51 protein-coding genes (1 of these 51 cut by a window edge) are annotated in these 57671 nt (G+C 71.7%); 18 read left to right on the top strand and 33 right to left on the bottom strand.

Translation table 11 applies throughout. The features are described 5' to 3' along the window. On the bottom strand, positions 1-916 hold the 5' portion of the coding sequence (locus ACZ42X_RS16370) for an ABC transporter permease/substrate binding protein (RefSeq protein ID WP_468290158.1). It extends 890 nt beyond the left edge of the window; only the first 916 of its 1806 coding nucleotides appear in the window; the start codon lies at positions 914-916; its stop codon lies beyond the left edge, outside the window. Between the two features lies 1 nt (position 917). Further along, positions 918-2009, bottom strand: a complete 1092-nt coding sequence (locus tag ACZ42X_RS16365; RefSeq protein ID WP_468289733.1) for a quaternary amine ABC transporter ATP-binding protein — start codon at positions 2007-2009, stop codon at positions 918-920. Between the two features lie 142 nt (positions 2010-2151). On the opposite strand from ACZ42X_RS16365, the gene ACZ42X_RS16360 reads away from it, so the two are divergent. Continuing rightward, positions 2152-3063, top strand: coding sequence for a 5'-3' exonuclease (locus ACZ42X_RS16360; protein ID WP_468290155.1), 912 nt, complete (start codon positions 2152-2154; stop codon positions 3061-3063). 57 nt (positions 3064-3120) lie between these two features. Next, on the top strand, positions 3121-3978 hold the full coding sequence (locus tag ACZ42X_RS16355) for a siderophore-interacting protein (protein WP_468289730.1): 858 nt from the start codon (positions 3121-3123) through the stop codon (positions 3976-3978). A 254-nt stretch (positions 3979-4232) separates the two neighbouring features. Here the strand turns inward: ACZ42X_RS16355 and ACZ42X_RS16350 are convergent, their stop codons facing one another. After that, positions 4233-4892, bottom strand: a complete 660-nt coding sequence (locus ACZ42X_RS16350) for a MerR family transcriptional regulator (protein ID WP_468289727.1) — start codon at positions 4890-4892, stop codon at positions 4233-4235. 93 nt (positions 4893-4985) lie between these two features. On the opposite strand from ACZ42X_RS16350, the gene ACZ42X_RS16345 reads away from it, so the two are divergent. From ACZ42X_RS16345 to ACZ42X_RS16335, 3 genes are read left to right on the top strand one after another with little or no spacing between them, the layout of a single operon-like run. Then, a complete protein-coding gene (locus ACZ42X_RS16345) occupies positions 4986-5945 on the top strand; it encodes a hypothetical protein (RefSeq protein WP_468289724.1) in 960 nt (319 codons plus the stop codon). Beyond that, positions 5942-6388 (top strand): ABA4-like family protein, encoded by a 447-nt coding sequence (locus ACZ42X_RS16340; RefSeq protein ID WP_468289721.1) that lies wholly within the window; start codon positions 5942-5944, stop codon positions 6386-6388. Before ACZ42X_RS16345 ends, ACZ42X_RS16340 begins: the two co-directional genes overlap by 4 nt. Before the next feature lie 4 nt (positions 6389-6392). After that, positions 6393-7325 carry an ADP-ribosylglycohydrolase family protein gene (locus ACZ42X_RS16335; protein ID WP_468289718.1) on the top strand — a complete coding sequence of 311 codons (933 nt, stop codon included), beginning with the start codon at positions 6393-6395 and terminating at the stop codon, positions 7323-7325. Positions 7326-7381: 56 nt separating this feature from the next. On the opposite strand, the gene ACZ42X_RS16330 is transcribed toward ACZ42X_RS16335, so the two are convergent. From ACZ42X_RS16330 to ACZ42X_RS16280, 11 genes are all read right to left on the bottom strand, one after another. Then, on the bottom strand, positions 7382-10210 hold the full coding sequence (locus ACZ42X_RS16330) for a DEAD/DEAH box helicase (RefSeq protein ID WP_468289715.1): 2829 nt from the start codon (positions 10208-10210) through the stop codon (positions 7382-7384). 106 nt (positions 10211-10316) lie between these two features. Beyond that, on the bottom strand, positions 10317-11270 hold the full coding sequence (tatC, locus tag ACZ42X_RS16325; RefSeq protein ID WP_468289712.1) for a twin-arginine translocase subunit TatC: 954 nt from the start codon (positions 11268-11270) through the stop codon (positions 10317-10319). Between the two features lie 52 nt (positions 11271-11322). Then, on the bottom strand, positions 11323-11601 hold the full coding sequence (gene tatA, locus ACZ42X_RS16320) for a Sec-independent protein translocase subunit TatA (protein ID WP_468289708.1): 279 nt from the start codon (positions 11599-11601) through the stop codon (positions 11323-11325). Positions 11602-11821: 220 nt separating this feature from the next. Beyond that, positions 11822-12019: a hypothetical protein gene (locus ACZ42X_RS16315; protein WP_084897529.1), complete on the bottom strand. Its 198-nt coding sequence runs from the start codon at positions 12017-12019 to the stop codon at positions 11822-11824. A 19-nt stretch (positions 12020-12038) separates the two neighbouring features. Beyond that, positions 12039-12392, bottom strand: a complete 354-nt coding sequence (locus ACZ42X_RS16310) for a hypothetical protein (RefSeq protein ID WP_468289705.1) — start codon at positions 12390-12392, stop codon at positions 12039-12041. 133 nt (positions 12393-12525) lie between these two features. Beyond that, complete coding sequence (locus tag ACZ42X_RS16305) at positions 12526-13491, bottom strand: helix-turn-helix transcriptional regulator (RefSeq protein WP_361422202.1); 966 nt, start codon at positions 13489-13491, stop codon at positions 12526-12528. A 16-nt stretch (positions 13492-13507) separates the two neighbouring features. Beyond that, the gene (locus ACZ42X_RS16300) at positions 13508-14464 is read right to left on the bottom strand and encodes a helix-turn-helix transcriptional regulator (RefSeq protein WP_468289701.1); all 957 of its coding nucleotides are present in this window, start codon (positions 14462-14464) and stop codon (positions 13508-13510) included. 161 nt (positions 14465-14625) lie between these two features. Next, complete coding sequence (locus tag ACZ42X_RS16295; protein ID WP_468289698.1) at positions 14626-15000, bottom strand: FKBP-type peptidyl-prolyl cis-trans isomerase; 375 nt, start codon at positions 14998-15000, stop codon at positions 14626-14628. A gap of 55 nt (positions 15001-15055) precedes the next feature. Continuing rightward, positions 15056-16006 carry an FKBP-type peptidyl-prolyl cis-trans isomerase gene (locus ACZ42X_RS16290; protein WP_468289695.1) on the bottom strand — a complete coding sequence of 317 codons (951 nt, stop codon included), beginning with the start codon at positions 16004-16006 and terminating at the stop codon, positions 15056-15058. 283 nt (positions 16007-16289) lie between these two features. Then, entirely contained in the window at positions 16290-17651 is a 1362-nt protein-coding gene (gene pafA / locus ACZ42X_RS16285; protein WP_355362339.1) for a Pup--protein ligase, read from the bottom strand. A gap of 9 nt (positions 17652-17660) precedes the next feature. Continuing rightward, positions 17661-18941, bottom strand: a complete 1281-nt coding sequence (locus tag ACZ42X_RS16280) for an MFS transporter (protein ID WP_468290152.1) — start codon at positions 18939-18941, stop codon at positions 17661-17663. A gap of 125 nt (positions 18942-19066) precedes the next feature. On the opposite strand from ACZ42X_RS16280, the gene ACZ42X_RS16275 reads away from it, so the two are divergent. Further along, positions 19067-20104, top strand: coding sequence for a LacI family DNA-binding transcriptional regulator (locus tag ACZ42X_RS16275; protein WP_468289691.1), 1038 nt, complete (start codon positions 19067-19069; stop codon positions 20102-20104). A 148-nt stretch (positions 20105-20252) separates the two neighbouring features. On the opposite strand, the gene prcA is transcribed toward ACZ42X_RS16275, so the two are convergent. From prcA to arc, 5 genes are all read right to left on the bottom strand, one after another. Continuing rightward, a complete protein-coding gene (gene prcA, locus ACZ42X_RS16270; RefSeq protein WP_468289688.1) occupies positions 20253-21005 on the bottom strand; it encodes a proteasome subunit alpha in 753 nt (250 codons plus the stop codon). A 34-nt stretch (positions 21006-21039) separates the two neighbouring features. Beyond that, on the bottom strand, positions 21040-21885 hold the full coding sequence (gene prcB / locus ACZ42X_RS16265) for a proteasome subunit beta (RefSeq protein ID WP_403552386.1): 846 nt from the start codon (positions 21883-21885) through the stop codon (positions 21040-21042). A gap of 171 nt (positions 21886-22056) precedes the next feature. Continuing rightward, entirely contained in the window at positions 22057-22275 is a 219-nt protein-coding gene (locus tag ACZ42X_RS16260) for a ubiquitin-like protein Pup (protein ID WP_062646942.1), read from the bottom strand. A 167-nt stretch (positions 22276-22442) separates the two neighbouring features. Further along, positions 22443-23954, bottom strand: coding sequence for a depupylase/deamidase Dop (dop, locus tag ACZ42X_RS16255; RefSeq protein WP_468289684.1), 1512 nt, complete (start codon positions 23952-23954; stop codon positions 22443-22445). Positions 23955-24225: 271 nt separating this feature from the next. After that, positions 24226-25992 carry a proteasome ATPase gene (gene arc / locus ACZ42X_RS16250; protein ID WP_468289681.1) on the bottom strand — a complete coding sequence of 589 codons (1767 nt, stop codon included), beginning with the start codon at positions 25990-25992 and terminating at the stop codon, positions 24226-24228. 238 nt (positions 25993-26230) lie between these two features. Here arc and ACZ42X_RS16245 point away from each other — a divergent pair, with 238 nt between their 5' ends. Next, the gene (locus ACZ42X_RS16245; protein ID WP_468289678.1) at positions 26231-26536 is read left to right on the top strand and encodes a ferredoxin; all 306 of its coding nucleotides are present in this window, start codon (positions 26231-26233) and stop codon (positions 26534-26536) included. Between the two features lie 22 nt (positions 26537-26558). Here the strand turns inward: ACZ42X_RS16245 and ACZ42X_RS16240 are convergent, their stop codons facing one another. From ACZ42X_RS16240 to ACZ42X_RS16230, 3 genes are all read right to left on the bottom strand, one after another. Beyond that, on the bottom strand, positions 26559-27149 hold the full coding sequence (locus ACZ42X_RS16240; protein ID WP_468289675.1) for a hypothetical protein: 591 nt from the start codon (positions 27147-27149) through the stop codon (positions 26559-26561). A gap of 182 nt (positions 27150-27331) precedes the next feature. Beyond that, complete coding sequence (locus ACZ42X_RS16235) at positions 27332-28219, bottom strand: tRNA (adenine-N1)-methyltransferase (RefSeq protein ID WP_361422164.1); 888 nt, start codon at positions 28217-28219, stop codon at positions 27332-27334. An 18-nt stretch (positions 28220-28237) separates the two neighbouring features. Next, positions 28238-29476: a site-2 protease family protein gene (locus ACZ42X_RS16230; RefSeq protein ID WP_468289672.1), complete on the bottom strand. Its 1239-nt coding sequence runs from the start codon at positions 29474-29476 to the stop codon at positions 28238-28240. 113 nt (positions 29477-29589) lie between these two features. On the opposite strand from ACZ42X_RS16230, the gene ACZ42X_RS16225 reads away from it, so the two are divergent. Both ACZ42X_RS16225 and ACZ42X_RS16220 read left to right on the top strand, forming a co-directional pair. Next, positions 29590-30516 carry a RecB family exonuclease gene (locus tag ACZ42X_RS16225; protein ID WP_468289669.1) on the top strand — a complete coding sequence of 309 codons (927 nt, stop codon included), beginning with the start codon at positions 29590-29592 and terminating at the stop codon, positions 30514-30516. A gap of 9 nt (positions 30517-30525) precedes the next feature. Then, the gene (locus ACZ42X_RS16220; protein WP_361422155.1) at positions 30526-31200 is read left to right on the top strand and encodes a response regulator transcription factor; all 675 of its coding nucleotides are present in this window, start codon (positions 30526-30528) and stop codon (positions 31198-31200) included. A gap of 104 nt (positions 31201-31304) precedes the next feature. Here ACZ42X_RS16220 and ACZ42X_RS16215 read toward each other — a convergent pair whose 3' ends face one another. The 4 genes from ACZ42X_RS16215 to metH all read right to left on the bottom strand — a co-directional run bounded on the left by ACZ42X_RS16215 (position 31305) and on the right by metH (position 39380). Beyond that, positions 31305-32888 (bottom strand): ABC transporter substrate-binding protein, encoded by a 1584-nt coding sequence (locus tag ACZ42X_RS16215; RefSeq protein WP_468289664.1) that lies wholly within the window; start codon positions 32886-32888, stop codon positions 31305-31307. Between the two features lie 66 nt (positions 32889-32954). Next, entirely contained in the window at positions 32955-34556 is a 1602-nt protein-coding gene (locus ACZ42X_RS16210; RefSeq protein ID WP_468289661.1) for an ABC transporter substrate-binding protein, read from the bottom strand. A 458-nt stretch (positions 34557-35014) separates the two neighbouring features. Next, the gene (locus ACZ42X_RS16205; RefSeq protein ID WP_468289659.1) at positions 35015-35716 is read right to left on the bottom strand and encodes an HAD family hydrolase; all 702 of its coding nucleotides are present in this window, start codon (positions 35714-35716) and stop codon (positions 35015-35017) included. 130 nt (positions 35717-35846) lie between these two features. Further along, positions 35847-39380, bottom strand: a complete 3534-nt coding sequence (gene metH, locus ACZ42X_RS16200; RefSeq protein ID WP_468289656.1) for a methionine synthase — start codon at positions 39378-39380, stop codon at positions 35847-35849. Positions 39381-39625: 245 nt separating this feature from the next. On the opposite strand from metH, the gene ACZ42X_RS16195 reads away from it, so the two are divergent. The 5 genes from ACZ42X_RS16195 (at position 39626) to ACZ42X_RS16175 (ending at position 46392) form a co-directional block, all read left to right on the top strand. Continuing rightward, positions 39626-40390: an IclR family transcriptional regulator gene (locus tag ACZ42X_RS16195; protein ID WP_468289653.1), complete on the top strand. Its 765-nt coding sequence runs from the start codon at positions 39626-39628 to the stop codon at positions 40388-40390. Positions 40391-41154: 764 nt separating this feature from the next. Further along, the gene (locus ACZ42X_RS16190) at positions 41155-41946 is read left to right on the top strand and encodes an MIP/aquaporin family protein (protein WP_468289650.1); all 792 of its coding nucleotides are present in this window, start codon (positions 41155-41157) and stop codon (positions 41944-41946) included. A gap of 38 nt (positions 41947-41984) precedes the next feature. Beyond that, complete coding sequence (gene glpK, locus ACZ42X_RS16185; RefSeq protein WP_468289647.1) at positions 41985-43511, top strand: glycerol kinase GlpK; 1527 nt, start codon at positions 41985-41987, stop codon at positions 43509-43511. A 6-nt stretch (positions 43512-43517) separates the two neighbouring features. After that, entirely contained in the window at positions 43518-45128 is a 1611-nt protein-coding gene (locus tag ACZ42X_RS16180; protein ID WP_468289644.1) for a glycerol-3-phosphate dehydrogenase/oxidase, read from the top strand. Between the two features lie 178 nt (positions 45129-45306). Then, positions 45307-46392, top strand: coding sequence for a PAC2 family protein (locus ACZ42X_RS16175; protein WP_468289641.1), 1086 nt, complete (start codon positions 45307-45309; stop codon positions 46390-46392). 115 nt (positions 46393-46507) lie between these two features. Here ACZ42X_RS16175 and mshC read toward each other — a convergent pair whose 3' ends face one another. From mshC to ACZ42X_RS16155, 4 genes are all read right to left on the bottom strand, one after another. Next, the gene (gene mshC / locus ACZ42X_RS16170) at positions 46508-47737 is read right to left on the bottom strand and encodes a cysteine--1-D-myo-inosityl 2-amino-2-deoxy-alpha-D-glucopyranoside ligase (RefSeq protein ID WP_468289638.1); all 1230 of its coding nucleotides are present in this window, start codon (positions 47735-47737) and stop codon (positions 46508-46510) included. A 111-nt stretch (positions 47738-47848) separates the two neighbouring features. Beyond that, positions 47849-48688 carry an SCO1664 family protein gene (locus tag ACZ42X_RS16165; RefSeq protein ID WP_468289635.1) on the bottom strand — a complete coding sequence of 280 codons (840 nt, stop codon included), beginning with the start codon at positions 48686-48688 and terminating at the stop codon, positions 47849-47851. Then, positions 48652-49242, bottom strand: coding sequence for a DUF3090 domain-containing protein (locus ACZ42X_RS16160; protein WP_355366865.1), 591 nt, complete (start codon positions 49240-49242; stop codon positions 48652-48654). Before ACZ42X_RS16160 ends, ACZ42X_RS16165 begins: the two co-directional genes overlap by 37 nt. Positions 49243-49332: 90 nt before the next feature. Beyond that, positions 49333-50019 carry a histidine phosphatase family protein gene (locus ACZ42X_RS16155; protein ID WP_468289632.1) on the bottom strand — a complete coding sequence of 229 codons (687 nt, stop codon included), beginning with the start codon at positions 50017-50019 and terminating at the stop codon, positions 49333-49335. Positions 50020-50081: 62 nt separating this feature from the next. Here ACZ42X_RS16155 and corA point away from each other — a divergent pair, with 62 nt between their 5' ends. Beyond that, entirely contained in the window at positions 50082-51077 is a 996-nt protein-coding gene (gene corA / locus ACZ42X_RS16150) for a magnesium/cobalt transporter CorA (RefSeq protein WP_468290150.1), read from the top strand. Between the two features lie 62 nt (positions 51078-51139). On the opposite strand, the gene ACZ42X_RS16145 is transcribed toward corA, so the two are convergent. Then, entirely contained in the window at positions 51140-51925 is a 786-nt protein-coding gene (locus ACZ42X_RS16145) for a ferritin-like domain-containing protein (protein WP_468289629.1), read from the bottom strand. A gap of 265 nt (positions 51926-52190) precedes the next feature. After that, positions 52191-53243, bottom strand: a complete 1053-nt coding sequence (locus ACZ42X_RS16140; protein WP_468289627.1) for an LLM class F420-dependent oxidoreductase — start codon at positions 53241-53243, stop codon at positions 52191-52193. Positions 53244-53388: 145 nt separating this feature from the next. Between ACZ42X_RS16140 and ACZ42X_RS16135 the strand changes: the two genes are divergently transcribed. Both ACZ42X_RS16135 and ACZ42X_RS16130 read left to right on the top strand, forming a co-directional pair. Then, positions 53389-54372, top strand: a complete 984-nt coding sequence (locus ACZ42X_RS16135; RefSeq protein WP_468289625.1) for an aldo/keto reductase — start codon at positions 53389-53391, stop codon at positions 54370-54372. Then, entirely contained in the window at positions 54369-56579 is a 2211-nt protein-coding gene (locus ACZ42X_RS16130) for a helix-hairpin-helix domain-containing protein (protein WP_468289622.1), read from the top strand. The genes ACZ42X_RS16135 and ACZ42X_RS16130 overlap by 4 nt, the downstream gene beginning before the upstream one ends. 38 nt (positions 56580-56617) lie before the next feature. On the opposite strand, the gene ACZ42X_RS16125 is transcribed toward ACZ42X_RS16130, so the two are convergent. Beyond that, complete coding sequence (locus ACZ42X_RS16125) at positions 56618-57286, bottom strand: hypothetical protein (RefSeq protein ID WP_361422104.1); 669 nt, start codon at positions 57284-57286, stop codon at positions 56618-56620. A gap of 47 nt (positions 57287-57333) precedes the next feature. On the opposite strand from ACZ42X_RS16125, the gene ACZ42X_RS16120 reads away from it, so the two are divergent. After that, positions 57334-57522, top strand: coding sequence for a DUF5703 family protein (locus tag ACZ42X_RS16120; protein WP_005319466.1), 189 nt, complete (start codon positions 57334-57336; stop codon positions 57520-57522). The last annotated feature ends 149 nt before the right edge of the window (positions 57523-57671 follow it).

The raw sequence follows: 57671 nt of genomic DNA, 5'->3' as shown, positions 1-57671 counted from the left end.
CGACGGCGACGGCCGGCCGGGGACGGTGGTTCCAGAGCCTCGCGCGGCCCCCTGCCGGGGCCCCGGCCCTGGCGAGGGCGCGGCGGCCGAGCGGGGACACCTGGCGGCCGAGGGCGCCGGTGATCCGGTCCAGGTACATGGCGAGGACGACGATCGAGATGCCCGCCTCGAAGCCGAGGCCGATGTCGACGTTGCCGATGGCGCGGTAGACGGCGCCGCCGAGGCCGCCGCCGCCGACCATGCCGGCGATGACGACCATGGACAGGCCCAGCATGATCACCTGGTTGACGCCGGCCATGATCGTGGGCAGGGCGAGCGGGAGCTGGACGCGGAGCAGGGTGTCGCGCGGGCTGGTGCCGAAGGCCTCGGCGGCCTCCACGAGCTCCTTGTCGACCTGCCGGATGCCGAGCTCGGTCATCCGTACGCCGGGCGGCAGGGCGAAGACGATGGTGGCGATGATGCCGGGGACCACGCCGACGCCGAAGAAGATGATGCCGGGGATCAGGTAGACCATGGCGGGCATGGTCTGCATGAAGTCCAGCACCGGCCGGACGACGGCGCTGACGGTCCGCGAGCGCGAGGCCCAGATGCCGAGCGGGACCGCGATCGCCAGGGTGACGACGGTGGCCACGAGGACCAGGCTGAGGGTGGACATCGCGTCCTCCCACAGCTCGACGGAGTCGATGAGCGCGAACCCGGCGAAGGCGAGGACGCCCGCCGCCAGGCCGCGCAGCCACCAGGCGAGGACGGCGAGGACGCCGGCGAAGAGCAGCGGCTCGGGGGCGGACAGGGCCGCGTCGATCCCGTCGTACATGCCGGTGACGAGGGAGCTGACGGCGTCGAACAGCCAGGACAGGTGGGACTGGAGCCAGTCGACGCCGCGGTCGGTCCAGTCGCCGAGGGGCAGGCGGGGCAGGCTAGGCACGGGCCGCCTCCCGCTCGCACGGGTGGGGATCGCGCTTGCACGGGTGGGGATCCCGCTGCTCGTCGCCGACGAAACCGATCAGCCGAGCCTGCGGTACGACGCCGATGACCTCGCCCTCCGTGTCCGTCACGGCCACCGGGTGCGGGACGCGGGCGCTGACCGCGCACAGCTCGGCGACGGGGGTGTCGGCCGTGACGGTCGGGCAGGCGCAGTCCGCGGCGTCGGGGCGGTGGGGGGTGGTCATGACGGCGGCGGCTGTCAGGACGCGTGAGCGGTCGACGTCCTGGATGAAGGAGGCGACGTAGTCGTCGGCGGGGCGCAGCAGGATGTCCTCGGCGGAGCCGAGCTGGACGATCCGGCCGTCGCGCATGACGGCGACGCGGTCGCCGATGCGCATGGCCTCGTTGAGGTCGTGGGTGATGAACACGATGGTCTTCTTCAGCCGCCGCTGGAGCTCCAGGAGCTGGTCCTGCATGTCGCGGCGGATGAGCGGGTCGAGGGCGCTGAAGGACTCGTCCATGAGGAGGAGGTCGGCGTCGGTGGCGAGCGCGCGGGCCAGGCCGACGCGCTGCTGCATGCCGCCGGACAGCTCGTCGGGCCAGGACTTCTCCCAGCCGGCCAGGCCGCACAGCTCCAGGGCCTCGGCGGCGCGGCGCTCGCGTTCGGGGCGCGCGACGCCCTGCACCTCGAGGCCGTAGGCGGCGTTCTCCAGGACGCTGCGGTGCGGGAAGAGCGCGAAGTGCTGGAACACCATGCTGATGCGGGTGGCGCGGACGTGGCGCAGCTCGCGCGGGCTGAGGGCGGTGAGGTCCCGGCCGTCGAAGAGGACGCGCCCGGCGGTCGGTTCCAGCAGGCCGTTGAGCATGCGCAGCAGGGTGGACTTGCCGGATCCGGACAGGCCCATCACGACGAAGATCTGGCCCGGCTCCACGGAGAAGGACGCGTCGATCACCGCCGCGGTCGTGCCGTCGGCGCGCAGCTCGTCGCGGCTCGCGCCGTCGGCGAGCCTGCGGACCGCCGCCGCCGCTTGATCGGGTCGTCTGCCGAACACCTTGTACAGGTGGTCGGCCTGAAGCCTGGACACACGTCACCTCACGGGTCGTCATGGAGCGGAGCCGCACCTGCCCGGGCACTTCCGGCACAAACGGAATGGTGATCCACTTCACTGGCGTGCCGGCCGGGTGTCGGTGGGGTGGTGCATGATCGGTGGTGTGACGCGACGCCTGATGCTCCTCGACACCGCCTCCCTGTACTTCCGCGCCTACTTCGGGGTCCCCGACTCCGTGAAGGCCCCGGACGGCACGCCGGTCAACGCCGTACGCGGGCTGCTGGACTTCATCGCCCGGCTGGTCCAGGACCACCGGCCGGACGAGCTGGTGGCGTGCATGGACGCCGACTGGCGGCCGCACTGGCGGGTGGAGCTGATCCCGTCGTACAAGGCGCACCGGGTCGCGGAGGAGGCCGCTCCGGGGACGGGCCCGGACGAGGAGGAGATCCCGGACACGCTGTCGCCCCAGGTGCCGGTGATCGAGGCGGTGCTGGACGCGGTGGGCATCGCCCGGGTCGGCGTCGCGGGGTACGAGGCGGACGACGTGATCGGCACGCTCACGGCGCGGGCGGCGGGGCCGGTGGACATCGTCACCGGGGACCGCGATCTGTACCAGCTGGTGGACGACGCCCGGGGCGTGCGGGTGCTGTATCCGCTCAAGGGCGTGGGCAGCCTCCAGGTCACGGACGAGGACTGGCTGCGGTCGAAGTACGGCGTGGACGGGCGGGGGTACGCCGATCTGGCGCTGCTGCGCGGGGACCCGAGCGACGGGCTGCCGGGGGTGCCCGGCATCGGCGAGAAGACCGCCGCGAAGCTCCTGGCGGCGTACGGGGACCTCGCCGGGATCATGGCGGCGGTCGACGATCCGGCGTCGAAGCTCTCGCCGGCGCAGCGCAGGCGGCTGGCCGAGTCGCGGGAGTACGTGGCGGTCGCGCCGAAGGTGGTGCGGGTCGCCGCCGACGTGCCGCTGCCGGACTTCGACCCCGCGCTGCCGGCGGGGCCGGTGGAGCCGGAGGCGCTGGAGGAGCTGGCGGCGCGGTGGGGGCTGGGCGGCTCGCTGGACCGTTTGCTCTCCGTGCTGCAGGGGTGAGGTGTTAGCTTAGGTAAGCCTAAGCAACTATGTTCGGGGAGAGACGGGGAGACCACCGTGGCGCAGCAGCCCGCCCGCAAGGCACCAAAGGCCCGCGAAGCTCGTGTCGTTCGTACCGAGCGGCTCACGCCGCACATGGTGCGGGTGGTCCTCGGCGGCGAGGGGCTGTCCGATTTCAGCGCGGACGAGTTCACCGACCACTACATCAAGCTGCTCTTCCCGCCGCCGGGGGTGACCTACCCGGAGCCGTTCGACATGGACCGCATCCGGGAGGAGTTCCCGCGCGAGCAGTGGCCGACGACCCGGACGTACACGGTTCGGGCGTGGGACGCCGCCGAGCGCGAGCTGACCGTCGACTTCGTCGTCCACGGCGACGAGGGCCTCGCCGGCCCGTGGGCCGCCTCCGCACAGGAGGGCGAAACGATTCGCTTCCTCGGCCCGGGCGGCGGGTACGCGCCGGACCCGGCGGCGGACTGGCACCTGCTCGTCGGCGACGAGAGCGCACTGCCGGCGATCGCCGCATCGCTGGAGCGGCTGCCGGAGGGCGCCGTGGGGCACGCCTTCGTGGAGGTCGACTCCCCCGACGACGAACAGAAGATCGCGGCCCCGCCCGGCGTCGAACTCCGCTGGTTCCACCGGACCGGCCGCCCGGTCGGCGAGGCGCTCCTCACAGCGGTCCAGGACCTGGACTTCCCGCCCGGTGACGTCCACGCCTTCGTCCACGGCGAAGCCGGCTTCGTCAAGGACCTCCGCCGCCACCTCCGCCTGGACCGCCGGATCCCCCGCGAACGCCTCTCCATCTCGGGCTACTGGCGCCTGGGCCAGACGGACGAGGCCTGGCGCGCGATCAAGCGCGACTGGAACGCCCAGGTGGAACGCGAACAGGAGCCCCCCGCGGGCCCGGCGGCCGCCTGAGCCACCACCCGGGCGCCGCACCCACCGGGCCCGGCCCTGACGAGCCCTGCCTCCCCGCACGCCGGCCCACCACCGCAGGTGCCCCGGCCCCGGGCGGGCGCAGCCCGAAACGGCGAAACGTCACGCCCCGAAGGGCCGGGGCCAGGCCCTAGGGTCCGGGGCGGAGCCCCGGTTTCGGGACGGGGCGGGGTGGGGGGAGAGCCCGCCGCAGGTGCCCGGGCCCACCACGCAGCCGCACCCCCACCCGCGCCGCCTTACTCCCGCGCCTCGCCCTCGCCCTCCCTCTCCCCCTCCCCATACCGCCGCGCCGACGCATCCACATGCGCCAACCGCCGCAACGCCGCGAACACCGCCTCCCCCAGCACCGTCCCGACCACCGCGCTCTCCACCAGGTCCTCGCGCCTGGCACCCCCCGCCACCCACGCGAGATCCGCCGCGGCGACTTGCTCCGCGGCCTCCGCGTAGGTGTCCAGCACCTCGGAGAAATCCGCGTGCCCCACCTGCCGGAGCGCGGCCAGCGCACCGGCGAGCGCGTCCAGCGCGGGGTTCTCGTCCCCGACGCGCCACCCCCGGCCCGCCACCAGCTCCTTCGCCGTCACGCGCGCCGCCTCCCGCTCCGGGTCCGCCTCGCCGCCGCTCGACGCCGTCAGGCGGTGGGTCGCCTCGCCCAGCACCTTGTGCACCGGCCGCTGGGGGTCGTCGATCGCGTCGAGCACCTCGCGCAGGGCCGCCACCGACAGCCCGCCGACGTCGATCAGGGCCCGCACGAGGCGGAGCCGCCGCTCGTGCGTGTCGTCGTAGGACGCCTGATTGGGGCTGGTCAGCCGCCCGGCCGGCAGCAGTCCTTCCCGTACGTAGTACTTGATCGTCGGGACCGACACCCCGGTCCGCCGACTCAACTCGCCAATGCGCATGCCCGCGTCACCCCTTGCCTTGAGAACTCCCATCATAGATAGTTTCGCTATCGGATAGCGGATAGCACCGCTACCCATAACTGGGGGTTCTCCATGTCCTTCTCGCACCGGCTGTCATCTCTGCACCGGCCGCTCCTCCTCTTCTCCGCCGCCATGGCCCTCCTCGCCGGCGTCTCGGCCGTCGGACTGGTCATCGACGACCGCGTCCTTGCCGGGGCGCCGATCTGGGCCAAGCCGTTCAAGTTCGCGGTCTCGTTCGTCGCGTACTGCCTGTCGCTCGCGTGGATGCTGTCGCTGCTGCCGCGCTTCCGGCGCACCGGCTGGTGGGCGGGGACCATCGTGGCCGCGTCGTGCGCCGCCGAGATGGCGATCATCACCTTCCAGGCGGCCCGGGGACGACGCAGCCACTTCAACCACGCCACGCCCTTCGACAGCACGCTGTACGACGCCATGGCGGGCACGGTCGTCGTGCTGTGGACCGCGACGCTCGTCATCGCCGTCCTGCTGTTCCGGGCGCGGTTCGTGGACCGGGCGTCCGCCTGGGCCCTGAGGCTGGGCGCTCTGCTGGCACTGGCGGGCGCCGGAATCGGCTTCCGCATGACACGGCCCGCGCCGGGTCAGCAGCCGGGCGCCTCCGAGGTGGTCGGCGCGCACAGCGTCGGCGTACCGGACGGGGGTCCGGCCATGCCCCTCACCGGCTGGTCGACGACCGGCGGCGACCTCCGCATCCCGCACTTCGTCGGCATGCACGCGCTCCAACTGCTGCCGCTCTTCCTCCTGGTCCTCGTCGTCCTGGCACCCCGGTTCGCCCGGCTGCGCGACGAGCGTGTACGCCTGCGCCTGGTGCTCGTGGCCTCGGCGGCGTACGCGGCCCTCTTCGCCCTGGTCACCTGGCAGGCGCTGCGCGGTCAGCCCCTGGTCCACCCGGACGGCGCGACACTCACCGCAGCGGGGATCGTCGCGCTCCTCACCGCGGCCGGCGGCTGGGCCGCGCTCCGTACGACGGCGCCGGCGACCGGTGCCCGCCCCACGCACCTGGAGCGAGTGGCATGACCGTCATCCTCTTCGAGCTGTCCTTCTCTCTGGCCGCGCCCGTCTGGCTGCTGATGATCCTGGCGCCCCACTGGCGATGGACCACGCGGATCGCCTCGTCCCCCCTCACCGTCGTACCCATCCTCCTCGTCTATCTGGGCCTGGCCGTCCCGGTGTTCCCGGAACTCTGGGCCGCCGTACGCGAGCCCGATCTGGAGACCTTCCGCGACCTGACCGCCCTGGCGGACGGGGCCGGAGCGATCTGGGCCCAGGTCATCGCCTGGGACCTGCTGATCGGACAGTGGATCTTCCTGCGGTCGCGCGAACTCACCCTGCACCCGCTGCTCACCGGGCCCCTGTTGGTCCTGACCGTCCTCCTCTCCCCCCTCGGCCTGCTCGTCTTCCTGGCCGTACGAGAGGTGAGGACCCGGCACCGGGCCGCGCCCGCGAAGCACCTAGCCTGAACGGATGCACCCGTGGGAGCGCGTCACCGGCACCGTCCTCGGCTCCGCCGTCGGCGACGCCCTCGGCGCGCCCTTCGAGTTCGGCCTGCCGGGCGTGTACCGCGCCCGGTTCCCGGACGGCGTCGGCGAGATGTGCGGAGGCGGGGGCTGGGATCCGGGCGAGGCCACCGACGACACGCAGATGGCGGTGCTGGTGGGCGAGTCCCTGCTGGAGCGCGGCGGCCTCGACCTGCCGGACGTCTTCGACCGGTTCCGGCGCTGGGCGGCGGGCCAGCCCAAGGACATCGGGCTCCAGACGGAGGACGTCCTGACCAACGGCGAGCCGTGGGACCTGGCGGCCGCGCTGCACTTCCAGCTCAACGGCCGCGCGGCGGGCAACGGTTCCCTCATGCGGGCCGCCACGTCCGCCGTGTACTTCGCGGGCGCCGGACGTACCGGCACCATGGCGGCCGCCCGGCGGATCGCGGCGCTCACCCACGGCGACCGGGCCGCGTGGGAGGGTACGGCCCTGCTGCACGAGCTGATCCGCGTGGCACTGGAGGGAGCCGACCCCGTGGCGGCGGTACCGGACGCCCTCGCCGCCGTGCACCCGGGCCATCGGGCGCGGTGGGCCGCCGTCCTCGCGCCCGGCTGGCACCCGGACCACGCCACCGAGTTCAACGGCGCGGTCTGGCCGTGCCTGGGCTCCGCCCTCTGGGCGCTGCGGACGACCGGCTCCTTCGAGGAGGCCCTGGCGGCGGCGATCGACCTGGGCGGCGACACCGACACGGTCGCGGCGGTGACGGGCGCGCTGGCCGGCGCCGTGTACGGCGCGGCCGCCATCCCCGCGCGCTGGACGTCACCGCTGCACGTCCCTCTCCCGGGATACGGCGACCGGGTCCTGCGCGCCCCCGAACTCGCCGCGCTCGCCGAGCGTCTCGGCGCGCACCCACACTGAGGGCCCGGCCGGAGCGATCCGGCCGGGCCCTCATCTCTCCACGGGGTGAAACGCCGTCAGCCCACCGAGCTGTACGCCACCACACCCCGCAGCAGCCCGTCGACCGCCTTGCGGGCACTCTTGGCGACCGTGCTGTCCTCCCTCGGCGCCGCGGCCGCGATCTGGCCGAGGACGTCGATCACCTGCTTGCACCACCGGACGAAGTCGCCGGCCGGCATCTCCGTCTCGCGCAGCACCTCGTCCAGGCCGCTGCCGGAGGCCCACTGGTGGGCCGCCCAGGCGAAGCCGAGGTCCGGCTCGCGCTGGCCGACGCCCTCGGTCTGGTTGATCCTGAACTCCTCCTCCAGGGCGTCCAGGTGGCCCCAGATGCGGACCATCTCACCGAGCGCGGCCTTCGTGCGGCCCGTCGGCAGCTTCGGCGCGACGGCGTCGTCCGCCTGCCGGGACTCGTACACCAACGCAGAGACACAGGCGGCCAGTTCCGCGGGGTTGAGGCCCTCCCACACGCCCTCGCGCAGGCATTCACTGGCCAGCAGATCCAGTTCGCCATAAAGCCGGGCGAGCCGCTTGCCGTTCTCGGTCACCTCGTCGGCGCGCAGGTAGTCCATCTCGGTCAGCAGCGCGACGATCCGGTCGAAGGTGCGGGCGATGGTGTTCGTCCGCCCCTCGATGCGCCGCTCCAGCTGGCGCGTGTCCCGCTGGAGGCGGTGGTACCGCTCGGCCCACCGGGCGTGGTCCTCGCGCTCGTCGCACCCGTGGCAGGGGTGCGCGCGCAGCGCCTTGCGCAGCCGGGCGATCTCACGGTCGTCGGCCGCCGCGGAGCGCTGCTTGCGGTGCCGGTCGGGGACGATGTGCCCGGCCTTGGTGCGCAGCGCGGACGCGAGGTCGCGCCGCGACTGCGGGGAGCGGGGGTTGAAGGTGCGCGGGATGCGCATCCGCTCCAGGGGCTCCACCGGCACCGGGAAGTCGATGGCGGCGAGCCGCTTGACCTGCCGTTCGGCGGTGAGCACCAGCGGGCGGGGCCCGTCGGCGTGCTCGAAGCCGCGGTGCCCGTTGGACCGGCCGGCCGGCAGGCCGGGGTCCAGGACCAGCGCCAGGCCGGCGAACTTGCCGGTCGGCACGTGGATGACGTCACCGGGCTTGAGCTTCTCCAGCGAGGAGGCGGCCGCCGCACGCCGCTGCGCCGCGCCCTGCTTGGCCAGTTCGGTCTCGCGCTCCTTGAGCTCGCGGCGCAGCCGCGCGTACTCCTCGAAGTCGCCGAGGTGGCAGGTCATGCCCTCGCGGTAGCCCTCGAGCCCCTCCTCGTTGCGCTGGACCTGCCGGGAGATGCCGACCACCGACTTGTCCGCCTGGAACTGCGCGAACGACGTCTCCAGCAGCTCGCGCGAGCGGTGCCGCCCGAACTGGTCGACCAGGTTCACCGCCATGTTGTACGACGGCTTGAAGCTGGAGCGCAGGGGGTAGGTGCGCGTGCCGGCGAGGCCCGCGAGGTACTCCGGGTCCATGCCGCGCTGCCAGAGCACGACGGCGTGGCCCTCGATGTCGATGCCGCGCCGCCCGGCGCGCCCGGTCAGCTGGGTGTACTCGCCCGGGGTGATGTCGGCGTGCTGTTCGCCGTTCCACTTGACGAGCTTCTCCAGCACCACCGACCGCGCGGGCATGTTGATGCCCAGGGCGAGGGTCTCGGTGGCGAACACCGCCTTGACCAGGCCCCGCACGAAGAGCTCCTCGACGACCTCCTTGAAGGTCGGCAGCATGCCGGCGTGGTGTGCGGCGATGCCCCGCTCCAGGCCCTCGAGCCATTCGTAGTACCCGAGGACGTGCAGGTCCTCCGTAGGGATGGACTCGGTGCGCTCCTCGACGATCTCCCGCACCCGCCGGCGCGACTCCTCGTCGTTGAGCCGCAGCCCGGCGTACAGGCACTGCTGTACGGCGGCCTCGCAGCCGGCCCGGCTGAAGATGAAGGTGATGGCGGGCAGCAGCCCTTCGGCGTCGAGCCGCTCGATCACCTCGGGGCGTCCGGGTGTCCAGATCCGGGAGCGCTGGCGCCGCTCGCGCTCCCGGTCGGCCTCGCTCATCCTGCCGCGCCGCCGGTCACGGCCGTTGAACGGGCGGGAGTTCTCCATGCGGGCCAGGCGCAGCAGGTCGGGGTTGACCTCGCGCCGCGCGGAGCCGCGGCCGCCGTGGTCGGTCTCCTCCTCGAAGAGGTCGTACATCCGGCGCCCGGCCAGCACGTGCTGCCACAGGGGGACGGGGCGGCTCTCGGAGACGATCACCTCGGTGTCGCCGCGGACGGTGTCCAGCCAGTCGCCGAACTCCTCGGCGTTGGACACGGTCGCCGAGAGCGACACCAGCGTCACCGACTCGGGGAGGTGGATGATCACTTCCTCCCACACGGCACCGCGGAACCGGTCGGAGAGGTAGTGCACCTCGTCCATGACCACGTAGCCGAGGCCGCGCAGCGACTGGGAGCCCGCGTACAGCATGTTCCGCAGGACCTCGGTGGTCATGACGACCACCGGTGCCTCGGAGTTGACGCTGTTGTCGCCGGTCAGCAGGCCGACCTTCTCCGGCCCGTAGCGTTTGACCAGGTCGGCGTACTTCTGGTTGGACAGCGCCTTGATGGGCGTGGTGTAGAAGCACTTGCGCCCCTGCTCCAGGGCGAGGTGCACGGCGAACTCACCGACGATGGTCTTGCCGGAGCCGGTGGGGGCCGCGACGAGTACGCCCTTGCCTGCCTCCAGGGCACGGCAGGCCTCGATCTGGAACGGGTCCAGCTCGAAGTCGTACAGGTCCCGGAAGGGAGCGAGCGCGGTCGCCTGCTCGGCGGCGCGGCGCCGGGCCGCCGCGTACGCCTCCGCGGGTGTGAGGTCTTCTTGGGTCATCTTGTTATCGAGCGTACCCGCCACCACTGACAGTCAGCTCGATCTTTAATCCGCCGTGCACGACACCACGGTCCGCAGCGGGCCGGAGGCGGTACGTGACCGGGCCTCAGGTGATGTCGTCGTAGCCGTTCAGCCGCTGCGGACGGGACGCGCCGGCGTCTCCGGTGGCCTGCTCGGGCAGCGCGGCGCGCGCGGACGGCACGGCCTCCACCTCGCCGATCGGGGCGGGGGTGAGGTCGACGGGAGCGGCCTCGTCGTCGTCCAGCTCGGCGTCCGGGTCGTTCCGCCGTCGCCGCTTGTCGTTGAGGAGGGCGATGCCGACGGCCAGGAAGTACAGCAGGATGATGGGCCCGGAGAGGGCGATCATGCCGAGCGGGTCCGTGGACGGGGTGGCGATCGCGCCGAAGACGAAGATGCCCATGATCACACCGCGCCACCAGCCGGCCATGCGCCGTCCGGTGACGATCCCGGCGGCGTTGAGCATGATCAGCAGCACCGGCAGCTCGAAGGAGAAGCCGAAGATGAGGACCATCCGGACCGTGAAGTCCAGGATCTTGTCGACTTCGAGCAGGTTGGCCGCGGGGTCCGGCGTGATGCTGAGCAGCACGCTCATGCTCACCGGCATGATCAGGTACGCGACGTAGACGCCGGCGGCGAAGAGCGGGACCGCGGCGGCGGCGAAGTAGTACGTGTACTTCTTCTCGCTCTTGTGGAGGCCGGGCGCGACGAAGGCCCACAGTTGGTAGAGCCAGACGGGGCACGACAGGACGATGCCCGCCATCAGGACGACCTTGACCGTGGTCGTGAACGGGGACAGCAGGTCGTTGTAGACGATGGTGGCGCACTTGCCACCGGTCTCCATGACTCCCTTCGGGCACCGCTCGACCGGTGACGAGAGGAAGTCCATCAACTCCTGGCTGTAGAACGCCGCGGCGATGGACGTGATGATGATCGCCAGCATGGCCTTCGCGAGCCGGTTGCGGAGCTCGCGCAGGTGGTCCGCGAGCGGCATCCGGCCCTCGGGGTCCTTCTCCTTCTTACTGCGGGCAGGCTTGAGCAACCCACGTCCTCATCTCGTGCGGCAGGCCGTCCGCTCGGCGGTCGGCCTTGGGTCAGCGCTGGGTGGTGTCGGACGGCTCGGTGACGGGGCGGGCGCTGGTCACGTCGCCGGGCGCCGCCTTGATGGTGCGCTGGGCCGGGGGCTGCTCGGCCGGCGGGTCGGCCGGGGCCGGCTGCTGCCCGTCCGACTTCATGGCCTTGGCCTCGCTCTTCAGGATGCGGGCGGACTTGCCGAGCGAACGGGCCATCTCCGGGAGCTTCTTGGCGCCGAAGAGGAGGACGATGGCCAGGACGATGAGAGTGATCTCAAGAGGGCCGATCTGTCGGAACATAACTGTTGTCTACCTTCTCACCGAGGCGGCTTGGGGCGGGCTCCCGGCCGGTGCACCGGACTGGTGTCCGAGCCAACGGCCGTCAGGATCGTAACGCGCACGGGTAAACGCCCGGCAATCCCTGTGCGTACTCCCGTTTGCGGCGGATTTCAGCGAAACCCACGCAACCAGCAGCGTACCTGCCGGGAGTGGACGGGAGGAGGCCGCGTGCGCTATCGCGTCACCGCAGCGTCTCCCCCGTACGGGCCAGATCGGTGGCCGCGCGTTCCAGGTCCTCGGCCGCGCGGTTGATCCGCTGTGTGGTGTGCGTCACTTGACGTCCGAGGCGCTGGGCCTCGATGAACACCCGGATGCCCAGGACGCCGAGGACGGCGATACCGAGGAAACCGAGGGCGATGGCGAGCATGGGCCAGAACATGCGCAGAGCCTAGACCTCGTCAGACGGTGGAGTGGAGGCGCAGCGTCCGCACGCCGCCCCCGGTGAGGAGCTCGACGATGCGTGCGCCGGCCGGTTTGCGGACGGCGGAGCCGCACGCGGGGCAGGTGAAGGAGTAGAAGGTGGTACGCCGGCTGGCGCCGATGGCGAGCCGGAGGCAGCCGGCGGAGAGCTCGCAGCGTGCGTGGCATTCGGAGCAGGCGGCCTTGAAGAGGACCGGCGCGAGGGACGGGGGTAGGGTTCCGGTTCCGGCGGCGGCTCCGGCCCCGACACCGGCACGGGTGCCGGCACCGGCACCCGCGGTGCTTCCGCTTCCGATTCCGACACCGGTCCCGGTTCCGGGCGTCGCGGACATATCGCTCAATTCCCTCGACTTTTCATCCACTCGTCGGCCCCCACATGGCCGGTTCTTCGCGGTCGCCCCTGACGACCGTCGCCGTCTGACGCCGTCGGGCCCGTCTGACGCCGTCGTACGCCGTCAGACGCCGTCAGACGCCGTCGTACGCGGCCAGCGCCTCGGCCGCCGCCCGCCGCGCGCTCTCGGCCAGCTCCGGCGGCGAGACGATCCGCCCGTCGCGCCCCAGCCGCAGCGCGAGCCGCCGCAGCGACGCCGGGTCGGGCGTGCGCACGGTGACGCGCAGACCGCCGTCGGGCAGCTCCTCGGCGCTGTCGTGCGGGTAGTACTCGGCGACCCAGCGGCCGCCGGGGCCCACCTCGATCACGACCTCGGGGTCGTCGGCCGACGGCTGGACGAGCCCTTCGGACAGGTCGCGCAGCTCTATCTCCGGCGGCGCCGACGGCTCGTCGAGGATCCGGATCTCGGCCACCCGGTCGAGCCGGAAGGTGCGCCGCGCCTCGGAGAGGCGGCACCACGCCTCCATGTACGTATGGCCGACGGCGAAGAGGCGGATCGGGTCGACCTCGCGCTCGGTGAGCTCGTCGCGCGCGGGCGAGTAGTACCGCACCCACAGCCGGCGCCGCTCCGAGATGGCGCGGTCGACCTCGGCGAAGACGCCGCCCTCGGACTCGAAGGTCACCGAGAGGCGGGAGCTCGCGCCCGCCGCCTCACCGGCCGCGGCCTCCAGCTTCGCGGTGGCGCGCAGCAGCGCCTCGCGGTCGCCCTCGCGCAGCCCCGGCAGGGTGGCGACGGCCCGCGCGGCGACCAGCAGTGCGGTGGCCTCGTCGGCGGCGAGCCGCAGCGGCTCGGCGGCCTCGGCGGCGAGGGCGGCCGGGTTGTGCCACCAGATCCGCTCGCCGTCGGTGTCGATGTCCAGCAGGTCGCCGCCGCGGAAGCTGGTCCCGCACATGGGCAGCACGTCGAGGTCGGAGATCAGCTCGTCCTCGGTGATCCCGAAGGCCCGGGCGACGTCGCCGACGTGCGCGCCGGGGCGCTCACGCAGGTACGTCACCAGGGACAGCATCCGCCGGGTCTGGTCGATCGCGTTCGTGGCCATCGTTTCGTACGTCCCCTCAGCCCTTGGCCACGGCGCGCAGCCGGTCCACCACGTCGGCCCGCAGATCGGCCGGTTCCAGTACGACGACGTCCGGCCCGAACTCGACGAGCCAGGCGTCCAGGCCGTGCCCGTACGGGATCTCCAGCTCGTCCCAGCCGTCGCCCAGCACCGTTACGGACAGGGCGCGGGCGCGCAGTGGGTAGCCGCAGTCGGCGCGCAGCCGGATCCGCGCGGAGCGGGTCGCGCTCTCCCCCGCCCACCGCTCGACGGTCTCCCGGACGGTCGAGACGTCCGGGACGGGCGCGGTGAAGGCGCCGGCCCGGGAGCGGACCGTGCCGGTGATCCGGGAGAGGCGGAAGACGCGCCCGGCGCCGCGCTCGCGGTCCCAGCCGGCCAGGTACCAGTGGCCGCGCCAGCACTCCAGCGACCACGGCTCGACCTGGCGGGTCTCCGGGCGGGCGGCGTTGGCCTTGCGGTACTGGAAGACGACGGGGCGGCGGTCCCGGCAGGCCAGCATGAGCGGTTCGAAGGCGGCCTCGTGGACCGGGATGCGCGGTTCGAGCGCGCTGTGCCGGTCGTCGAAGGCGTCCTCGGCCTCGGGCATGCCCGCGGCGCGCAGCTTCTGCAGGGCGCCGCTGGCGGCGCCGGCGAGGCGGGCCTGCTGCCACACCTTGGCGGCGAGGCCGAGCGCGGCGGCCTCCTCGGCGTCCAGCTGGACGGGCGGCAGGCGGTTGGAGTCGCGGCGGGCGAGGTAGCCGGTCTCGCCGTCGAGGTTCTCCACGGTCTCGATGACCAGGCCCAGTTCGCGCAGGTCGTCCTTGTCGCGCTCGAACATGCGGTTGAAGGATTCGTCGGAGCCGGCTTCCAGGTACGCCTCGATGGAGCCGCGCAGCTCCCGCTTGCTCAGCGGACGGCGGGTCCCGAGCAGGCACAGCGCCAGATTCATCAGCCGCTCGGCCTTGGCAATCGCCATCGACGCCCTGCACCCACCTCTGCTCGTGGAGACACTCTCGCCGGATGACGGTACCGCCCCGGGGTGTCGTGGCAAAAGCCGAGGCCCATGCCGCGGAACGGCATGGGCCTCGAACGACCGGTACGACCGGTACGGCCGGGAAACGGCCGCGGGTGTCAGCCCTAGCGGACGGCCACCAGGTCGCAGACGAAGATCAGGGTCTCGCCCGGGGCGATGGCGGAACCGGCGCCGCGGTCGCCGTACGCGAGGTGCGGGGGGATGACCAGCTGGCGGCGGCCGCCGACCTTCATGCCCTGCACGCCCTTGTCCCAGCCCTCGATGACCTGGCCGACACCGAGCTTGAACTCCAGCGGGGTGCCGCGGTTCCAGGAGGCGTCGAACTCCTCGCCGGTGGAGAAGGCGACACCCACGTAGTGGACCTTGACGAACTGGCCGGCCTGGGCGACCTCGCCGTCGCCCTCCCAGACGTCCTTGATCTCAAGGTCGGCCGGCGGCTCGCCGCCCGGGAAGTCGACCTCGGGCTTGTCGTTGCTCACGGGAAACATGCTCCTTGGTGTGCGATGTGCAAAGGGCCAGTCTTACAGACGTCCGCTACGCGACTCCGAGGATGTCCACCGCGAACACCAGCGTCGCCTTGGGCGGGATCGGCCCCTGGCCCTGGTCGCCGTACGCCTTGTCCGGCGGTACGACGAGGAGCACGCGGCTGCCGACCTTCTTGCCCGCCAGGCCCTCGGACCAGCCGGGGATCACGTTGGCCAGCGGGAAGGTGACGGGGCCGCCCTTCGAGAAGCTGTTGTCGAACTCCTTGCCGCCGTCCCACAGGACACCCTTGTACTGCACGGCGACCGTGTCGCTCGGCTTGACGGCCGGGCCGGTGCCCTCGATGACGTAGTTCGAGACCAGCTTCTTCGGCGCGGCCTTCTTCGGCACGTCGACCGACGGGGCCTTGCCGTCGGTGTTGGTGCCGACCTTGGGCAGGTCGATGTTGTCCTGCGCGACCTCGGTGCCCTTGGCGGAGGACATGAAGGTCTTGGCCTTCACGATGTCCATGACGAAGACGAGGGTGGAGTTCGGCTTGATGTCGCCCTGGCCCTGCGCGCCGTAACCGAGCTCCGGCGGGATCGACACCTCCAGGCGGCTGCCGACCTTCTGGCCGTCCAGGGCCTTCTGCCAGCCCTCGATGACGCCACCGCCGCCGATGGACACGGAGAAGGGCTCGCCGCGGTCGAAGCTGTTGTCGAAGGGCTTGTCGGAGTCCCAGGTCTGCCCGAGGTAGTGCACCTGGGCCTGGTCGCCCTTCTTGAGCTTCTGGCCCTTGCCCTCGCTGAGGACCTCGACCTTGAGCTCCTTGGGCGGGGCGCCCTCGCCCTTGGCAAGGGTGGGCTTCTCCCCGAACTTCGCTCCCGCGGTGATCGCCGGGAGACCGTTCTTCATCGAGGCGGTAGAGGCGGTGTCGGAGGCGGTGGAGCCCTTGTCGTCGCCGCACGCCGCCGTGGACAGCAGCAGCAGGGGGACGACGAGTAGGCCGGCAAGTCGGCGCACGTGTTCCTCAGATCTCAGACGGCACAGTGGTCGTCCGCCACTCTAGGGGGTGTCTTGCCGATCTGGCCGGGCTCGCGACGCCTGGCACGCGCGCTCGCCACGTTGTCGTCGGTCGCCAATGCTCCGCAGTGGCTCCCTCCTCCGCCTTGCGATCACACGCACCAGACCCCGCTCCCTGATCCGGCCCGATCGACAAGACACCCCCTAGGCCGCGAAACGGCCCCGCACGAGAAACGTGCGGGGCCCTTTCACCTCCCAGGAGATCCGGATCACATTCCGGCGGTCACATCCCGGCGATCAGCTTCTCCACCCGGTCGTCGACCGACCGGAAGGGGTCCTTGCACAGCACCGTGCGCTGCGCCTGGTCATTGAGCTTCAGGTGCACCCAGTCGACCGTGAAGTCCCGGCGCTGCTCCTGGGCGCGGCGGATGAAGTCGCCGCGCAGCCGGGCGCGGGTGGTCTGCGGGGGCACGGACTTGCCCTCGAAGATCTTCACGTCGTTGCAGATCCGGGCGGCCTGTCCGTTCTTCTCCAGCAGGTAGTAGAGCCCGCGCCGACGGTGGATGTCGTGGTACGCGAGGTCTATCTGGGCGACCCGCGGGTGCGACATGGTCATGTTGTGCTTGGCCCGGTAGCGCTCGAGCAGCTTGTACTTCATGACCCAGTCGATCTCGGTGTCGATCCGGTCCAGGTCCTCCTGCTCGATGGCGTCGAGCGTGCGGCCCCACAGCTCCAGGACCTGGGCGACCGTACCGGTGCGGATGCCGCGCCGGTCGACGAAGTCGACGGCCTTGTCGTAGTACTCGCGCTGGACCTCCAGGGCGGAGGCCTCCCGCCCGCTGGCGAGGCGCACCTTGCGCTGTCCGGTGATGTCGTGGCTGACCTCGCGGATGGCCCGGATCGGGTTCTCCAGGGTGAGGTCGCGCATGACCGTGCCCGCCTCGATCATGCGCAGGACGAGGTCGGTGGCGCCGACCTTGAGCAGCATGGTCGTCTCGGACATGTTCGAGTCGCCGACGATGACGTGGAGGCGGCGGTAGCGCTCGGCGTCGGCGTGCGGTTCGTCGCGGGTGTTGATGATGGGCCGGGAGCGGGTCGTGGCGGAGCTGACGCCCTCCCAGATGTGCTCGGCGCGCTGGCTGACGCAGTACACGGCGCCGCGCGGGGTCTGCAGCACCTTTCCGGCGCCGCAGAGCAGCTGCCTGGTCACCAGGAACGGGATGAGGATGTCCGCGAGCCGGGAGAACTCTCCGTGGCGGGCGACGAGATAGTTCTCGTGGCAGCCGTAGGAGTTTCCCGCCGAGTCGGTGTTGTTCTTGAAGAGATAGACGTCGCCCGCGATTCCCTCCTCGTGCAGACGGCGTTCTGCGTCGACGAGCAGGCCTTCCAGAATGCGCTCGCCGGCCTTGTCGTGGGTGACCAGTTCGGTCACGTTGTCGCATTCGGGCGTTGCGTATTCCGGATGCGATCCCACGTCGAGGTAGAGGCGGGCGCCGTTCCGCAGGAAGACGTTGCTGCTGCGGCCCCATGACACGACACGGCGGAAGAGGTAGCGCGCCACTTCGTCAGGAGACAGTCGGCGCTGTCCCCTGAACGTGCACGTGACGCCGTACTCGTTCTCCAGCCCGAAAATGCGGCGGTCCATGAGGGAACATTACGCCTGATGGCCCGTGCTGAAACCGGGTTCGACTGCACCGTTTCGATCATTTTCCGATGTCGCCACGACATCGTCGGCGGGTTGTGCCGTACGCAGCGGAACTGCCAGCGCCCGCTGGGTGGCCAGCAGGACCAGCAGGGCGGCGAATCCGGCGGCGCCCGCGACGGCGAAACTCGCGGCGGTGCCGGCCAGCTCTACTGCCGGACCGGCCACGGCCGTTCCCGCCGCGGCGCCCACGCCGAAGGTGGTGACCAGCCAGGAGAACGCCTCGGTGACCGTGCCGCGCGGCGCGTGCCGGTCGACGACGATGAAGGCGCAGGCGATGGCGGGCGCCAGGAAGACACCGGAGACGGCCGCCAGGGCCGTCATGGGGACGACCCCGGGGGTGAGCACCAGCGGCAGATAGCCGAGGGCCAGCAGGGCGACGAGCGCGCGCAGCCGCCGCTCGGGGGCGCCGGCCCACTGGCGGGCGCCGTACAGGCCGCCGCCGATGAGGGCGCCGAGTCCGAGGGCGGCCATCAGCCAGCCGTACACGGACTCGCTGCCGTGGTCCTCGGCGTACGCGTACGCCGCGACCGTGATGGAGCCGAGGGCGAGGCCGACGAAGAAGAAGGAGCCGAGCAGGGCGAGCAGCCCCGGCGAGCGCAGGGCGCCCAGCCAGTGCGCGTCGCGGGGCGCGGAGCGCCAGGTGCGGGACGGCTCGGAGACGACGACGGAGAGGGCGCCGAGGACGCCGAGCACGTTGATGACCAGCAGCGCGGCGGACGGCGACCAGACCGCGACGAGCAGCGTGACCAGCAACGGGCCGACGGTGAACATGACTTCCTGGGCGACCGCGTCCATGGCGTACGCCCGGTGGACCCGGTCCTCGCGGCCCAGCACGCTCGGCCACAGGGCGCGCAGTCCGCCTTCCAGCGGCGGGGTGAACAGCCCGGCGACGGCGACGGCCGCGTACGTCAGCGGCAGCGGCTCCGTTCCGGTGAGGACGAGCAGCGCCATGCCGAGCGCGGAGACGACGGCGGCGGGCAGCTGCACGCGGGGCTGGCCGTACAGGTCGACGGCGCGGCCGAGGACGGGCTGGCCGATGGCGTTGGCGAGGCCGTACACGCCGGCGAGGGCGCCGGCGAGGCTGTAGCTGCCGCCCTCGGCCCGGGTGAAGACCATGATCGCGATGGGTCCGGTGCCGTTGGGCAGCCGCCCGACGAGGGTGCCGACGAGCAGCCGGAGGGCGTGGGGTGCCCGGAGTATGTCGGCGTATCCGCCGGCCGTGGCGGCCATGTACTGCCCCTCTCCCCCGGCGATCACGCCGAGGTTTTACGTATAACGTCCTGCGTCATACGTACCATGACGGCATTCCGCGGGTCCACCCCGCGGCCAGTGATCGTCGAGACGCGGAGGCGCGCGTGCACCACCCGGACCCGGACCCGGCCCCCAGGGCCGCGGCCCCGCCCACCAGCCGGGACGTGGCCCGCGCGGCCGGGGTGTCGCAGGCCACCGTGTCCCTGGTGCTCGGCGACAAGTGGCGCGGGCGGGTCTCGGAGCGGACCGCCGCCGTGGTGCGGGACGCGGCGGACGAGCTGGGCTACCGGCCCAACCTCGCGGCCCGCAGCCTGCGCCTCGGCCGTACGCGCACGGCGCTGCTGGTGGTCCCGGCGCTCACGAACGAGTTCTTCGCCCGCGTCTACACGGGCGCTGCCACGGTCGCCGCCGAACACGACTTCGGCGTGGTCCTGTACCCCTCGCCCGAGGGCGTCGGTCCGGCGCGGGACCCGTTCGCCTCGGCGCGCGCCGCGCTGGACGGGGTCATCGCCTCGTCGATGGCCGCCGACGCGCTGCGGGCGATCCGGGGCACGGACCTGCCGCTGGTGATGCTCGACAGCGACCCGGCCGATCCGGGCGCGGCCGCCCATGTGAACCTCGACGTCGCCGACGGCATGCGGCAGGTGCTGGCCCACCTGCTGGGCCTGGGCCACCGCCGCTTCCTGCACCTGTCGTCGGCGGTGCCGTCCTGGACCTTCGACGTACGCGCCCGGGCCCTGGACGCGTACCTGCGCGAGGTGCCCGGCGTCGAGGTCCGTACCGTCGCGGCGCCGCTGAGCGTGGCGGGCGGCCGGGAGGCGGCCGAGCGTGCGCTGAGCGGGCCCGGCGCGCGTCCGACGGCCGTCGTGTGCGACGACGACATCCTGGCGGCGGGCGCCTGCAAGGCGGTACGGCGCCTGGGGCTGCGGGTGCCCGAGGACGTGTCGGTCACCGGCTTCGACGACCTGGCGCTGGCGACCGCGGTGGAGCCCGAGCTCACGACGGTGCGGCTGCCGGCCGAGCGCATCGGCGAGCGCGGCATGGCGGCGCTGCTGGCGGTGCTGACGGGCCGGCCCCCGGAGCACGGCGACCTCCCGGTGGCCCTGGTCCCCCGCGGCTCCTCGGGCCCGGCACCGGCATAGCCCGCGGCCGGCGTGGCCCACACCGGCATAGCCCGCGGCCGGCGTAGCCCGGCGTCCCTGGCGGCGGACCGGCACGGCGACGCCCCGGCCCCGCCTGGCGGCGGACCGGGGCATCAGCGGCGTTCGGAGCCCCTGAGTCCGGGGGCGGCTACTCCTCCTCCGCCTCGTCCGAGGGGGCGTTCGTCGGGGTCGAGGCCGCGCCGTCCGCCTCCAGCAGGCGGACCAGCTGGCGGCCGACGATCCGCTTGAACTTGCGCTGCTGCGGTCGCGTGCGGTCCAGGACCGCCACCTCCAGCCGCTCCGCGGGGATCTCCCGCTCGCTGCCGTTGGTGTCCCGGGACAGCGCCTGCACGGCGAGCTTCAGCGCCTCGGCGAGCGACATCCCGTCGCGGTGCCGCTGGTCGAGGAAGCTGCTGATCTGCTCGGCGTTGCCGCCGACCGCGACCGAGCCGTGCTCGTCGACGATCGACCCGTCGTGGGGCAGACGGTAGATCTGGTCGCCCTCGGGCGAGGTGCCGACCTCGGCGACGACCAGCTCCACCTCGTACGGCTTCTCGCCGGCACTGGAGAAGATGGTGCCGAGCGTCTGGGCGTAGACGTTGGCGAGCCCGCGGGCCGTGACGTCGTCCCGGTCGTAGGTGTAGCCGCGCAGGTCGGCGTAGCGCACACCGCCGATCCGCAGGTTCTCGTACTCGTTGTACTTGCCGGCGGCGGCGAAGGCGATCCTGTCGTAGATCTCGCTGAACTTGTGCAGGGCTCGGGACGGGTTCTCACCGACGAAGACGATGCCGTCGGCGTACTGCAGCACAACCAGGCTGCGTCCACGGGCGATGCCCTTGCGGGCGTATTCCGCCCGGTCCTGCATGGCCTGGGCGGGCGAGACATAGAACGGCGTCGTCACCGGCTATCCGTCCCTTTCTTCAGTGGCGGGTTCATCAGAGCAGCGCGGCGCGCGGTCCGTCGGGCTGTTCGAGGCGGCGCTCCAGCACGGAGCGGGAGATCTCGGAGGCCTCGGCCTCGGTGAGCCGCCGGAAGCCCTCGTCCGTGATGACGGTGAGGACCGGGAAGATCCGGCGCGCCACGTCGGGACCGCCGGTCGCCGAGTCGTCGTCCGCCGCGTCGTACAGCGCCTGCACGACGAGGGTGACCGCCTGCTGCTCGGTGAGGTCCTCGCGGTAGAGCTTCTTCATGGAGCCCCGCGCGAAGATCGAACCGGAGCCGGTGGCCGCGAAACCGTGCTCCTCGGAGCGGCCGCCCGTCACGTCGTACGAGAAGATCCGGCCCTTCTCGCGCTCGACGTCCCAGCCGGCGAAGAGCGGGACGACGGCCAGGCCCTGCATGGCCATGCCCAGATTGCTGCGGATCATCGTCGAGAGGCGGTTGGCCTTGCCCTCCAGGGAGAGCTGGGTGCCCTCCACCTTCTCGAAGTGCTCCAGCTCCAGCTGGAAGAGCTTGACCATCTCCACGGCGAGACCGGCGGTGCCGGCGATGCCCACGGCCGAGTACTCGTCGGCCGGGAAGACCTTCTCGATGTCGCGCTGGGCGATCATGTTGCCCATGGTGGCCCGCCGGTCACCGGCGAGGACGACGCCGCCGGGGAACGTTGCGGCGACGATGGTGGTCCCGTGCGGGGCCTCGATGGCGCCCTGCAGGGGCGGCAGCGTCCGGTTGCCCGGCAGCAGCTCCGGCGAGTGGTCGGCCAGGAAGTCCATGAAGGAGGACGAGCCGGGCGTCAGGAAGGCTGCCGGCAGACGCCCGGTGCTACGAGGGTTGGCTTCCACGCGATTCCTTCCGAAATGAGGCGGCGGCCCGCCGCTGCGGCGGTCGGGCCGATCATGCGTGCTGTGCACGGACCTTACCCGTGCCGTCGCCGGTCATCCGCCCCGGTGCCGTCGGGATCGAAGCTCTTGCCGGAGCTCCTCCACCGACGGCCCGGAAACGGACAACGACCCCTACTGCCCGCCCTTTTGCACGAATGACCTCACGAAATCCTCTGCGTTCTCTTCGAGCACGTCATCGATTTCGTCCAGCACGGAGTCGACGTCGTCCGACAGCTTCTCCTGGCGCTCCTTGAGGTCCTCGGAAGCCTGCGCCTCCGGGGCCTGCTCCTCGACCTCCTCCGTGGAGCGCGTCGCCTTCTGCTGCCCGCCGCCGGTGTCCTTGGTCGCCATATCCCTCACCCCGCTCGGTTTGCCCGCTTGGTTCGGTCTCTCAAGATCAGACCCTACAAGGACGGTCTGACATCGGCCCTGCACTTTCCTCAACGTCCGGGGCCCATCACCATGATTCCCGGAAGATCGCCGGCCGAAGCTCTTTTCGAACGACTGGTCCCGTGGTCTCAGCCGCCGGACAGGACGCGGACCAGCTCCTCGGCCGTGCGGCAGCGGTCCAGCAGCGCCTTCACGTGATTGCGTGTACCGCGCAACGGTTCCAGGGTGGGCACCCGCTGCAGGGAGTCGCGGCCGGGCAGGTCGAAGATGACCGAGTCCCACGAGGCCGCCGCGACGTCGTCCGCGTACTGCTCCAGGCACCGGCCGCGGAAGTAGGCCCTGGTGTCCTCCGGGGGCTTGCTCTGGGCCCGCTGGACCGCCTCCTCGTCCAGGAGGCGCTTCATCTTCCCGCGGGCCACCAGACGGTTGTACAGACCCTTGTCGGGCCGCACGTCGGCGTACTGGAGGTCCACCAGGTGGAGCCGGGCGGCGTCCCAGTCGAGGTCGTCCCGGCGCCGGTAACCCTCCATGAGCTCGCGCTTCGCGATCCAGTCGAGCTCGCCGGAGAGGCTCATCGGGTCGTTTTCGAGCCGGTTGAGGGTGTCCTCCCACCGGGACAGGACGTCCTTGGTCTGCTCGTCGGCGTCGGCCCCGAACCGTTCCTCCACGTACTTGCGGGCCAGCTCGAAGTACTCCATCTGCAGCTGCACGGCGGTCAGCGTCCGACCGTTACGCAGCGTGATCAGGCGCTTCAGGGAGGGGTCGTGCGAAACCTGGTGGAGAGTGCGCACCGGCTGGTCGACGGCGAGGTCGACCGTGATGAAGCCCTCCTCGATCATGGACAGGACCAAGGAGGTCGTGCCCAGCTTGAGGTACGTCGAGATCTCCGACAGGTTCGCGTCGCCGATGATCACATGGAGCCGGCGGTACTTCTCGGCGTCGGCGTGCGGCTCGTCGCGGGTGTTGATGATGGGCCGCTTGAGCGTGGTCTCCAGGCCGACCTCGACCTCGAAGTAGTCCGCGCGCTGGCTGATCTGGAAGCCGTGCTCGTGGCCGTCCTGGCCGATGCCGACCCGGCCGGCGCCGGTGACGACCTGCCGGGAGACGAAGAACGGCGTCAGGTGGCGCACGATGTCCGAGAAGGGGGTCTCCCGCTTCATCAGGTAGTTCTCGTGCGTGCCGTAGGACGCGCCCTTGTTGTCGGTGTTGTTCTTGTAGAGGTGGATCGGCTGGGCGCCGGGCAGCTGGGCCGCCCGCTCGGCGGCCTCGGCCATGATCCGCTCGCCCGCCTTGTCCCACAGGACGGCGTCGCGCGGATTGGTGACCTCCGGGGCGCTGTACTCCGGGTGGGCGTGGTCCACGTAGAGCCGGGCGCCGTTGGTGAGGATCACGTTGGCCAGGCCGATGTCCTCGTCGGTGAGCTGGCTGGAGTCGGCGGCCTCGCGGGCGAGGTCGAAGCCGCGGGCGTCCCGCAGCGGGTTCTCCTCCTCGAAGTCCCAGCGGGCGCGGCGCGCCCGGTGCATCGCCGCCGCGTAGGCGTTGACGATCTGGGACGAGGTGAGCATGGCATTGGCGTTCGGGTGCCCAGGGACGGAGATCCCGTACTCCGTCTCGATGCCCATTACTCGCCGTACAGTCATGCGGCCCTCCTTGCCCGGCGGCGTCCCCGTTCGGAAACGGCGCTCAAGTACCGCTGGTACCCCGATGCGTATGCGGTGCCCGTCCCCGCACTGCGCGACCCGGCGGTATGGAAGAGCCTAGAACGCCTCCGCGCTGGTGGGGAGATCCATTGCGTCATTGCTGCGATGTGGTCGGAATGATGCCCCCGTGGCCGTTCATTCGTTCATCTGTTCATCACGGAAAGCAACCGGCTGCGGATGCCCGGTACGGACACCCGCAGCCGGTTTGCGATTACAGGTACTGGCCGGTATTCGCCACCGTGTCGATGGAGCGACCGGTGTCCGCGCCCTGCTTTCCGGTGACGAGGGTGCGGATGAAGACGATCCGCTCGCCCTTCTTTCCGGAAATACGAGCCCAGTCGTCCGGGTTCGTGGTGTTCGGCAGGTCCTCGTTCTCCTTGAACTCGTCCACGCACGCCTGGAGGAGGTGGGAGACCCGCAAACCCTTCTGGTTGTGGTCGAGGAATGCCTTGATGGCCATCTTCTTCGCCCGGTCGACGATGTTCTGGATCATCGCTCCGGAGTTGAAGTCCTTGAAGTACAGGACTTCCTTGTCGCCGTTCGCGTACGTGACCTCGAGGAACCGGTTCTCCTCGGACTCCGCGTACATCTGCTCCACGACCGACTGGATCATGGCGTCGACGGCGGCTTCCTTGCTGCCGTTGTGCTCGGCCAGGTCGTCGGCGTGCAGCGGCAGCGAAGGTGTCAGGTACTTGGCGAAGATGTCCTTGGCCGCCTCCGCGTCCGGGCGCTCGATCTTGATCTTCACATCGAGCCGGCCGGGCCGCAGGATGGCGGGGTCGATCATGTCCTCGCGGTTGGAGGCGCCGATGACGATGACGTTCTCCAGGCCCTCCACACCGTCGATCTCGGCGAGCAGCTGGGGGACGATGGTGTTCTCCACGTCCGAGCTGACACCGGATCCGCGGGTGCGGAAGAGGGACTCCATCTCGTCGAAGAAGACGATGACGGGGGTGCCCTCGCTCGCCTTCTCACGGGCACGCTGGAAGACGAGGCGGATGTGCCGCTCGGTCTCGCCGACGTACTTGTTGAGGAGCTCGGGGCCCTTGATGTTGAGGAAGTAGCTCTTCCCCGCGGGCTGGCCGGTCACCTCGGCGACCTTCTTGGCAAGGGAGTTGGCGACGGCCTTCGCGATCAGCGTCTTGCCGCAGCCGGGCGGTCCGTAGAGCAGGATGCCCTTCGGCGGCCGCAGTTCGTGCTCCTGGAAGAGGTCGGGGTAGAGGTACGGCAGCTCGACCGCGTCGCGGATCAGCTCGATCTGGTTGCCCAGACCGCCGATCTTCGTGTAGTCGACGTCCGGAACCTCTTCGAGGACGAGCTCCTCGACCTCGCTCTTCGGGATGACCTCGTACACGTACCCGGACCTGGGTTCCAGCAGCAGGGCGTCGCCGGGGCGGATGGTGGTGTCCAGCAGCGGCTCGGCGAGCCTCACCACCCGCTCCTCGTCGGTGTGCCCGAGCACCAGGGCCCGCTCGCCGTCCTCCAGGATCTCCTTGAGGGTGACGATGTCCCCGGCGCGCTCGAACTCCATGGCCTCGACCACGTTGAGCGCTTCGTTGAGCATTACTTCCTGGCCGCGCCGGAGCTCTTCGAGCTCGACGCTGGGGCTGACGTTCACCCGGAGCTTGCGGCCCCCGGTGAAGATGTCGCAGGTGCCGTCCTCGTTCGCCTGCAGGAAGACACCGAAGCCCGCCGGCGGCTGCGCGAGCCGGTCGACCTCCTCCTTGAGGGCCACGATCTGATCGCGGGCCTCACGGAGCGTGTTGGCGAGCCGCTCGTTCTGAGCGGACACGCCGGCCAGATTGGTCTGCAGCTCGACGATCCGCTCTTCGAGAATCCTCGTGTGACGCGGAGAGTCGGCGAGCTTACGTCGCAGGACGGCGATTTCCTGCTCGAGATAGGCGACCTGGCCGGCTGGGTCCTCAGACCCCCGCCCCGGCCGGATGCCGCGGTTGATGTCGTCGTCGTGGGCTGCCACGGTCCTCACCTCCTCCAAGGGGAGCTGGACGCTTCCTGACCCTACCTGGGTGGGTGGTGATTGAAACCCCTAGATCACAAAGACTCTCGAGGTGTGTCCGATCTTCACCCTTGCGCTCTCCCTCACTGCCAGGGGGATACCCACCCATCAACATCTGAAAGCGGGCGGTTGTATGGTCGGAGGGGCCAACACCCGTCGAGGGTGGCCGGACTTAGACGAACGAAGCTAGGGGAATTGCGTGCAGCACGAGGCTCCGACCGCGGGCGCCGACGAGGCCCTTGAGGTCTGGATCGACCAGGACCTCTGCACCGGCGACGGGATCTGCGCGCAGTACGCCCCCGAGGTCTTTGAACTGGACATCGACGGCCTGGCGTACGTCAAGAGCGCCGACGACGAGCTGTTGCAGGACAAGGGCGCCACGACGCCCGTACCGCTGCCGCTCCTGCGGGACGTGGTGGACTCGGCCAAGGAGTGTCCGGGCGACTGCATCCATGTCCGACGCGTTTCGGACAAGGTGGAGGTCTACGGTCCCGACGCTGAGTGACAGCGTCGACACGGACATACCCCTACATATCGCTCGGTTCGGCGGCTTCGGAGCGGACGAACTTTCCACCCGCCCACCGCCACTTGACCGCCTCCACCTGGTCCGGGCAGCAGCGCGGCACGTCCGCCGACGAGTACCCCATGAGCGTCGCGGTGACGGCACCGTCACGGACGGCGAGCTCGCTCGCCGAGAGCCGCTCGGCGGGCTCCACCAGGGTGGCCACCACGCGCGCACCGGTGCCGTCGCGCCCCGCCGTGAGGACGTAGAGGCCGCTCGGCGGCGTACCGGAACCGGCGTCGCAGCGGACGGCCGCGACCGTCTCGGGACGCCCGTCCCCGTCGAGGTCCCCCGATGCGCGCTTCGCCACCGCGGTGGGCGCTCCGCCGCACTCCAGCGGGTACGTCGCCGCTCTCGCGTCCGGGGCGGTGACCGGCGCCGGGGCGGCCGGGGCCGCGGCGGTGGTGACGGCGCCGCCGGTCTGCGAGGCGGTGGCGGCGCCGGGTTGCAGCAGTCCGGCGGCCGCGACCACCGCGGCCATCGCCGCGGCGGTGGCGAGCCAGTGCACCGGGCGGGCGTGGGTGTGCGCGAGGTCCAGGGCGGCGGAGGGCTGCACGCGGAGTGCCTCCTGTGGGCTGTGCGGTGGGGGTGGCCTGCATCGTGCCATAGGTCACAGGAAGGCGGAACAGGGGGGTCGCGGCCCGGGTGAACGTGAAGGCGCCGCCCTCTAGTTCCCGCGCCGGTGGCGGGAACTAGAGGGCGGCGCCCGTGCGTTGTCGAGGCGTCAGCCTCAGGGCGTCAGCCCTTGTTGGGGCCTTCGTAGTCGTCGCCGTACGCGCCCTTGGCGGGGCGACGGCGGCGCATCGGCGGCTCGACGCCGTCCGCGAGGCGGCGGGCGGTGACCAGGAAGCCGGTGTGGCCGATCATCCGGTGGTCGGGGCGGACGGCCAGGCCCTCGACGTGCCAGTTGCGGATCATCGACTCCCAGGGCTGCGGCTCGGCGTAGCAGCCGATCTCGCGGATGGACTCGACGGTCCGCGCGAGCTGGGTCGTGGTCGCCACGTAGCAGCAGAGGATGCCGCCGGGGACGAGCGCCTTGGAGACGGCCTCCAGGCACTCCCAGGGGGCGAGCATGTCCAGGATGACGCGGTCGACGTCGGAGTCCGACAGGTTGTCCTGGAGGTCGCCGACGGTGAGCTGCCAGGCGGGGTGCGGGCCACCGAAGTAGCGCTCGACGTTGGCCTTCGCGATCTCGGCGAAGTCCTCGCGGCGCTCGTAGGAGTGCAGCATGCCGCTGTCCCCGATGGCGCGCAGCAGGAAGCTGCTGAGCGAGCCGGAACCCACCCCCGCCTCGACGACGCGCGCGCCGGGGAAGATGTCGGCGAAGGCCAGGATCTGCCCCGCGTCCTTGGGGTAGACCACGGCGGCGCCGCGGGGCATGGACAGGACGTAGTCGGGGAGCAGGGGGCGCAGCGCGAGGTAGGCGACGTTTCCCGTGGTTCGGACAACACTGCCCTCGGGAGCACCGATCAGCTCGTCGTGCGGGAAGGAACCCTTGTGGGTGTGGAAGTTCTTCCCGGCCTCGAGCGTGAACGTGTAGTGGCGTCCCTTGGGGTCGGTGAGCTGGACCTGGTCCCCGACCTTGAAGGGCCCGCGACGGCGGGCGGCACCGGTCGGTTCGGACATGTGACCAGTGTATGGGGTCTACGAACCGGGCCGTGCCATGGCCTGGACGAAGGCCCGCTCGACGTCGGCCGTGGACAGGACGCCGTAGATCTCCCCGGTCTCCTCGACGACGAGGTACTCGCTGGCGGGGGTGGCCCGCAGCCGGTCCAGGAGGGCCTCTCCGGCGAGCTCGGCGGGGACGCGCATGCCGTCGGTGAGCTCCTGGGCGAGGCCGCTGACCGCGACCCAGGGGCGGCGGTGCTGGGGGACGCCGACGATGGCCGTCTCACGGACGAGGGCGGTCGGCTCGCCGTGGCCGTCGACGACGACCAGGGCGCGGGCGCCTGCTTCGTTGGCGCGGCGCAGGGCCTCGGAGAGGGGGGTGTCGGACTCGACGGGGACGGCACGCCGGGTGAGGGCGCGGGCGCGCAGGTCGGGCAGGTGCTCGCGCAGGCGGGCCATGCGCAGGCTGTTGCCGGCGCCGGTCCAGATGATCGCGGCGAGGATGGCGGCAAGGAGGGCGTCGGTGACGGTCTCCATGCCGCCGATCTCGCCGCCCGCGGCGCCGAGTGCGCCGGTGTGGGTGAGCAGCGGCAGGCCGATGAGGACGGCGACGGCGAGGGCGCGGCCCACCCAGGCGGCGGCGACGGTGCCGGCCATGGGCCTGCCGGTGATCTTCCAGACGACGGCGCGGAGCATGCGGCCGCCGTCCAGCGGCAGGCCGGGCAGCAGGTTGAACGCGGCGACGAGCAGGTTGGAGATCATCAGCCCGGCGAGCAGGACGCCGGGGACGGTGCCGGGTTCGACGGCGTACAGCGCGGCGTAGAAGGCTCCCGCGAGGACCAGGGAGAGCAGCGGGCCGACGAAGGCGAGGACGAACTCGCGGCCGGGGGTCTCGGACTCCTTCTCGATCTCGGAGACGCCGCCGAAGAACTGGAGCTGGATGCGGCGCACCGGCAGTTTGAAGCGGAGCGCGGCGAGGGTGTGGGCCAGTTCGTGGACGAGTACGGAGGCGTAGAAGGCGACCGCGAAGAAGAGGGAGACCAGGTAGCGCATGGTGCCGAGTTCGGGCAGGACGCGGTCGAGCTGGCCGCCGAAGACCCAGGTGATGAGGGCGGCCACCAGGAACCAGCTCGGGGCCACGTACACGGGCACGCCGAAGAGGCGGCCCATGAGGATGCCACCGCCGGGTTCGCGCGGTGTGCCGGTGTCGGGGCCGGCTGCGGCCGTGTCGGACCTCGGGCGGGGGGTCTCGCCGCTCTCGTCGTCCTTTTTCACGGGTTCCCTTCGGTGCGTAGCGTGATGAGCTACTCACGATCATGCAATGGCGGGCGGTCTGGCGTCGATGGTATGCCGCTCGTTGTCAGTGGCGGGCCGTAGGGTTCTCAACCATGACCACGAGCCCTTCCGGCTCGCCGGGCCCCGACGGCCCCGCGAGTCCCCGGCCGCCCGCGTCGCTGTCGCCGTCGCGGGCGAGCGACTTCATGCAGTGCCCGCTGCTGTACCGGTTCCGGGTGATCGACAAGCTGCCCGAGAAGCCGAGCGAGGCGGCGACCCGCGGCACGCTGGTGCACGCGGTGCTGGAGCGGCTCTTCGACGCCCCGGCGGCGGAGCGTACGGCTCCGCGGGCGAGGTCGCTGGTGCCCGGGCAGTGGGAGCGGCTGCTTGAGGCGCGGCCGGAGCTCGGGGAGCTGTTCGAGGGGGACGCCGAGGGCGAGCGGCTGACGCGGTGGCTGGCCGAGGCGGAGCAGCTGGTCGAGCGGTGGTTCACGCTGGAGGACCCGACGCGGCTGGAGCCCGCGGAGCGGGAGCTGTTCGTGGAGACGGAGCTGGAGTCGGGGCTCCGGCTGCGGGGGGTGATCGACCGGGTCGACGTGGCTCCTTCGGGTGAGGTGCGGATCGTCGACTACAAGACGGGCAAGGCGCCGCGGCCGGAGTACAGCGAGGGGGCGCTGTTCCAGATGACGTTCTACGCCCTGGTGGTGTGGCGGCTGAAGGGCGTGGTGCCGCGCCGGCTGCAGTTGGTGTACCTGGGCAGCGGCGATGTGATGACGTACGACCCGGTGGAGGCGGACCTGCTGCGGGTCGAGCGCAAGCTGCTGGCGCTGTGGGATGCGATCCGCCGGGCGACCGAGACGGGTGACTGGCGGCCGCGGCCGACGAAGCTGTGCGGCTGGTGCGACCACCGGTCGTTCTGCCCGGAGTTCGGGGGTACGCCTCCGGTGTACCCGCTGCCGGTGCTCCCGGCGCAGCGGGCGGACGCGCCGGAGGCGGCAGGGCAGAATGGGCCCGGTCAGCCGAGCCTTGACGGCCTTTAAGGAGTACTCGTGGCCATCCGCGTCCTACTGGTCGACGACCAGCCGCTGTTGCGCACCGGTTTCCGGATGATTCTGGAGGCGGAGCAGGACATCGCGGTCGTCGGGGAGGCCGGGGACGGCCTCCAGGCCCTCGACCAGGTGCGGGCGCTGCAGCCCGATGTGGTGCTGATGGACATCCGGATGCCCCGGATGGACGGGGTGGAGGCGACCCGGCAGATCACCGGGCCGGAGCGGGACGGGCCGGCGAAGGTGCTGGTCCTGACCACCTTCGACCTGGACGAGTACGTGGTGGAGGCGCTGCGGGCGGGGGCGAGCGGCTTCCTGCTGAAGGACGCGCCCGCCCATGAGCTGGTGCAGGCGATCCGGGTGGTCGCGGCGGGCGAGGCGATGCTGGCGCCGAGCATCACGCGCCGGCTGCTGGACAAGTACGCGAGCCATCTGCCCTCGGGCGAGGAGCCGGTGCCCGACGCGCTGAACACGCTGACCGACCGCGAGGTCGAGGTGCTGAAGCTGGTGGCGCGCGGGCTGTCGAACGCGGAGATCGCCGCGGATCTGTTCGTCAGCGAGACGACGGTCAAGACGCACGTGGGCCATGTGCTGACGAAGCTGGGCCTGCGCGACCGGGTGCAGGCGGCGGTGTACGCGTACGAGAGCGGCCTGGTGCGCCCCGGCGCGCAGCAGTAGCCCGGTCCGGCGAGCAGCCCGGCCCGGCCTGTCGGTACGACGACGGGGCGGGGTGCCCGGCGTCCGCCGGAGGCACCCCGCCCCGTATCCGGCCGTCGGGCCGGTCAGGCCTTCTTGATCTCCCAGAAGCGGAAGACGGTCGACGCGTCCAGCGTCCACTCCAGGCCCGTGATGCCGTCGCGGGCGACGGCGTACTGCTTGCCCTGCCACAGCGGGAGGATCGGCAGCTCCTCGGCGACGAGGTCCTGGAGCTTGCCGTAGTCCTCCTCGGTGGCCGTGCGGTCGGCGGCGGCCGCGGTCTTGGGGATGATCGTCCCGGTGATCCGCTTGTTCTCGTAGTTGTTCTCGAGGACGTTGCCCTCGCCGAAGAACGGCGAGGTGAAGTTGTCCGGGTCCGGGTAGTCGGGGACCCAGCCCTTGACGTACACGCCGTACTTGCCGGCCTTGATGTCCTTCTCGTACTGGGCGTACTCGACGGACTTCACGGTGACGTCGAACAGTCCGCTGGCGTTGAGCTGCTTGGCGATCGCCTTCAACTCCTCGTCCGTGGACGGGCCGTAGCGGCTGGGCGTGGACCAGAGGGTGAGCTGGACCTTGCCGTCGACGCCGGCGGAGCGCAGGGCCTGCTTGGCCTTCTCGGGCTGGGGCCGGTCGCCGTAGGTGTCGAAGAAGGCGGTGTTGTGGCCGGTGATGCCGGCCGGGACGATCGAGTAGAGCGAGGTGGCGGTGGCCCGGTGGACGTCCTCCACCAGGGCGTCGCGGTCGACGAGGTACGCGATGGCCTTGCGGACGCCGAGCTTGCCGACGACCGGGTCCTTCACGTTGAAGACGAGGTGCTTGACCTCGGCGCTGGTGCCCTCGATGACCTCGATCTTGGAGTCGGCCGTCGCCGACTCCTTCAGCTCGGCGATGTCGGCGGCGGCGAGGCCACGGTAGGCGACGTCGATGTCGCCCTTCTTCAGGGCGTCGGCGAGGGACTTGCGGTCGCCGTTGTAGAACTTCAGCGTGACGCCGCCGTTCTTCACCTTGGCCGTGCCCTGGTACTCGTGGTTGACCGAGAAGACCGCCTTGCCGTCGGAGTACGACTCCAGCTTGTACGGGCCGGAGCCGACCGCCTTGCCGTCGGTGCGCAGGCTGTCGGCGGCGTACTCGCGGTGGTCCACGATGGAGCCCGCACCCGAGGCGATCTTGCTGGGGAAGGTGGCGTCCGGGACCTTCAGCTTGAAGACGACGTTCTGCTCGTCGGGCGTATCGATGGACTGGATCGAGGTCAGCAGCGGCGCCGGGCCGGCCGGGTCGTTGATCTTCAGCGCCCGCTCGAAGGAGAACTTGACGTCCTCGGAGGTCAGCGGGTTGCCGTTGCTGAACTTCAGGTCGTCGCGGAGCGTGCAGCGGTAGACCGTGCTGCTGCCCTGGTCGAAGCCGCACTTCTCGGCCGCTTCCGGCTGTGGCGTGGAACCGCCCTTGGGGAAGCTCAGCAGGGACTGGAAGACGTTGTTGAACAGCAGCCAGGAGCCGGGGTCGTAACCGGCGGCGGGGTCGGTCGACAGGACGTCGTCGGACATGCCGACGAGCACCGTGACGCCGCTCTCACCCGCGTCGCCCTTCTCCGAACCGCAACCGCTCAGCATGGCGGCCGCCAGCACTGCCGAGAGGGGGGCGGTCAGCCACTTGTTGTGCACCTTCACAGGAACCTTGCCTCTGGATCTTGCATGTGACGACCGCGCCCGTCGCGCGGCCGGGTACATCGTGGGTCAGGCGTCGCCTCGGGCCAGCTCCCAGAGCTGGAGGTCCGAGGAGGTGTTGAGGGCCCACTCCACACCGGTGAGGTCGTTGCGGTGGGCGACGTACTGCTTGCCCTGCCACAGCGGAAGCACGGGGACGTCGTCGGCGACGATGTCCTGGAGCTGCTCGAAGGCGGGCGAGGCGGAGTTGCGGTCGGCGGCGCGGCGCGACTGCGGGATGAGCTTGCCGCGCGCCTCGGTGCTGACGTAGGGGGAGTTGAGGAAGTTGTCGGCGTCGAGGAACGGCGCGATGTAGTTGTCCGGGTCGGGGAAGTCGGGGACCCAGCCGAGCCCGTAGACGGCGTACTCGCCGCGCTTCTGCGCGGGGCGGAAGGTCGACCAGGGGACGCCCTCGACGCGGACGTCGAAGAGCTTGGTGGCGTTGAGCTGGTCGCGCAGCGCCTCGAACTCCTTGGCGGTGCCCGGACCGTAGTAGTCGCTGGTGTAGTGCAGGGTCAGCTTGACCGGGGTGGTGATGTCGGCTTCGCGCAGGATGGAGGCGGCCTTCTGGCTGCTGGGCTCGCCGTACTTGTTGAAGAACGAGTTGGTGTGCGCGGTGATCGTCGACGGGATCAGCGAGTAGAGCGGGGTGGCCGTGGAGCCGTACACCTTGGCGGCGATCTGGCCGCGGTCGACGACGGCGGCGACGGCCTGGCGGACGGCCTTGTCCTGGACGGAGGCGGCCTTGGTGTTGAAGGCGAGGTAGCGGATCTCCAGGCCCGGCATCTCGCGGAGCTCGACGCCCTCCTCGGGGTGCTCGGCGAGGTCCTTGATCTGCTCGGGCGACATGGTGCGGGTCATCATGTCGATGGAGCCCGACTTCAGGGCGTCGCCCATGGCCGCGGAGTCGTCGAAGGAGCGCAGCTCGACGCGGTCGTTGCGGAGCTTGATGTCGCCCTTGTAGTGCTCGTTCCGGGTGAAGACGATCTTCGTGACCTGGTCGTCCCGCACCTCGGGCCGCATGGTGTACGGGCCGGAGCCGTCGACCTGGAAGCCGTCGCGGAGCTTCTTGGCGTCGTACTTGTCGGCGCTGAGGATGCCCGCGACGGGCGTGGACAGCTTGTACGGGAAGGTGGCGTCGGGCGTCTTGAGGTGGAAGACGACCTCGTCGTCGGCCTTGGTCTCGATGGTGTCGATGTTCGACAGGAGGCCGGCGGCACCGTTGTCGGAGTTGATGCCGAGGACGCGCTCGATGGAGAACTTCACGTCCTTGGCGGTGACGGGCGTGCCGTCGGCGAAGGCGAGGCCCTCGCGCAGGGTGCAGCGGTAGCGCTCGCTGGCCCGGTCGGTGAAGGCGCACTGGGAGGCGGCCTCGGGGACCGGCGTGCCGCCGCCGCGCGGGACGCGCATCAGCGTCTGCACGGTCTGGCGCAGGACGTTCCAGGCGCCGGCGTCGTACGCGAAGGCCGGGTCGAAGGGGGCGGCGGCGTCCTTCGTGGCGGTGAACCGGTCCGTGGTACCGACGACGATGGCGTTGCCGTCGCCGGATCCCGCCTCCGAGCCGCCGCAGGCTGCGAGTACGGGGGCCAGCAGGCCGATGACGGCCGGCAGCACCAAGGTCTTGCGGTTCATCTGGACGTTCTCCTCATCCGGCACTGGGTACAGCGGTGTGGCGTACTCCGCCGCGGCCGCCCGGTCGGGGCGGGGCGATCGGGCCGGGATACAGAGCGATCGGTCCGGTGTTCGACGGAGTGCTGGTGGCTTGACGCGAACACGCGGATTAGTGCGGCGAAGTTCTCGCCAAGAGATTAGTGGGCGGTGTCAGGCGCTCTGGAACGGGCTTGAGTTGAGCCCGCATCAGACAGTGAGGAGTAATGCGCCACCGGCGATCACTATGCGACGGAATGTTTCGTACACGCCTTGATGAATCGGGACACATGGGCCTACCTCAGGGGTCGGAAGCGGCGCCCGGAGGCTCCGAGGGCCTGGCCTGACCAGCACGCAGAGTGACCAACGTCACGCCGGATTCCCTCTTTTCCCGGTTACGGAAAAGACCCGGCCGGCCGCTCTCGGTTTTCGCCGTATGCGGCTCAGTTCATTCCGTTGATCAATGAACGGAGAAAACCGAGGTCGACCTCTTCCAGGGAACGGACGACGGCCCGGCCGGCGGCGGGCGCGATCGGCGCCACGGAGGGAACGGCGACCACCCTGCAGCCCGCGGCCTCGGCGGCGGCGACCCCGGTGGCGGTGTCCTCGATGACGGCGCACCGGCCGGGCTCGGCGCCCACGCCGCGGGCGGCGAGCAGATACGGGTCCGGGTGGGGCTTCGTCCGGGGCACCTCGTCGCCCGCGACGGTGAGGGTGAACCGGTCGGGGCCCAGGGAGAGCAGGACGCGGTCGATGATGCGGCGGTGCGAGGCGGAGACGAGGGCGGTGGGGACCTCGTGCGCGGTGAGCTCGGCCAGCAGCCGCTCGGCCCCCGGCATGAGCGGCACACCGCGGTCGATGCGCTGTTCGAATCTGTCGTTGAGGAGCACGGTCAGCTCGGGGAGGGTGATGTCGGCGCCGGTGGCCTCGATGAGGAACCCGGCGCTGCGGGTCATCGGCCCGCCGACCACCACGTCCCGCCAGGACTCGTCGAGCCGGTGGCCCAGCTCGGCGAAGACCTCGACCTCCGCGTCCCACCAGAAGCCCTCGGTGTCGACCAGCGTGCCGTCCATGTCCAGGAAGACGGCCTGAAGGGCGGCTCCATCGGCCGTACGGGTCGGGGACACGGGGACCGTGCTGGTCATCGGCACACCTCCATCGAGGGACGAGAAGGCCGGTCGCGCTCCCGCGGGGAACCCCCCGGTGGGAAGAGCGACCGGCCTGCACTGGACCGACCAGTGTACGTCGCGTTCCGGAAACGCGCCTTCGGCTACGTCAGCGGGCGTTGAAGTACTTCGCCTCCGGGTGGTGGAGGACGATGGCGTCCGTGGACTGCTCGGGGTGGAGCTGGAACTCCTCGGAGAGGTGGACCCCGATGCGCTCCGGCTGGAGGAGGTCGGCGATCTTGGCGCGGTCCTCCAGGTCGGGGCAGGCGCCGTAGCCCAGGGAGAACCGGGCACCGCGGTACTTCAGCGCGAACATGTCCTCGACGTCCGCCGGGTCCTCGCCGGCGAAGCCGAGCTCGGCGCGCACGCGTGCGTGCCAGTACTCGGCGAGGGCCTCGGCGAGCTGGACGGACAGGCCGTGCAGTTCGAGGTAGTCGCGGTAGGAGTCGGCGGCGAACAGCTCGGCGGTGGCCTCGCCGATCTTCGAGCCGACCGTGACGACCTGGAGGCCGACGACATCGGTCTCGCCGGACTCCTCCGGGCGGAAGAAGTCCGCCAGGCACAGGCGGCGGCCGCGCCGCTGGCGCGGGAAGGTGAAGCGGGTGCGCTCGTGGCCGCTGTCGTCGAGGAGGATCAGGTCGTCGCCCTTGGACACGCACGGGAAGTAGCCGTAGACGACGGCCGCTTCGAGCATGTTCTCGGTGTGGAGCCGGTCCAGCCAGCCCCGCAGCCGCGGCCGGCCCTCGGTCTCCACGAGCTCCTCGTACGTGGGGCCGTCCCCGGTACGGGCCTGCTTGAGTCCCCACTGGCCCTTGAACAGCGCGCCCTCGTCCAGCCAGGACGCGTAGTCCTTGAGCGGGATGCCCTTGACGACGCGGGTGCCCCAGAACGGCGGGGTGGGCACCGGGTTGTCGGTGGCCACGTCGGAGCGGACGCCGCCCTCGGGGGCCGGCTCCTCCACCACGGTGGCGGCCGCCCGGACGCGGCGCTGCTTGAGCTCGGGCAGGGTGGCGCCGGGTACGCCGCGCTTGACGGCGATCAGGGCGTCCATCAGGCGCAGGCCCTCGAACGCGTCGCGGGCGTAGCGGACTTCGCCCTCGTAGATCTCGTGGAGGTCCTGTTCGACGTAGGCGCGGGTGAGGGCGGCGCCGCCGAGGATGACCGGGAAGCGGGCGGCCAGGCCGCGCTGGTTGAGCTCCTCCAGGTTCTCCTTCATGATCACCGTGGACTTCACCAGGAGCCCGGACATGCCGATGACGTCGGCCTTGTGCTCGTCGGCGGCCTCGAGAATGGCCGAGACCGGCTGCTTGATGCCGAGGTTGACGACGTTGTAGCCGTTGTTCGACAGGATGATGTCGACGAGGTTCTTGCCGATGTCGTGGACGTCGCCGCGGACGGTGGCCAGGACGATGGTGCCCTTGCCCGCCTCTTCGCCCTCGACCTTCTCCATGTGGGGTTCGAGGTAGGCGACGGCCGTCTTCATGACCTCGGCCGACTGGAGCACGAACGGCAGCTGCATCTGGCCCGAGCCGAACAGCTCGCCGACGACCTTCATGCCGTCGAGCAGCGTCTCGTTGACGATGTCGAGCGCCGGGCGGGTGGTCAGGGCCTCGTCGAGGTCGGCCTCCAGGCCGTTGCGCTCGCCGTCGATGATGCGGCGCTTGAGGCGCTCGTCCAGCGGCAGCGCGGCGAGCTCCTCGGCCTTGCCGGCCTTGAGGGACTTGGCGGTGGCGCCCTCGAAGAGCTGCATCAGCTTCTGGAGCGGGTCGTAGCCCTCGCGGCGCCGGTCGTAGATGAGGTCGAGGGCGGTGGTGACCTGCTCCTCGTCGAAGCGGGCGATCGGCAGGATCTTGGAGGCGTGCACGATCGCCGAGTCGAGGCCCGCCTTGACGCACTCGTCGAGGAAGACGGAGTTGAGCAGGATGCGCGCGGCCGGGTTGAGGCCGAAGGAGATGTTCGACAGGCCGAGCGTGGTCTGGACGTCCGGGTGGCGCCGCTTGAGCTCGCGGATCGCCTCGATGGTGGCGATGCCGTCCTTGCGCGACTCCTCCTGACCGGTACAGATGGTGAAGGTCAGGGTGTCGATGAGGATGTCCGACTCGTGGATGCCCCAGTTGCCGGTCAGGTCGGCGATCAGCCGCTCGGCGATCGCCACCTTCGTCTCGACGGTGCGGGCCTGGCCCTCCTCGTCGATGGTCAGCGCGATCAGCGCGGCGCCGTGCTCCTTGGCGAGCGCGGTGACCTTGGCGAACCGCGATTCGGGGCCGTCGCCGTCCTCGTAGTTCACCGAGTTGATCACCGCGCGGCCGCCGAGCTTCTCCAGGCCGGCCCGGATGACCTCGACCTCGGTGGAGTCCAGCACGATCGGCAGCGTGGAGGCGGTGGCGAAGCGCCCGGCCAGCTCCTCCATGTCGGCGACGCCGTCACGGCCGACGTAGTCCACGCACAGGTCCAGCATGTGGGCGCCTTCGCGGATCTGGTCGCGGGCCATCTCCACGCAGTCGTCCCAGCGGCCCTCCAGCATGGCCTCGCGGAACTTCTTCGAGCCGTTCGCGTTCGTCCGCTCACCGATGGCGAGGTACGAGGTGTCCTGCCGGAACGGCACCGTCTGGTACAGCGACGCGGCGCCCGGCTCCGGGCGCGGGTCGCGCGGCGCCGGGGCGAGGCCGCGGACGCGCTCGACGACCTGGCGCAGGTGCTCCGGGGTCGTACCGCAGCAGCCGCCGACCAGCGACAGCCCGTACTCGCGCACGAAGGTCTCCTGCGCGTCGGCGAGCTCGGGGGCGGTCAGCGGGTAGTGCGCGCCGTTCTTGCCCAGGACCGGCAGGCCGGCGTTGGGCATGCAGGACAGCGGGATGCGCGAGTGGCGGGCCAGGTAGCGCAGGTGCTCGCTCATCTCGGCGGGGCCGGTGGCGCAGTTCAGGCCGATCATGTCGATGCCGAGCGGCTCCAGCGCGGTGAGCGCCGCGCCGATCTCCGAGCCCAGGAGCATGGTGCCCGTCGTCTCCACGGTGACGGAGACGATCAGCGGCAGGTCGGCGCCGAGGGCGTCGAGCGCGCGGCGGGCGCCGAGGACGGCGGCCTTCGTCTGGAGCAGGTCCTGCGTGGTCTCCACGAGCAGCGCGTCGGCGCCGCCGGCGATCATGCCCTCGGCGTTCTGCTGGTAGGCGTCGCGGAGCGCGGTGTACGGGGCGTGGCCGAGCGTCGGCAGCTTGGTGCCGGGGCCCATGGAGCCGAGCACCCAGCGCTGCTGTCCGGTGGAGGCGGTGTACTCGTCGGCGACCTCGCGGGCGATCCGGGCGCCGGCCTCGGAGAGCTCGTGGACGCGCTCGGGGATGTCGTACTCCCCCAGGGCCGCGAGGTTCGCGCCGAAGGTGTTGGTCTCGACGCAGTCCACGCCCACGGCGAAGTACGCGTCGTGGACCGAGCGCACGATGTCGGGCCGGGTGACGTTGAGGATCTCGTTGCAGCCTTCGAGGTTCTCGAAGTCCTCGAGGCTCGGGTCCTGGGCCTGGAGCATGGTGCCCATGGCTCCGTCGGCCACCACCACACGGGTGGCGAGGGCCTCGCGGAGGGCGGCGGCTCGGGTCCTGCTGTCAGTGACCTGATTGCTGTCAGCGGAAGGGGTCGGCGACGAGGCCATGGAAGTGCTCCCTGGTTGCGACGGCTGTCGGCTTTGCGCCTCCGGTGGGAAGCGCACCGGCCCAGGGTAACCGCGTACCCCATGGGGTGGACATCTCGTTCCACGTGCCGGACTGCATGCTGTCCTCTGGCTGTCGGGGGTGTGCCGGGGCCGGCTGATTTCCGAGTGCTTCTCGGGTGTGGCTCAAGGTCGGCATCGGCCGATAGTGTTCAGCATTGTCGAACTGTGGAAGAAGGGCCGGGGCGATGCCGAAGAACATCCAGTCGCTTGAACGAGCGGCGGCGATGCTGCGCCTGCTCGCGGGTGGGGAGCGCCGTCTCGGTCTGTCCGACATCGCCTCGTCGCTGGAGCTCGCGAAGGGTACGGCCCACGGCATCCTGCGCACCCTCCAGGCGGAGGGCTTCGTCGAGCAGGACCCGGCCTCCGGGCGCTACCAGCTGGGCGCGGAGCTGCTGCGGCTCGGCAACAGCTACCTGGACGTGCACGAGCTGCGGGCCCGGGCCCTGGTGTGGACGGACGACCTGGCCCGCTCCAGCGGCGAGAGCGTCCACCTGGGCGTGCTGCACCAGCACGGCGTGCTCGTCATCCACCACGTCTTCCGCCCGGACGACAGCCGCCAGGTGCTGGAGGTCGGGGCGATGCAGCCGCTGCACTCCACGGCGCTGGGGAAGGTGCTGTCGGCGTACGACCCGGTGGCGCACAGCGAGGCCGTGGAGGCGGAGCGCGAGGCGTTCACGCCGCGCACCGTCACGACGCTGGACGACTTCGAGACCGTACTGGAGATGACGCGGGCGCGCGGCTGGGCGGCCGACGTGGAGGAGACCTGGGACGGCGTGGCGTCGGTGGCCGCGCCCATCCACGACCGGCGCCGGATGCCGGTCGGCGCGGTCGCCATCACGGGCGCGGTGGAGCGGGTCTGCAACGACGGCGAGCTGCGCTCCGAGCTGATCGCGGCGGTGCGGGACTGCGCCCGCGCGGTCTCCCGCGACCTGGGCGCGGGCCGCTTCTGACCCCTCCGGCCCCTGCTTTGCGGGGCCTCGCGCGGCATGACCCCTCCGGCACCTGCCTTGCGGGGCCTCGCGCGGCATGACCACACGCGGCTCCGCGCACGCCGGCGCCGTAGAGCCCCGGCGCGCCCCGGAGGCCCGGCCCCGTCCGACCCGGCGCGCCCCGGAGGCCCGGCCCCGTCCGACCCGGCGCGCCCCGGAGCCCCCGGACGCGTCCGACCCCGGCGCCGTAGAGCCCCGGCGCAACCCGGAGCGCGGCAGCCGGTTCGGCCTCCCGCGCAGGCTGCCGGATACCCGCCCGTCGGCGGCGGCGCGCGGCGAGCCGCCGCCCCCGGCCCTGCCGGCCCCCGGCACAGCGGGCCCGCGGCGCCCGCCCGGCCGTCTCAGGCCCGTCCCCCTCCCGCCTCCGCGCCCGCACCCGTGCGCCCGGGAGCGGACAGTCGCCCCCCGTGCGCCAGGTCCGGTCGCGCGGGCCCCCGGCCGCCCGCCCCGCCGCTGCAGCGCCCGCGGCGCGCGCCGGGGCAGGCCCCACAGCACCGGCCCGCACCCCGGTAACGAACGCATTTCGGCCAGCCGAACCCATTGACGGCACGTTTAACCGACGGCAAAACTGCCGTTCATCGGTCGGCATTGTCGAACACCTACCGGCAATAGGCGCTAGAGTGTGGCAACGCCAGGAGGCCGGTTAACGCCCTCAGCCGAGGGCGCGGACCACCGGAGGGACCCGGGGTTCGCCTTCCCCTGGACGAAGGACAAAGGAGTCGCGGGTGTCCAGCTCCGACATCTTCATCGGCGAGATCATTGGTACCGCCGTACTCATCCTGCTCGGCGGCGGCGTCGTCGCCGCCGTCGTGCTCAAGCGCTCGAAGGCGCAGAACGCCGGCTGGCTGGCCATCACCTTCGGGTGGGGCTTCGCGGTCCTGACCGCGGTCTACATGACGGGTTCCCTCTCCGGAGCCCATCTCAACCCCGCCGTCACGGTCGGCATCGCGATCAAGGACGGGGACTGGAAGAACGTCCCCGTCTACTTCGCCGGCCAGCTCCTCGGCGCCATGATCGGCGCCGCGCTGGTCTGGATCGCGTACTACGGCCAGTTCCACGCGCACCTCACCGATCGCGAGATCGTGGGTGACCCGGCCGACAAGGCCATCGAAGGCCCGCACAACGAAGCCGCCGCCAAGGCCGGACCCGTTCTCGGCGTCTTCTCCACGGGCCCCGAGATCCGCAACGTCTGGCAGAACCTCGCCACCGAGATCATCGGCACCACGGTGCTGGTCCTCGCGGTCCTCACGCAGGGCCTCAACGACAGCGGCAAGGGCCTCGGCACCCTCGGCGCCCTGATCACGGCGCTCGTCGTGGTCGGCATCGGCCTCTCGCTCGGCGGCCCGACCGGTTACGCCATCAACCCGGCCCGCGACCTCGGCCCGCGCATCGTGCACGCCCTGCTCCCGCTGCCGAACAAGGGCGGCTCCGACTGGGGGTACGCCTGGATCCCCGTGGTCGGCCCGCTGATGGGCGGAGCCCTCGCCGCGGGTATCTACACCATCGCCTTCGCCTGAGACGTCCTTCGTCCCCTTACCGACTTCCGGGAGCAACCGTGACCGACGCACACACCACCGGGCCCTTCATCGCGGCCATCGACCAGGGCACCACCTCCAGCCGCTGCATCGTCTTCGACCGCGACGGGCGCATCGTCTCCGTCGACCAGAAGGAGCACGAGCAGATCTTCCCCAAGCCCGGCTGGGTGGAGCACGACGCCGCCGAGATCTGGACCAACGTCCAGGAGGTCGTCGCCGGCGCCATCGAGAAGGCCGGCATCACCGCCGCCGACGTCAAGGCCATCGGCATCACCAACCAGCGCGAGACCACGCTGCTGTGGGACAAGAACACCGGTGAGCCCGTCCACAACGCCATCGTCTGGCAGGACACCCGCACCGACGCGCTCTGCAAGGAGCTCGGCCGCAACGTCGGCCAGGACCGCTTCCGCCGCGAGACGGGCCTGCCCCTCGCGTCGTACTTCGCCGGCCCGAAGGTCCGCTGGCTGCTCGACAACGTCGAGGGCCTGCGCGAGCGCGCCGAGCGCGGCGAGATCCTCTTCGGCACCATGGACTCCTGGGTCATCTGGAACCTCACGGGCGGTGTCGAGGGCGGTCACCACGTCACCGACGTCACCAACGCCTCCCGCACCATGCTGATGAACCTCCACACCATGGACTGGGACCAGAAGATCCTCGAGTCCATGGGCGTCCCGGCGGCCGTGCTGCCGGAGATCCGCTCCTCCGCCGAGGTCTACGGCCAGGTCAAGGGCGGCGTCCTCGACGGCGTCCCGGTCGCCTCCGCGCTCGGCGATCAGCAGGCGGCCCTCTTCGGCCAGACCTGCTTCTCCGAGGGCGAGGCGAAGTCGACGTACGGCACGGGCACCTTCCTGCTGCTGAACACCGGCGAGAAGATCATCAACTCCTACTCGGGCCTCATCACCACCGTCGGCTACAAGATCGGCGACCAGGCCCCGGTGTACGCGCTGGAAGGCTCCATCGCCGTCACCGGCTCCCTGGTGCAGTGGATGCGCGACCAGATGGGCCTGATCAGCACCGCCGCCGAGATCGAGACCCTCGCCTCCTCCGTCGAGGACAACGGCGGCGCGTACTTCGTACCGGCCTTCTCCGGCCTCTTCGCCCCGTACTGGCGCTCCGACGCCCGCGGTGTGATCGCCGGCCTCACCCGGTACGTCACCAAGGCGCACATCGCCCGCGCCGTGCTGGAGGCCACCGCCTGGCAGACCCGCGAGATCACCGACGCCATGACCAAGGACTCCGGCGTGGAGCTCGCCGCGCTCAAGGTCGACGGCGGCATGACCTCCAACAACCTGCTGATGCAGACCCTCTCGGACTTCCTGGACGCGCCCGTGGTGCGCCCGATGGTCGCCGAGACGACCTGCCTCGGCGCCGCCTACGCCGCCGGTCTGGCCGTCGGCTTCTGGCCCGACACCGACGCGCTCCGCGCCAACTGGCGCCGCGCCGCCGAATGGACCCCCCGCATGGACGCGGACACCCGCGACCGCGAGTACAAGAGCTGGCTCAAGGCCGTTGAGCGGACCATGGGCTGGATCGAGGACGAGGAGTAAATCGACATGACCACCCTGCAGAGCGTCCCCGCCCTCGGGACGCACCCGGCTGCCGGTTCCCTGCCGAGCCGTGCGGAGACGCGGGAGCAGCTCTCCAAGGCGACGTACGACCTCCTGGTGATCGGCGGCGGCATCCTGGGCATCTCCACCGCCTGGCACGCCGCCCAGTCCGGGCTGCGGGTGGCCCTGGTGGACGCCGGCGACTTCGCCGGCGCCACCTCCTCCGCCTCCTCCAAGCTGCTCCACGGCGGTCTGCGCTACCTGCAGACCGGCGCGGTGAAGCTGGTCGCGGAGAACCACTTCGAGCGCCGTGCGGTCTCCCGCCAGGTGGCCCCGCACCTGGCGAACCCGCTCACCTTCTACCTGCCGGTCTACAAGGGCGGCCCGCACGGCGCCGCCAAGCTCGGCGCGGGCGTCTTCGCCTACTCGGCGCTCTCCGCCTTCGGCGACGGCGTCGGCCACCTGCTCAGCCCCGCCAAGGCCGCGCAGGACGTGCCGGAGCTGCGCACCGACAACCTCAAGGCCGTGGCCGTGTACGGCGACGACCAGATGAACGACGCGCGCATGGCGCTGATGACGGTCCGCGCCGCCGTCGACGCGGGCGCCACCGTCCTCAACCACGCCGAGGTCGCCGGCCTGCGCTTCACCCGCGGCCGGGTCACCGGCGCGGACCTCAAGGACCGCCTGAGCGGCGACGAGTTCGGCGTCGACGCGCGCCTGGTGCTCAACGCCACCGGTCCCTGGGTCGACCACCTGCGCCGCATGGAGGACCCCAACGCGGCCCCCTCCATCCGCCTCTCCAAGGGCGCGCACCTGGTCCTGAAGCGCACCTCCCCCTGGCGCGCCGCGCTCGCGACCCCCATCGACAAGTACCGCATCACCTTCGCCCTCCCCTGGGAGGACATGCTGCTGCTCGGTACGACCGACGAGGAGTACGAGGGCGACCCGGGCGAGGTCGCGGTCAACGACAAGGACGTCACCCAGATCCTGGACGAGGCCGCGTTCTCCATCCGCGACCAGCAGCTCTCCCGGGACCTGATCACGTACTCCTTCGCCGGTCTGCGGGTGCTGCCCGGCGGCCCGGGCGACACCTCCAAGGCCAAGCGCGAGACGGTCGTGACCGAGGGCCGCGGCGGCATGCTGTCGGTGGCCGGCGGCAAGTGGACGACCTTCCGCCACATCGGCCGCACGGTGATGAACAAGCTGGCGTCCCTGCCCGGCGGCCCGCTCGGCGACGACATGGAGCCGATCTCGGCCCTGCCGAAGAAGCTTCCGCTGCCCGGCATAGCCAACCCCAACGCCGTGGCCCACCGGCTGCTGGTCGACGGCGGTACGCCGGGCCCGCGCATGGCCGCCGACACCGCCCGCCACCTGGCCACGCACTACGGCTCGCTCTCCTTCGACATCGCGCGCATGGCGTACGACGACCCGGAGCTGGGCGAGCGCATCCACCCGGACGCGCCGGAGATCTGGGCGCAGGTCGCCTACGCCCGTGACCACGAGTGGGCCGAGACCGCGGACGACGTGCTGCGCCGCCGTACGACGCTGACGATCCGGGGCCTGGCGACGGACGAGATCCGCGCCAAGGTGGAGGACATGCTCGGCAAGAAGGCCTGATCCCGCGGGGTCTTGTGACGACGAGGGCGGCTCCCCCCGGGGGGCCGCCCTCGTCCGCATCCCGGGGGTGCGCGCCCCGGCTCGAACAGTGCACTCGGACGTGTACAGGGGCTGCGGCCGTGCCCCCTGGAAGCCGTAAGGTTGGTTCGTACGCACGGAACTTCGGAAGGAGGCCTGGGTGATCGAGCTCGAGGGGGTTCCCGAGCTGATCGACCCGGTCATGGTGGCCGCGTTCGAGGGCTGGAACGACGCCGGCGACGCCGCCTCCACCGCGGTCGCGCACCTGGAGCGGGAGTGGAAGGGCGAGGTGTTCGCGGCGCTCGACGCCGAGGACTACTACGACTTCCAGGTCAACCGCCCCACGGTGTACCTGGACGGCGGGGTACGGAAGATCACCTGGCCCACCACGAGACTGTCGGTGGTCCGGGTGGGCGGCGACAAGCCGCGTGATCTGGTGCTGGTCCGCGGTATCGAACCGTCGATGCGCTGGCGCTCGTTCTGCAACGAGTTGCTGGGCTTCGCCCACGAACTGGGCGTGGAGATGGTGGTGATCCTGGGCGCGCTGCTCGGGGACACCCCGCACACCCGGCCGGTGCCGGTCACGGGCGTCACGTCCGACCCGGACCTGGCGCGCACGATGGACCTGGAGGAGACCCGGTACGAAGGGCCGACGGGCATCGTCGGCATCCTCCAGGAGGCCTGTACGCACGCGGGCGTGCCGGCGGTGAGCCTGTGGGCGGCGGTGCCGCACTACGTGTCGCAGCCGCCGAACCCGAAGGCGACGCTGGCGCTGCTGAACCGGCTGGAGGACCTGATCGACCTGCGCATCCCGCTGGGTGAGCTGGCCGAGGACGCGCGGGCCTGGCAGGTCGGCGTGGACCAGCTCGCCTCGGAGGACAGCGAGGTGGCGGAGTACGTGCAGACGCTGGAGGAGGCGCGGGACACCGCGGAGCTCCCGGAGGCGTCGGGTGAGGCCATCGCCCGGGAGTTCGAGCGGTACCTGCGGCGCCGCGACGGCGGCCCGGGCTCGGGGCCCGCCTCCGGTCCAGGGCCGGGAACCGCACCCGGGCACGCGACCGACATGGGCGACAGCTCGTACCTGCGCGACACCTCCAGCGGCCGTACGCGGCCGCCGAAGCCGCCGAAGCGGGAGGCCGGTTCGGGGCCCGACACCGAGCCCGGCAGCGGGCCTGGCACCGGACCGGAGGCCGGACCGGGCACCGGGCCGGACACCGCCGGGGAAGACGGCTCCGCCGAGGAGTGAGAGCACGCCGAAGGGGCGGCACCGAGGATCCGGTGCCGCCCCTCCGTCATGGTCACGGCCGCTCAGCAGCCGCCCGGCGCCCGCCGCCTGACGGTACGTCGGGCGGAAGGCGTCACTACAGCGCGACGCCCATCAGCGCGTCGACGGTACGGGAGACGAGGCCGGGCGCGGTCTCGTCCGTGCCGCCCTCGGCCTCCTGGAGCGCGGCCCAGCGGTCCACGGCCGCCAGTGCGCGCGGGGTGTCCAGGTCGTCGGCGAGCGCCTCGCGGACCTCCTCGAGCAGGGCGTCGGCGGACGGACCGTCGGGGCGGGAGACGGCGGCGCGCCAGCGGCCGAGCCGCTCGACGGCGTCCTGGAGGACCTGGTCGGTCCACTCCCAGTCGGCGCGGTAGTGGTGGGCGAGGAGCGTGAGCCGGATGGCGGCCGGGTCGACGCCGTCGCGGCGGAGCTTGGAGACGAAGACCAGGTTGCCCTTGGACTTGGACATCTTCTCGCCGTGGAGGGCGACCATCCCGGCGTGCACGTACGCCTTGGCGTACGGGTGCTCGCCGGTCAGGGCCTGCGCGTGCGAGGCGCCCATCTCGTGGTGCGGGAAGATCAGGTCGGAACCGCCGCCCTGGACGTCGAAGCCCATCCCCAGGTGGTCCAGGGCGATGGCGACGCACTCGATGTGCCAGCCGGGCCGTCCGGGCCCGAGGCTGGCGCCGTCCCAGCGGGGCTCGCCCTCGCGGGCGGCCATCCACAGCATCGGGTCGAGGGGGTTCTTCTTGCCCGGGCGGTCCGGGTCGCCGCCGCGTTCGGCGGACAGGGCGCGCATGACGTCGTGGTCGTAGTGGGACACCTCGCCGAAGTGCGGGTCCGCCTCGACGGAGAAGTAGATGTCCCCTTCGAGTTCGTACGCGGCGCCGGCGTCGCGGAGCCGCTCGATGAGCGGCACGATGCCGGGTATCGCCTCGACGGCACCGATGTAGTGCTGCGGCGGCAGCAACCGCAGGGCGGTCATGTCCTCGCGGAACAGCGCGGTCTCGCGTTCGGCGAGCCCGACCCAGTCGACGCCGTCCCGCTGGGCGCGTTGCAGGAGCGGGTCGTCGACGTCGGTGACGTTCTGGACGTAGTGGACCTGCCGCTTGGTGTCGAGCCACACGCGCTGAACGAGGTCGAACGCGTTGTAGGTCGCCGCGTGACCCATGTGGGTCGCGTCGTACGGCGTGATGCCGCAGACGTAGATACGGGCGACGGGGCCGGGGGCGAGGGTCACTCGCCCGCCGGTCGCGGTGTCGTGGATCCGGAGGTCGCGGCCCTTGCCGGGCAGGGCGGGGACCTCAGAAGCGGGCCAGGCATGCATGTCACGAGCGTAACCGGACGGGTGTTCCGGATACGAACCGGATGCACGATCATGACGCGATAGGCACTCTTGCGCCGTGGCGCCATCTGTGCAGGTCGCGCCCCGGGTGCGTCAGACCGGGGGCCAGGGGATCGCGGGCCACCGCCCCGACGGCTCGGGATGGCGGGCGGACGTGCGCAGCTCCGCCACCCGGGTCCGGGCCGCCGTCACCTCGGCGGGCGTGAGCAGCTCGGCCAGGCGGCCGGCGAGGGCCGCTCCGGGGGCCAGGGCGGCGTCCAGGCGGGCCAGGACCTCCAGCGCCTCCGGTGGGAGCGGCTCGCCCGCCCAGCCCCACAGCAGCGTGCGCAGCTTGTCGTCCACGTTGAAGGTCACGCCGTGGTCGATGGCGTACAGCCGGCCGTCCGGCGCCGGCAGCAGGTGACCGCCCTTGCGGTCGCCGTTGTTGATCACCGCGTCGAGGACGGCGAGCCGTCGCAGCCGTACGTCGTCGGCGTGGACGAGCAGCGCCGTGCGGCCCTCGCCGACCTCGGCGAGACCCACCGCCCTCCAGCCCTCCCCCGGCTCGTCGTCGTCGACGAGGGCGAGGAGCGGGGTGGCCGACGGGTCGCCGTCGATCCACAGCTGGACCATGCCCCGGCCGTACGGCCCGTCGCGCAGGACCGTCGGCGGGACCAGGCCCCAGCCGGTCGCCTCGGAGACCTCGTACGCCGCGACCTCGCGCTGCGCCAGGGTCCCGTCCGGGAAGTCCCACAGGGGGCGCTCCCCCGCGACGGGTTTGTAGACGCAGTCGGCTTCCTGGCCCTCGTACGCGACGGAACAGAGCAGCACCGCGTTGGACGCCTCGCGGACCTGGCCGCGGACGGTCAGCTCCCCCTCGGCGAGCAGGTCGAGCTGCTCCACCACCGTGAGGCCGGTCAGGCCCCTCGACGGTATCCGTTCTGACGCGGGCATACGTGTCCTTCCGGATCGAGCGGCAGGCTGCACAGCGGGCACGGCGGCCGGCCGGCGTTGACGACGTCGAGGGCGCGCTTGGCGAAGGCCCGCGCCTGGGCCCCGGTGAGCCGGACGCGCAGCATCGGCGGGCCGTTCTCCTCGTCCTGGAGCAGCCGCTCCTCGGCCTCGGCGAGGTCCTCCTCGGAGTCGGCGTCGAGCTCGACGAGCGCCTGCGCCTCGACGATCATGCGCTGGTTCTCGCCGTCCCACGCGAGCGCCATCGTGCCGACCCGGAACTCCTCCTCGATGGGGGCGTCCAGGGGGGCGGTGTCGGCGGTGTCGGGGGGAGCCACGGCCGGGACCGGGGCGTTGCCGCCGGTCCGGCGTACCACCTCGTCGAGCAGTTCGTCGATCCGCTCGGCGAGCGCGGCGACCTGCGTCTTCTCCAGCGCGACGCTGGTGACGCGGCCTCCGGCGGACGCCTGCAGGAAGAACGTCCGGCGCCCCGGCAGCCCGACCGTGCCGGCCACGAAGCGCTCCGGTGGGTCATAGAGGAACACCTGACGGGACACGTTCCCTCTCCCTTGCGTCCTTGAGTTGTGCGGTGCGACGGCGTGCGGTCCGACGGCACTTCGGCCCGTCCACCCTACTGTGCCGGGCGATCACGGTGCGCCCGCGCCGCCTCCCACCTCCGCGGACCCTCCGGTGGTCTGCTCGCGCGGTATCAGCGCCGCGAAGTCGCCGGTGTCGCCGAGCCGTACGAGAAAAGGCCGCAGGCGGGTGTAACGGATCACTGTCACGGAACAAGGATCCACATGGATCCGCTGGAAAAGATCGAGATGCATCCCGAGGGCGTCGGCCACGAGGGACTTGATGATGTCGCCGTGCGAGCACATCAGGTACACGGCGTCCTCGCCGTGCTCCGCCTCCACTCGCGCGTTCCACTCCCGTACGGCGTCGACGGCGCGCGCCTGCATGGCGCGGACCGACTCTCCGCCGGGGAAGGCCGCGGCGGACGGGTGCTGCTGGACGACCTCCATCAGCGGCTCGTCGTTGAGCTCGGCGAGCTTGCGTCCCGACCAGTCGCCGTACCGGCACTCGCCGATCCGCTCGTCGGTGTGGACCGGCAGCCCGGGCCGGGCGTCCAGCAGCGGCTGAAGGGTCTCCCGGCAGCGCTGGAGCGGGCTGGTGACGGCGGCGGCGATCGGCACGCCGGCCAGCCGCCCGGGCAGCGCGGCGGCCTGCGCGGCACCGCGCTCGTCGAGCGCGACGCCGGGCGTCCAGCCCGCGAGCACACCGGCCGTGTTGGCGGTCGAACGTCCGTGCCTTACGAGGATCAGCGTGGCCATGCACGTCAGCCTAGGCGGCTGCACCGACATCGGGGGTGCAAGGGGCCGGGGACCGGGGAAGAATACGCGCCGTGATCGTGGACTGCGCCATCTACCGGGACGGGCACCGCAGCGAGGGCCCCTCCGACTTCTCCGACGCCCTGGACCAGGCACGGGCATGGGGCGGTGACGCGTTCCTGTGGATCGGCCTGCACGAGCCGACGGAGAGTGAGTTCGATCACGTCGCGGAGGAGTTCGGGCTCCATCCGCTCGCCGTGGAGGACGCCCTCAAGGCGCATCAGCGGCCGAAGCTGGAGGTGTACGACGACTCGCTCTTCATGGTCCTCAAGCCGGTGGTGTACGAGCCCGAGGGAGACACCGTCACCACCGGCGAGCTGATGGTGTTCATGGGCGACTCCTTCGTGGTGACCGTCCGGCACGGCGAGGGCGCACCGCTGGGGGCCGTGCGCAAGCGGCTGGAGGCGGAGCCGGAGCTGCTCCGGCACGGGCCGACCTCGGTGCTGTACGCGATCAGCGACGCCGTCGTGGACCACTACATAGAGGTGGCGGGCGAGCTCCAGGTCGACCTGGAGGAGATGGAGACGGAGGTCTTCCAGCCCGCGGGCGGCGACTCCAAGAACACGGCGTCGCGGATCTACATGTTCAAGCGGCAGGTCCTGGAGTTCCGGCGGGCGACCGGTCCGCTGGCCGCGCCGATGACGCGCCTCGCGGGCGCGGGTGTGCCGTTCGTGAACGAGCACGCCCAGCCGTTCTTCCGGGACGTCAGCGACCACCTGACCCGGGCCACCGAGCAGGTGGAAGGGCTGGACCGACTGCTTTCGGACATTCTCTCGGCACACCTCGCGCAGATGGGCGTGCGGCAGAACGACGACATGCGCAAGATCTCGGCGTGGGCGGCGATGGCGGCGGTGCCCACCATGGTCGCGGGCGTCTACGGCATGAACTTCGAGCACATGCCAGAGCTGACGTGGGTGTTCGGCTACCCGATGGTCATCGTCCTGATGGCCGTCGCGTGCGTGGGCCTGTACCGGCTCTTCAAGCGCCGCGGCTGGCTCTGAACCCCGCCGGCCCGGCCCCGTCCCGTCGCGCGCGGGACCGGGCCGGCTCCGGGAAAAGCGCGTCAGAAGGCCGGGGCCGGCTCGGCCGGGCCGCCGAGTGCGTCGCGCCGCTGGGGCATGGTGAGGTTGACCATGCGCCGCCAGCCGCCGGCCCGTTCGTACGCGTACATCGCCCGGATCCCGAGGGCGAGGGCGGTCCGCTTGGGGCGGGGCCACTTCAGGAGGCGGCCCATGTGGTCCATGACGGCGAGGCTGACGTCGCGGTAGACCTCGATCTCGGCGAGGGCGGACTCGCGCAGGGTGCGCTGGATCGTGCGGCCGTGTCCCTCGCGCGCGAGGCGCAGCAGTTCCTCGTGGCAGTAGGCGAGGTGGTTGTCCTCGTCGTGGCAGATCATGCGGATGGCCTTGCCCACCTCGGGGTGGTCCGCGAAGTGCTTGACCAGCATGTCCATCTGGTCGGCGGCACGCTGCTCGGTGACCCGGCTGTGGGACAGGTAGACGACGATGTCGTACTCCGTCAGCGGCTCGTCGCGGCGGAGCTTGTCGTGGGCCAGGCCGATGCCGCGCCGCTCCAGCAGCATGGTGTAGTCGGTCTCCGGCGGGACGGGGACCGGGTCCAGGCCGCGCTTCTTGAGCAGGGCGTGGAAGATCCGGCCGTGCTTGTCCTCGTCGGCGCCGTGCCGGGTGATCTTGGGGGCGAGCTCGCGCATGCTCTCGGGGACGAGGGCGGCGATCCGGGCGTTCTCCCAGCCGCCCTGGGCTTCGCCGCTGGCCGCGATGGAACAGAACAGCTGGTAGGAGTCGTCGTTGTCCAGGATCTCCTGGAACAGGCTTCGCGCCGAAAGCATCACTGCACCTCCATGCAGGCGGGCGGCCCTATTTGTCCGCACTTCCGCAAAGGACGAGTCAAGTGCGGCGAGGGGGGCGTGGCAACAGACCCACGGGGCAACTCCGCCGAAAGGAGCAGCATGGGGGTGAACCGGACGCTTCCCGAGGCGTCCAGGCAGTAACCGACGCGGCCGGTGGCGCGTTGTGCAGCGTGACGGCCGTGGCGGGGATGACCCCGAGCCCCCACCACGGCCGCAGGCTTGTCCGTCAGCCGGTGCCCGTGCCCTAGTCCGCGAGCCCGGCGCGCTCCAGGGCCTCCGTACCGGCCCGCAGGGCCGCGATCCGCTCCTCCAGCGTGAAGCCGGCCGGGGCGAGCGTGAGCGTGGTGACCCCGGCCGCCGCGTACGCCGCCATCCCGTCGGCGATCCGCTCCACGGAGCCCAGCAGCGTGGTCTGGTCGATCAGCCGGTGCGGTACGGCCGCCGCCGCGCCCGCCTTGTCGCCGGAGAGGTACTTCTCCTGGATCTCGGCGGCCTCCTTCTCGTAGCCCATGCGCTGGGCGAGCTGGTTGTAGAAGTTCTGCTTGCGGCTGCCCATGCCGCCGACGTACAGGGCGGTGTACGGGCGGAAGGTGTCGGCGAGCGCGGGGATGTCGTCTCCGAGGGCGAGCGGGACGGTCGGGGCGACGTCGAAGCCCTCCATGGTCAGGCCGGCCTTCTCGCGGCCCGCGCGCAGGTGCCGCAGGGCCGTCTCCTCCAAGTGCTCGGCGGAGGGGAAGATCAGCAGCGCACCGTCGGCGATCTCGCCCGTCTGCTCCAGGTTCTTCGGGCCGATGGCCGCGATGTAGAGCGGGATGTGCGCGCGCTGCGGGTGGACGGTCAGCTTGATCGGCTTGCCGGGACCGCCCGGGAGCGGGAGGGTCCAGTGCTCGCCCTCGTGCGTCAGGCGCTCGCGTGCCATCGCCTTGCGGACGATCTCGACGTACTCGCGCGTGCGGGAGAGCGGTTTGTCGAACTTCACGCCGTACCAGCCCTCGGAGACCTGCGGCCCGGAGACCCCGAGGCCAAGGCGGAACCGGCCGCCGGAGAGCGTGTCCAGGGTGGCGGCCGTCATCGCCGTCATGGCGGGCTGGCGGGCCGGGATCTGCATGATCGCCGAGCCGACGTCGATGTTCTCGGTCTGGGCGGCGACCCAGGCGAGGACGGTCGGGGCGTCGGATCCGTAGGCCTCGGCGGCCCAGCACACGTCGTAGCCGAGGCGGTCGGCCTCCTGGGCGACGGCGAGGTTGTCACCGTCCATGCCGGCGCCCCAGTAGCCGAGGTTGATGCCAAGCCGCATACCGGCCCCTCCACTCATCTACTCGTCAGTAATGTCCTGGTGCCGGACTCTAGCGCGCGGGCCCCCGATGCGGCAGGGGACGGCGCCCGGGGAGGTTGTCCACAGGGTCTCTGCGCGTGGGCCCTTGGCCAGTAATCTCGCGACCATGGAGCAGAGGCATCTCGGCCGTACGGGCCTGCGTGTGTCACGGATCGGCCTCGGCACCCTCACGTGGGGCCGGGACACCGACGAGCACGACGCCGCGGACCAGCTGAAGCTGTTCTGGGAGGCGGGCGGGACGCTGATCGACACGGCGGACGTGTACGGCGGTGGGGAGGCCGAGTACCTGCTCGGGCAGCTCGTGGAGCGGCTCGTACCGCGACGGGAGCTGGTCATCGCCACGAAGGCGGGCAGCGTGCCGGACCCGGACCGGCGGTTCGACGGCTCGCGCGGCCATCTGCTCGCGGCGCTCGACGCCTCGCTGGCCCGGCTGGGCACCGACTACGTGGACCTGTGGCAGATCCACGCCTACGACCCCGAGACGCCGCTGGAGGAGACGCTCCAGGCCCTCGACATCGCGGTGAGCAGCGGGCGCGCGCGGTACGTGGGGGTGTCCAACTTCTGCGGCTGGCAGCTGGCGAAGGCGGCCACCTGGCAGCTCGCGCACAGCGGGATACGCGCCCGGCTGGCCAGCACGCAGATGGAGTACTCGCTGCTGCAGCGGGGCGTGGAGCGCGAGGTGCTGCCGGCCGCGCGGGACCTGGGCGTGGGCCTGCTGCCGTCGTCGCCGCTGGGACGGGGGGTGCTGACGGGCAAGTACCGGCACGCCACCCCGGCCGACTCGCGGGGCGCGTCGGAGCGGCTGGCGCCGTTCGTGGAGCCGTACCTGGAAGAGGCGTCGAGCCGGATCGTGGACGCGGTGACGACGGCGGCGGACGGGCTGGCGACCACCCCGCTGCACGTTGCGCTGGCGTGGGTGCGGGACCGGCCGGGGGTGGTGGCGCCGATCGTCGGCGCGCGCAACGCGCGGCAGCTCGGCGAGGCACTGTCAGTGGAGAGCCTTAGTCTTCCTGACGAGATCCGCCGGGCGCTGGACGATGTGTCCGCCCCGGTGCACCGCTATCCCGACCAGGACTGGAGCACGCTGTGACCGCGCTTCCCCGGGGGACCGCCCCCGGCCCCTCCTCCGACGACCAGGCCCCCGCCGCGGAGCCCGAACCGGGCGCGGCGGTCGAGGCGGAGGCCGAGGCTGCCGCGGAGGACGGCACGGAGCCGAGTACGGAGGACACGGCACAGGACACGGAGCCGAGTACGGAGGACCCGGCGCAGGGCACGGAGGGCACGGAGCAGACCGCCGAGGGGCTCTCCGAGGCGGAGGCCGAGCTGGCCGCCCAGCGGGAGCTGCGGGCGCGCATCGAGCGGCGCAAGGCCGAGCAGGCCGGGCCCATCGAGGCGGGCACCAAGCTCAGCGGGCGGGCGGCGGACCTGCTCGCGGCGGTCCGGGCCGTGGAGAGCGGTGAGAAGCCGGCCGCCTCCTTCCTGGACTCCCCCGCGCCCGCGCCCCGGCGCCCCGCTCCGGAGCCGTCGGCGCCCGAGCGGCCCCGGGCCGCCCCGGCGCCCCGCGCGCCGCGTACGGCCGATGCGGACACCGTGGCGGCCGTGCGTGCGGTGCTGGCCGAGGGCGGCGCTCCGGAGGCCCTCGCCGTGCGCGTGGCGACGGTGCTCGGCGAGTCGGCGGCGCAGGTGCTGCGCGAGGACCCGTGGCAGCTGCTGGCGGTCCCAGGCGTACGGCCGGAGCAGGCCGACGGCTTCGCGCGGGCGCTGCTCGGCGCGGAGTGCGGACCGGGCGACGAGCGCCGGGCGGCCGCGCTCATCGGCTGGCTGCTGGAACGGGCGGCGCTTCAGGGGCACACGGCGCTGGAGGCGACCGAGGTGCGCGCTGCGCTGGCCGGGCACTCGGTGCCGGAGCCCGACGACGCCGTACGGCACGCCATCGCCGAGGGCGCGGTGCTGGTCTTCCACGAGGAGCACGAGGAGGAGGAGCCGCAGGACGACCTGGAGGAAGGCTCTGAGGAGGAGCCCGCCGAGGCGGCCGGCGAGCCCACGGAGGCAGCACCCGTGCTGCTGGGGCTGGACCGGTACGCGCTCGCCGAGGAGAGCCTCGCCGACGGCCTGGCCCGGCTGGCCAAGTCGGGGCCCGATCCCCGCTGGGAGGGAGCCGAGCCGGCCGAACTGGCCCGCGCGGTCGCCGAGCACGGGCTGGTCGCCCACACGGGCGGCGAGGCGGCCCGGGCGGAACCGCTGGCCCTGGCCCGGGCGGCGCGCGGGCTGGGCCTGCGGGCCACCGTGGCGACGTACACGGAGAACGGCCGCCGCAGGCTCGACGCGGACGGGGGCGCGGACGGCGCGGTGGACCCCGTGGACACGGTGACGGTCTCCGGTCTGCTCTCGGGAACCGTGGACACGGCGGACCTGGACCTGCTGGTGGTGCTGGACGCCCCGCAGCTGGACGTGGAGACCGCCGCGATGCTGGTCGAGTCCCTGCCGGACGGCTGCCGGCTGGTGCTGAGCGGCGACCCGGGGGTGCTGTGGTCGGCCGGCGCGGGACGGGTGTTCGCGGACGTCCTGGCGGCGCGGGTGTGCCCGCAGATCGCCTCCCGCAGGCCGGACCCCGGCCCCCTGGGTGAGCTGGTCTCCGGCATCGGAGTCGGCGAGCTGAACCAGGTGGAGGCCCCGGACAAGGAGGTCGTGATCGTCCCGGTGCGGGACGCGGGCGAGGCCGTGCACCGTACGGTGCAGCTGGTCGCGGACTCGGTGCCGCGGGCGTTCGGGATCCCCGCCGACCAGACCCAGGTGATCACCGTCGGCCACGGCGGCTCGGCGGGCACCCGGGCGCTGAACGCGGCGCTGAAGCAGCGGCTCAACCCGGGGCCGGGCCGCTTCGGCGGCTTCGACCCGGGCGACCGCGTGGCGTACGCCCCCGCGCCGGGCCGTACGGTGCCGGGCACGGTGGTGTCGGCCGACGCGCAGGGGCTGCACCTCGACTGCGCGGGCGAGCGGGTCGTCGTACCCAAGGAGCGGGTGGAGTCGGCGGTCCGCCACGGCTGGGCACTGACCGCGCACCAGGCGGTGGGCGCGCGCTGGCCCGCGGCGGTCGTGGTCCTGCCGGGCGACGCGGCGCAGGGCCTGAACCGGGCGTGGGTGTACACCGCGTTCGGCCGCGCCGAGCGGCATCTGTCGGTGGTGCACGGCGTGGACCAGGCGCTTCCGCGCGCGGTCGCGGAGATCCTGCCCGCGCCCCGCACTACCCGCCTGCGTGGGCTGCTGGAGTCGCTGCTGGCGGCGCCGGAGGAGTGACGCGTGGGGCGCCCCGCCCAGGCGGGGCGCCCACGGGTTCAGGAGCTGCCGGGCGGGGCCTCGTCCGGGTCGCCGTGGAGCTCGTCCTCGTCGAACACCGCGCTCACGTCGAAGCGGCAGATCACCCGTTCCGGGTCCGCCTGGTCGAAGGGCGTGCTGAGCCATTCGCCCGGTTCGGGGAGCTCGTCCGCGGCGGCGACCCAGAGGGTCGAGTCGCCTTCCTCCAGGCCGAACTCCTTGTGGCGCGAGGCGATCTCGTCCGGCTCGAACTCGCCGAAGAGCACGCCGAGGGCCGCGTGCACGCTCGCCCCCACCACCGCGGCCGCGTCCGCGCCGTCCTCCTCGCGGTCCCCCCGGTCCAGGTCGGCGATGCGCTGCGCCTGGGCCAGCAGCCTCTGCGGCTCGGCCACGGCGTAGTCGCGGCGGATCAGCACGGTGAGCGCGCTCGGGTCCTCCGGGCCCTCGTAAGGGGGCAGCGAGTCCTCCACGCCCGGGATCTCGAAGGGCGTGACCTCGTCGTAGCGGTCGTAGAGACGTTCGTCGTACGCCTCGGCCGCCGCGGCGAGCTCGTTGAACGCGGCGTAGACGGCCGGGTCGTCGTCACCGGTGCGGTTCTCGACCGCCTCCAGGTGGCGGTCCAGTGCGGCTTTGACCGCCTCGGCGGCGGCGCGTACCTCGGCAGCGGTGGGCTGCGCAGCATCAGACATACCCCAGACGCTATCCGTACGAAGCCGGTGCTTGCACAATAGATGCGATGCCGGAATACGAATTTGTCGACGTGTACGTACCTCGCGGGGTGTCCCGCAAGGAGGCGACCCGTCTGCTGACCGACCATGCCGAGTACGGACACTGGGAGTTGGACCGACTGAGTCTGCACCGGGACGGCAGCCGTCGCGTGCGGCTGCGCCGGCGCATCATTCGTCAGGTACGCGCCACCTGGTGAGGTGACGCGCAGGAGCGCACAGGACGGAGCGGGGACCCCTACAGCGGGGCCCCCCCCCCCCCCTGGGCGTCTTGTTCCCCCCCCCCCCACCCCCCCACCCCCTCCCCCCCCGAACCCCCCCGCCGCCCGCATCAAAACCCCCCCCCCAA

Source organism: Streptomyces sp. NPDC030862, assembly GCF_055571835.1.
This window is presented reverse-complemented; position numbering and strand designations above follow the sequence as displayed.

Excerpts from the sequence above, each read along its gene's own strand:
- ACZ42X_RS16145 (WP_468289629.1), bottom strand. The coding sequence starts at position 51,925 with ATGCTTTCGGCGCGAAGCCTGTTCCAGGAGATCCTGGACAACGACGAC.
- ACZ42X_RS16330 (WP_468289715.1), bottom strand. The coding sequence starts at position 10,210 with ATGACCCAAGAAGACCTCACACCCGCGGAGGCGTACGCGGCGGCCCGG.
- ACZ42X_RS16260 (WP_062646942.1), bottom strand. The coding sequence starts at position 22,275 with ATGGCGACCAAGGACACCGGCGGCGGGCAGCAGAAGGCGACGCGCTCC.
- mshC (WP_468289638.1), bottom strand. The coding sequence starts at position 47,737 with ATGCATGCCTGGCCCGCTTCTGAGGTCCCCGCCCTGCCCGGCAAGGGC.
- ACZ42X_RS16310 (WP_468289705.1), bottom strand. The coding sequence starts at position 12,392 with ATGTCCGCGACGCCCGGAACCGGGACCGGTGTCGGAATCGGAAGCGGA.
- ACZ42X_RS16125 (WP_361422104.1), bottom strand. The coding sequence starts at position 57,286 with ATGTCTGATGCTGCGCAGCCCACCGCTGCCGAGGTACGCGCCGCCGCC.
- ACZ42X_RS16335 (WP_468289718.1), top strand. The coding sequence starts at position 6,393 with ATGCACCCGTGGGAGCGCGTCACCGGCACCGTCCTCGGCTCCGCCGTC.
- ACZ42X_RS16340 (WP_468289721.1), top strand. The coding sequence starts at position 5,942 with ATGACCGTCATCCTCTTCGAGCTGTCCTTCTCTCTGGCCGCGCCCGTC.
- ACZ42X_RS16195 (WP_468289653.1), top strand. The coding sequence starts at position 39,626 with ATGCCGAAGAACATCCAGTCGCTTGAACGAGCGGCGGCGATGCTGCGC.
- metH (WP_468289656.1), bottom strand. The coding sequence starts at position 39,380 with ATGGCCTCGTCGCCGACCCCTTCCGCTGACAGCAATCAGGTCACTGAC.
- ACZ42X_RS16205 (WP_468289659.1), bottom strand. The coding sequence starts at position 35,716 with ATGACCAGCACGGTCCCCGTGTCCCCGACCCGTACGGCCGATGGAGCC.
- ACZ42X_RS16165 (WP_468289635.1), bottom strand. The coding sequence starts at position 48,688 with ATGCCCGCGTCAGAACGGATACCGTCGAGGGGCCTGACCGGCCTCACG.
- ACZ42X_RS16135 (WP_468289625.1), top strand. The coding sequence starts at position 53,389 with ATGGAGCAGAGGCATCTCGGCCGTACGGGCCTGCGTGTGTCACGGATC.
- ACZ42X_RS16140 (WP_468289627.1), bottom strand. The coding sequence starts at position 53,243 with ATGCGGCTTGGCATCAACCTCGGCTACTGGGGCGCCGGCATGGACGGT.
- ACZ42X_RS16225 (WP_468289669.1), top strand. The coding sequence starts at position 29,590 with ATGACCACGAGCCCTTCCGGCTCGCCGGGCCCCGACGGCCCCGCGAGT.
- ACZ42X_RS16305 (WP_361422202.1), bottom strand. The coding sequence starts at position 13,491 with ATGGCCACGAACGCGATCGACCAGACCCGGCGGATGCTGTCCCTGGTG.
- dop (WP_468289684.1), bottom strand. The coding sequence starts at position 23,954 with ATGACTGTACGGCGAGTAATGGGCATCGAGACGGAGTACGGGATCTCC.
- ACZ42X_RS16155 (WP_468289632.1), bottom strand. The coding sequence starts at position 50,019 with ATGGCCACGCTGATCCTCGTAAGGCACGGACGTTCGACCGCCAACACG.
- ACZ42X_RS16120 (WP_005319466.1), top strand. The coding sequence starts at position 57,334 with ATGCCGGAATACGAATTTGTCGACGTGTACGTACCTCGCGGGGTGTCC.
- pafA (WP_355362339.1), bottom strand. The coding sequence starts at position 17,651 with ATGGACCGCCGCATTTTCGGGCTGGAGAACGAGTACGGCGTCACGTGC.
- tatA (WP_468289708.1), bottom strand. The coding sequence starts at position 11,601 with ATGTTCCGACAGATCGGCCCTCTTGAGATCACTCTCATCGTCCTGGCC.
- ACZ42X_RS16360 (WP_468290155.1), top strand. The coding sequence starts at position 2,152 with ATGCTCCTCGACACCGCCTCCCTGTACTTCCGCGCCTACTTCGGGGTC.
- ACZ42X_RS16345 (WP_468289724.1), top strand. The coding sequence starts at position 4,986 with ATGTCCTTCTCGCACCGGCTGTCATCTCTGCACCGGCCGCTCCTCCTC.
- ACZ42X_RS16210 (WP_468289661.1), bottom strand. The coding sequence starts at position 34,556 with ATGAACCGCAAGACCTTGGTGCTGCCGGCCGTCATCGGCCTGCTGGCC.
- ACZ42X_RS16280 (WP_468290152.1), bottom strand. The coding sequence starts at position 18,941 with ATGGCCGCCACGGCCGGCGGATACGCCGACATACTCCGGGCACCCCAC.
- ACZ42X_RS16180 (WP_468289644.1), top strand. The coding sequence starts at position 43,518 with ATGACCACCCTGCAGAGCGTCCCCGCCCTCGGGACGCACCCGGCTGCC.
- ACZ42X_RS16315 (WP_084897529.1), bottom strand. The coding sequence starts at position 12,019 with ATGTTCTGGCCCATGCTCGCCATCGCCCTCGGTTTCCTCGGTATCGCC.
- ACZ42X_RS16235 (WP_361422164.1), bottom strand. The coding sequence starts at position 28,219 with ATGTCCGAACCGACCGGTGCCGCCCGCCGTCGCGGGCCCTTCAAGGTC.
- ACZ42X_RS16350 (WP_468289727.1), bottom strand. The coding sequence starts at position 4,892 with ATGCGCATTGGCGAGTTGAGTCGGCGGACCGGGGTGTCGGTCCCGACG.
- ACZ42X_RS16300 (WP_468289701.1), bottom strand. The coding sequence starts at position 14,464 with ATGGCGATTGCCAAGGCCGAGCGGCTGATGAATCTGGCGCTGTGCCTG.